44 protein-coding genes and 1 pseudogene (1 of these 45 running past the window's edge) are annotated in these 57,671 nt (G+C 60.6%); 23 read left to right on the forward strand and 22 right to left on the reverse strand.

What is annotated here, in order from left to right; all coding sequences use genetic code 11:
- A pseudogene (locus AB5Y97_RS01015) lies at nt 1-496 on the forward strand (ISAs1-like element ISAs1 family transposase); the annotation flags it as partial.
- Nucleotides 497-977: 481 nt separating this feature from the next.
- Nucleotides 978-1,850 carry a hypothetical protein gene (locus tag AB5Y97_RS01020; protein WP_279623888.1) on the forward strand — a complete coding sequence of 291 codons (873 nt, stop codon included), beginning with the start codon at nt 978-980 and terminating at the stop codon, nt 1,848-1,850.
- A 22-nt stretch (nt 1,851-1,872) separates the two neighbouring features.
- Here AB5Y97_RS01020 and AB5Y97_RS01025 read toward each other — a convergent pair whose 3' ends face one another.
- Both AB5Y97_RS01025 and AB5Y97_RS01030 read right to left on the reverse strand, forming a co-directional pair.
- Nucleotides 1,873-2,994, reverse strand: a complete 1,122-nt coding sequence (locus AB5Y97_RS01025; protein WP_368157103.1) for an anhydro-N-acetylmuramic acid kinase — start codon at nt 2,992-2,994, stop codon at nt 1,873-1,875.
- A 313-nt stretch (nt 2,995-3,307) separates the two neighbouring features.
- Nucleotides 3,308-4,633, reverse strand: a complete 1,326-nt coding sequence (locus AB5Y97_RS01030) for a peptidoglycan DD-metalloendopeptidase family protein (protein WP_368157105.1) — start codon at nt 4,631-4,633, stop codon at nt 3,308-3,310.
- 109 nt (nt 4,634-4,742) lie between these two features.
- Between AB5Y97_RS01030 and tyrS the strand changes: the two genes are divergently transcribed.
- Nucleotides 4,743-5,942 carry a tyrosine--tRNA ligase gene (gene tyrS, locus AB5Y97_RS01035; protein ID WP_019445249.1) on the forward strand — a complete coding sequence of 400 codons (1,200 nt, stop codon included), beginning with the start codon at nt 4,743-4,745 and terminating at the stop codon, nt 5,940-5,942.
- Between the two features lie 25 nt (nt 5,943-5,967).
- On the opposite strand, the gene AB5Y97_RS01040 is transcribed toward tyrS, so the two are convergent.
- A complete protein-coding gene (locus AB5Y97_RS01040; protein ID WP_368157108.1) occupies nt 5,968-6,903 on the reverse strand; it encodes a LysR family transcriptional regulator in 936 nt (311 codons plus the stop codon).
- 108 nt (nt 6,904-7,011) lie between these two features.
- Here AB5Y97_RS01040 and budA point away from each other — a divergent pair, with 108 nt between their 5' ends.
- Nucleotides 7,012-7,806, forward strand: coding sequence for an acetolactate decarboxylase (budA, locus tag AB5Y97_RS01045; RefSeq protein ID WP_368157110.1), 795 nt, complete (start codon nt 7,012-7,014; stop codon nt 7,804-7,806).
- A gap of 18 nt (nt 7,807-7,824) precedes the next feature.
- Complete coding sequence (alsS, locus tag AB5Y97_RS01050) at nt 7,825-9,495, forward strand: acetolactate synthase AlsS (RefSeq protein ID WP_005338504.1); 1,671 nt, start codon at nt 7,825-7,827, stop codon at nt 9,493-9,495.
- A gap of 115 nt (nt 9,496-9,610) precedes the next feature.
- On the opposite strand, the gene AB5Y97_RS01055 is transcribed toward alsS, so the two are convergent.
- Nucleotides 9,611-11,023: an MATE family efflux transporter gene (locus AB5Y97_RS01055; protein ID WP_368157112.1), complete on the reverse strand. Its 1,413-nt coding sequence runs from the start codon at nt 11,021-11,023 to the stop codon at nt 9,611-9,613.
- Between the two features lie 73 nt (nt 11,024-11,096).
- Nucleotides 11,097-12,035, reverse strand: coding sequence for a LysR substrate-binding domain-containing protein (locus tag AB5Y97_RS01060; RefSeq protein WP_368157148.1), 939 nt, complete (start codon nt 12,033-12,035; stop codon nt 11,097-11,099).
- 498 nt (nt 12,036-12,533) lie between these two features.
- Here AB5Y97_RS01060 and AB5Y97_RS01065 point away from each other — a divergent pair, with 498 nt between their 5' ends.
- A complete protein-coding gene (locus AB5Y97_RS01065; protein ID WP_005338498.1) occupies nt 12,534-13,826 on the forward strand; it encodes an HAAAP family serine/threonine permease in 1,293 nt (430 codons plus the stop codon).
- 90 nt (nt 13,827-13,916) lie between these two features.
- Here AB5Y97_RS01065 and AB5Y97_RS01070 read toward each other — a convergent pair whose 3' ends face one another.
- On the reverse strand, nt 13,917-14,636 hold the full coding sequence (locus AB5Y97_RS01070) for a substrate-binding periplasmic protein (protein ID WP_368157114.1): 720 nt from the start codon (nt 14,634-14,636) through the stop codon (nt 13,917-13,919).
- 91 nt (nt 14,637-14,727) lie between these two features.
- Nucleotides 14,728-15,750, reverse strand: a complete 1,023-nt coding sequence (locus AB5Y97_RS01075; protein WP_368157116.1) for an MBL fold metallo-hydrolase — start codon at nt 15,748-15,750, stop codon at nt 14,728-14,730.
- Nucleotides 15,751-15,904: 154 nt separating this feature from the next.
- On the opposite strand from AB5Y97_RS01075, the gene AB5Y97_RS01080 reads away from it, so the two are divergent.
- The 6 genes from AB5Y97_RS01080 to pdxY all read left to right on the forward strand — a co-directional run bounded on the left by AB5Y97_RS01080 (nt 15,905) and on the right by pdxY (nt 25,382).
- Nucleotides 15,905-16,804, forward strand: a complete 900-nt coding sequence (locus AB5Y97_RS01080) for a LysR family transcriptional regulator (RefSeq protein WP_368157118.1) — start codon at nt 15,905-15,907, stop codon at nt 16,802-16,804.
- A gap of 101 nt (nt 16,805-16,905) precedes the next feature.
- The gene (gene yjeH / locus AB5Y97_RS01085) at nt 16,906-18,186 is read left to right on the forward strand and encodes an L-methionine/branched-chain amino acid transporter (RefSeq protein ID WP_368157120.1); all 1,281 of its coding nucleotides are present in this window, start codon (nt 16,906-16,908) and stop codon (nt 18,184-18,186) included.
- 392 nt (nt 18,187-18,578) lie between these two features.
- A complete protein-coding gene (gene cadC / locus AB5Y97_RS01090) occupies nt 18,579-20,126 on the forward strand; it encodes a lysine decarboxylation/transport transcriptional activator CadC (protein ID WP_368157122.1) in 1,548 nt (515 codons plus the stop codon).
- 757 nt (nt 20,127-20,883) lie between these two features.
- Nucleotides 20,884-22,218, forward strand: coding sequence for a cadaverine/lysine antiporter (gene cadB / locus AB5Y97_RS01095; RefSeq protein ID WP_005338486.1), 1,335 nt, complete (start codon nt 20,884-20,886; stop codon nt 22,216-22,218).
- A gap of 77 nt (nt 22,219-22,295) precedes the next feature.
- Complete coding sequence (locus AB5Y97_RS01100) at nt 22,296-24,428, forward strand: lysine decarboxylase CadA (protein ID WP_042079860.1); 2,133 nt, start codon at nt 22,296-22,298, stop codon at nt 24,426-24,428.
- Nucleotides 24,429-24,521: 93 nt separating this feature from the next.
- Nucleotides 24,522-25,382, forward strand: a complete 861-nt coding sequence (gene pdxY, locus AB5Y97_RS01105; protein ID WP_368157124.1) for a pyridoxal kinase PdxY — start codon at nt 24,522-24,524, stop codon at nt 25,380-25,382.
- A 76-nt stretch (nt 25,383-25,458) separates the two neighbouring features.
- On the opposite strand, the gene AB5Y97_RS01110 is transcribed toward pdxY, so the two are convergent.
- The gene (locus AB5Y97_RS01110; protein ID WP_144714705.1) at nt 25,459-25,896 is read right to left on the reverse strand and encodes a PliI family lysozyme inhibitor of I-type lysozyme; all 438 of its coding nucleotides are present in this window, start codon (nt 25,894-25,896) and stop codon (nt 25,459-25,461) included.
- A gap of 58 nt (nt 25,897-25,954) precedes the next feature.
- Complete coding sequence (locus tag AB5Y97_RS01115) at nt 25,955-27,988, reverse strand: M13 family metallopeptidase (RefSeq protein ID WP_368157126.1); 2,034 nt, start codon at nt 27,986-27,988, stop codon at nt 25,955-25,957.
- Nucleotides 27,989-28,168: 180 nt separating this feature from the next.
- On the opposite strand from AB5Y97_RS01115, the gene tilS reads away from it, so the two are divergent.
- The gene (gene tilS / locus AB5Y97_RS01120; protein WP_368157128.1) at nt 28,169-29,527 is read left to right on the forward strand and encodes a tRNA lysidine(34) synthetase TilS; all 1,359 of its coding nucleotides are present in this window, start codon (nt 28,169-28,171) and stop codon (nt 29,525-29,527) included.
- 89 nt (nt 29,528-29,616) lie between these two features.
- Here the strand turns inward: tilS and AB5Y97_RS01125 are convergent, their stop codons facing one another.
- Nucleotides 29,617-30,519 (reverse strand): GGDEF domain-containing protein, encoded by a 903-nt coding sequence (locus AB5Y97_RS01125; RefSeq protein ID WP_368157130.1) that lies wholly within the window; start codon nt 30,517-30,519, stop codon nt 29,617-29,619.
- Between the two features lie 118 nt (nt 30,520-30,637).
- Here AB5Y97_RS01125 and AB5Y97_RS01130 point away from each other — a divergent pair, with 118 nt between their 5' ends.
- A complete protein-coding gene (locus AB5Y97_RS01130) occupies nt 30,638-32,590 on the forward strand; it encodes a monovalent cation:proton antiporter family protein (protein ID WP_005338473.1) in 1,953 nt (650 codons plus the stop codon).
- 28 nt (nt 32,591-32,618) lie between these two features.
- Here the strand turns inward: AB5Y97_RS01130 and AB5Y97_RS01135 are convergent, their stop codons facing one another.
- From AB5Y97_RS01135 to AB5Y97_RS01150, 4 genes are all read right to left on the reverse strand, one after another.
- Complete coding sequence (locus tag AB5Y97_RS01135; protein WP_005347843.1) at nt 32,619-33,764, reverse strand: patatin-like phospholipase family protein; 1,146 nt, start codon at nt 33,762-33,764, stop codon at nt 32,619-32,621.
- A 139-nt stretch (nt 33,765-33,903) separates the two neighbouring features.
- On the reverse strand, nt 33,904-34,755 hold the full coding sequence (locus AB5Y97_RS01140) for an alpha/beta hydrolase (RefSeq protein ID WP_368157132.1): 852 nt from the start codon (nt 34,753-34,755) through the stop codon (nt 33,904-33,906).
- 82 nt (nt 34,756-34,837) lie between these two features.
- Nucleotides 34,838-35,434, reverse strand: coding sequence for a TetR/AcrR family transcriptional regulator (locus AB5Y97_RS01145; protein ID WP_127008187.1), 597 nt, complete (start codon nt 35,432-35,434; stop codon nt 34,838-34,840).
- Nucleotides 35,435-35,547: 113 nt separating this feature from the next.
- Nucleotides 35,548-36,192: a response regulator transcription factor gene (locus AB5Y97_RS01150; RefSeq protein WP_076492859.1), complete on the reverse strand. Its 645-nt coding sequence runs from the start codon at nt 36,190-36,192 to the stop codon at nt 35,548-35,550.
- A gap of 171 nt (nt 36,193-36,363) precedes the next feature.
- On the opposite strand from AB5Y97_RS01150, the gene AB5Y97_RS01155 reads away from it, so the two are divergent.
- Entirely contained in the window at nt 36,364-36,990 is a 627-nt protein-coding gene (locus AB5Y97_RS01155) for a glutathione S-transferase (protein ID WP_201947430.1), read from the forward strand.
- A gap of 75 nt (nt 36,991-37,065) precedes the next feature.
- Here the strand turns inward: AB5Y97_RS01155 and AB5Y97_RS01160 are convergent, their stop codons facing one another.
- From AB5Y97_RS01160 to AB5Y97_RS01180, 5 genes are all read right to left on the reverse strand, one after another.
- Nucleotides 37,066-39,177, reverse strand: a complete 2,112-nt coding sequence (locus AB5Y97_RS01160; protein WP_368157134.1) for an alpha-amylase — start codon at nt 39,175-39,177, stop codon at nt 37,066-37,068.
- Nucleotides 39,178-39,405: 228 nt separating this feature from the next.
- Nucleotides 39,406-40,572, reverse strand: a complete 1,167-nt coding sequence (locus AB5Y97_RS01165) for a hypothetical protein (protein ID WP_005338464.1) — start codon at nt 40,570-40,572, stop codon at nt 39,406-39,408.
- On the reverse strand, nt 40,572-40,943 hold the full coding sequence (locus AB5Y97_RS01170; protein ID WP_005338463.1) for a GtrA family protein: 372 nt from the start codon (nt 40,941-40,943) through the stop codon (nt 40,572-40,574). The genes AB5Y97_RS01165 and AB5Y97_RS01170 overlap by 1 nt, the downstream gene beginning before the upstream one ends.
- Nucleotides 40,940-41,959 carry a glycosyltransferase family 2 protein gene (locus tag AB5Y97_RS01175; RefSeq protein WP_201947433.1) on the reverse strand — a complete coding sequence of 340 codons (1,020 nt, stop codon included), beginning with the start codon at nt 41,957-41,959 and terminating at the stop codon, nt 40,940-40,942. The genes AB5Y97_RS01170 and AB5Y97_RS01175 overlap by 4 nt, the downstream gene beginning before the upstream one ends.
- Nucleotides 41,960-42,014: 55 nt before the next feature.
- A complete protein-coding gene (locus tag AB5Y97_RS01180; RefSeq protein ID WP_041202288.1) occupies nt 42,015-42,560 on the reverse strand; it encodes a hypothetical protein in 546 nt (181 codons plus the stop codon).
- A gap of 316 nt (nt 42,561-42,876) precedes the next feature.
- Between AB5Y97_RS01180 and AB5Y97_RS01185 the strand changes: the two genes are divergently transcribed.
- The 4 genes from AB5Y97_RS01185 (at nt 42,877) to AB5Y97_RS01200 (ending at nt 46,228) form a co-directional block, all read left to right on the forward strand.
- On the forward strand, nt 42,877-43,641 hold the full coding sequence (locus AB5Y97_RS01185; RefSeq protein WP_335853654.1) for a transporter substrate-binding domain-containing protein: 765 nt from the start codon (nt 42,877-42,879) through the stop codon (nt 43,639-43,641).
- A 92-nt stretch (nt 43,642-43,733) separates the two neighbouring features.
- A complete protein-coding gene (locus tag AB5Y97_RS01190) occupies nt 43,734-45,218 on the forward strand; it encodes a murein L,D-transpeptidase (RefSeq protein WP_005358830.1) in 1,485 nt (494 codons plus the stop codon).
- Nucleotides 45,219-45,383: 165 nt separating this feature from the next.
- On the forward strand, nt 45,384-45,929 hold the full coding sequence (locus AB5Y97_RS01195) for a DUF882 domain-containing protein (RefSeq protein WP_005338458.1): 546 nt from the start codon (nt 45,384-45,386) through the stop codon (nt 45,927-45,929).
- A gap of 47 nt (nt 45,930-45,976) precedes the next feature.
- The gene (locus tag AB5Y97_RS01200) at nt 45,977-46,228 is read left to right on the forward strand and encodes a lipoprotein (protein ID WP_043818905.1); all 252 of its coding nucleotides are present in this window, start codon (nt 45,977-45,979) and stop codon (nt 46,226-46,228) included.
- 84 nt (nt 46,229-46,312) lie between these two features.
- Here the strand turns inward: AB5Y97_RS01200 and AB5Y97_RS01205 are convergent, their stop codons facing one another.
- Complete coding sequence (locus AB5Y97_RS01205; RefSeq protein WP_005338456.1) at nt 46,313-46,927, reverse strand: trimeric intracellular cation channel family protein; 615 nt, start codon at nt 46,925-46,927, stop codon at nt 46,313-46,315.
- A 146-nt stretch (nt 46,928-47,073) separates the two neighbouring features.
- Nucleotides 47,074-47,838 carry a sulfate transporter CysZ gene (gene cysZ, locus AB5Y97_RS01210; protein ID WP_100654293.1) on the reverse strand — a complete coding sequence of 255 codons (765 nt, stop codon included), beginning with the start codon at nt 47,836-47,838 and terminating at the stop codon, nt 47,074-47,076.
- Nucleotides 47,839-48,051: 213 nt separating this feature from the next.
- Between cysZ and AB5Y97_RS01215 the strand changes: the two genes are divergently transcribed.
- The 3 genes from AB5Y97_RS01215 (at nt 48,052) to ligA (ending at nt 54,714) form a co-directional block, all read left to right on the forward strand.
- The gene (locus tag AB5Y97_RS01215) at nt 48,052-51,426 is read left to right on the forward strand and encodes an AAA family ATPase (protein ID WP_368157137.1); all 3,375 of its coding nucleotides are present in this window, start codon (nt 48,052-48,054) and stop codon (nt 51,424-51,426) included.
- A gap of 15 nt (nt 51,427-51,441) precedes the next feature.
- Nucleotides 51,442-52,608, forward strand: a complete 1,167-nt coding sequence (gene zipA / locus AB5Y97_RS01220) for a cell division protein ZipA (protein ID WP_368157139.1) — start codon at nt 51,442-51,444, stop codon at nt 52,606-52,608.
- 99 nt (nt 52,609-52,707) lie between these two features.
- Nucleotides 52,708-54,714 carry an NAD-dependent DNA ligase LigA gene (gene ligA, locus AB5Y97_RS01225; RefSeq protein ID WP_368157140.1) on the forward strand — a complete coding sequence of 669 codons (2,007 nt, stop codon included), beginning with the start codon at nt 52,708-52,710 and terminating at the stop codon, nt 54,712-54,714.
- Between the two features lie 81 nt (nt 54,715-54,795).
- On the opposite strand, the gene AB5Y97_RS01230 is transcribed toward ligA, so the two are convergent.
- Nucleotides 54,796-55,770: an ABC transporter substrate-binding protein gene (locus AB5Y97_RS01230; RefSeq protein ID WP_005338444.1), complete on the reverse strand. Its 975-nt coding sequence runs from the start codon at nt 55,768-55,770 to the stop codon at nt 54,796-54,798.
- A 444-nt stretch (nt 55,771-56,214) separates the two neighbouring features.
- On the opposite strand from AB5Y97_RS01230, the gene nrdD reads away from it, so the two are divergent.
- Nucleotides 56,215-57,671 carry the 5' portion of an anaerobic ribonucleoside-triphosphate reductase gene (gene nrdD / locus AB5Y97_RS01235; RefSeq protein WP_201947444.1) on the forward strand. The gene runs 661 nt beyond the window's last position, so only the first 1,457 of its 2,118 coding nucleotides appear in the window; its start codon is at nt 56,215-56,217; the stop codon falls past the right edge of the window.

Raw genomic sequence — 57,671 nt, forward strand, 5'->3', positions numbered from 1 at the left:
GGTTCAATCGCAATTCCAGTCACTGTTTGACGCCCAGAAAGAGAAGATTGTCGTCGAGCACAAAGAGAGTGGACATGGCCGCCAGGAAGAGCGTTATGTATTTCAATTAAAAGCCAAATTACCGCCAGAGTTGACGGAGAAATGGCCGACAATCCGCAGCATCATTGCCGTTGAGCGTCACCGCAGCGCCAACGGAAAAGGAACGGTAGATACCTCTTACTATGTCAGCTCGTTATCCCCCAAGCACAAGCTGCTAGGGCACTATATACGGCAGCACTGGCGGATAGAGAACAGCCAGCATTACATTCTTGATGTGGTGTTCAACGAGGATGCTTCCAGGATAGCGATGGAGGATGCGGTCGAGAATATGGCGCTATTCCGGCGGTTCGTATTGAATATCGTAAAACAGAGCAATTGTGGTGCTCGAAGTCAGAGAAACAAGCTAAAAAGAGCCGGCTGGAATGACGACTATCGGGCTCAGTTATTCTTTGGTTAAAATATCAACAAAGTGTGCTCCCGCCCTGGATAAGGAAGGGGGAGGGGGGTGGCAATCCGCTTCTCTTCATGCCGGTTGCATCCCCCGATGGGTGGGGTTGCCCCTCGTCATCGCTTTTTCCACTTTTTTGCGGCTTTGTCTGATCTCCCTCTTATTTGTGGCTGGTTGTGATGATTGGGATGGTTTTCAGGGCTCGGGAACAGTTTAGGTGACTTTGCGGGCATGAAGTTCAATGTATTGTTTTTAAAGGGAAATGTGTCAAAAAATGGATTTATCGACCGCTTTTTATGGTTTCTTGATGAAACTGTTAATTAGTGGCGTGATTGCGAGTCAGGTCGCTTTTTTCACTCGCTATTAATCGTATGATTAATAAGGTAATCAAGGAGCCCTGACGGAGAGCATCGAAGCACCGGCAGGCCATTGCCCAGGATTGGCAAGCGAGATCGCGTCGCGATCATCATTACCTGACTGTGGAGGATTTATGCTGGGTTTCGTTCTGGGCGATATGTATTGTCAAACATCTGGGCAGCGGTTACCTCCTCGCCTGGGAAAGAGCTTTCCCATTCCTGCCGATTACCGACTGCGTGGCCGGGTATCCGCCGCCATCATGACCATCGAGAGCCTGCTCGATACCCCTTATCCGCAAAAGCAGTTTCGTGATCTGGTCTTTGGCGCCTTTATCGAGCGCCAGCGTCGGCTGTTTGGCGAACATGTGATTGTGGCCCGCATGGAAGGGGAGGAGGGGCTGGAGCTGTCGATTGACCTCTCGTTTGTCAGCACCGCCGTACCTGTGGGCCTGCTGGCTATCTCTGAAGAGCTGGCCCTCGCCACGGCGCCGCGTCCCAAGAAGAGCCATCCCCACTACGAGGCGCTGTGCAAGGCGATCGACTGCATGGTGATGCTGATGTTTTATGGCAAGGTGATCCGCCAGCGGAATACGGTGTTGGAAAATATCGGCCATCAGTTTGGTTATCAGCCCGCGGCGACCCTGACAGCGCGCGTTGGCAAGGGGGGGGAGGATGATTACGATGCCTTCATGGTCAATATCATGACCTGTATTGCTCACTCCAACTCGCTCAAGGAGGCGCTGGAGAACGCCAGCCGGATGGGAATTAAGGAGCCCGCTTTCTTCTGTATCGTCGGGGCGATTGCCAGCACCCTGTGGGGCGTGCCCAGACAGTGGGCGTATCAGGCTTCACAGCTGATCCATCGCTCCCACCACCACTACATCCAGAATCTGCTTCGCTGTGAAACCCGTGCCGGGCGGCGCCATATCAATCTGGAGCCGCCAAAGCCCCCGCTGTTTGCACCGATCCGGCAACAGGTTGTGCGTCTGTTCAAGGGGGCACACTGATCCGCAGCCTCCTTGTCATCACTCAGGCGGGATAAAGTGCCCCCAGCACAGCCGGACGGCTGGCGCCGGTGACGGCGGGCAGGTTGCCCGGCTTGCGGTGAACAAAGCACATGGCCAGCCAGGCAAAGGCAGCGCCTTCCACCCAGTCGGGGGCAAGGCCCAGCTCGGCAGTGCTGGCGATGCGCCATGCAGGCAGCAGGCTGGCCAGCTCCTTCAGCAAGGGGGCGTTATGGGCTCCGCCGCCGCAGACAAACAGCTCGGCTTTCGGCTGGCTGGTACCGACTGATTCGGGCCGGGCGGGCAGTTGGCGGGCGATGCTGTGGCAGGTGAGCGCCTGCAGGGTGCGCTGCACATCCACGGGGGCGTATGAAGTGTCTGCTAGCTCCCCATCGAGCCAATCGAGGGTAAACATCTCTCGTCCGGTGCTCTTGGGGGCGGGGGCGGCGAAGTAGGGGTGAGCCTGCAGCTTCTCCAGCAGGGCCGGGATGGGCTTGCCACTGGCGGCCCATTTGCCACCGGCGTCATAGCTGCCGCCGTGGGGCTGATGGCGGCGATACCAGCCATCGAGCAGGGTGTTGGCCGGGCCGGTATCAAAACCATATACCCCGCCCGGATTGCCCGGCAGCACCGAGATATTGGCAATGCCGCCGAGGTTCAGTACCACTCGCAGGGCGCCGGGTTTGGCAAACAGTGCCTGATGGAAGGCGGGCACCAGCGGCGCCCCCTGACCGCCGAGGGCCATATCCATGGTGCGAAAATCGGCGATAACGTCGATGCCGATTAGCGCCGCCAGCAGGGCGGCATTGCCGATCTGCAGGGTAAACCCGAGCTGGGGGCGATGGCGGATGGTTTGGCCGTGGCTGCCGATGGCGCGAATATCTTTGGGCTCAAGCTTCGCCTTGGCCAGCAGCGCGTGGGTGGCGGCGGCAAACTCTCGCGCCACCAGATTATCGGCCACCCCCATGCGGTCGATTTCGTTGTCGCCCGGGGTGCAGAGTGCATGCAGCGTGCGGGCGGTCTCTTGCGGCCAGGGGTGACAAAGCGCCGCTTCGACCCGCAGTTCATCCCCGGCGATCATCACCAGCACGGCATCAATGCCGTCCATGCTGGTTCCCGACATCAGACCGATATAGCGCTCAGCCATGGTGTCTCCTTACATTGCTGTTCGAAAATACGGTGTGCAGAGAGGGTGAAGAGGGGAACGGCTTTCATCCCATGCCACATGGCGTGGTCTTTGACATCAGACCGATATAACGCTCAACCATGTTGCATCCTCAATGCGGACCGGAAAAAGAGTGAGAGAGACAGGATAGATAAGCCCTTGCTTCCGTGCCACATGCCACTCCCGGTGATCCATCTCATCTTATGCCCGAAAGTGGACTCATTTCAATCTGATTGCCTGGCGCGGGTTCAATAAAAGGGGCTGGCAGGGCCTTCACCCTGCCAGCACAGATGACTTAGTTGCCGCGACTATCCCGCTTGTTCTGGGCCAGCTGCAGCTCGGGGTTGTCGAGCTTGGCCAGTTGCGGCATCGCCAGCTTTTTGAAGTTGGCCAGCTCGCGTCCGCTCAGGGTCTCTGCCTGCGGCAGGGTGAGGGTGCGCGGGTTCTTGTGAATGCCGCCCACCACGAATTCGTAGTGCAGGTGCGGGCCGGTGACGCGGCCGGTGCCACCCAGAGTACCGATGGTCTGCCCCTGCTTCACCCGCTGTCCCTTGTTGACGGTGCGCTTGGAGAGGTGCAGGTACTTGGTCACATAGTTGCCGGCATGCTTGATAAAGACGTAGTTGCCGTTGAACTGGTTGTAACCGGCGGCCACCACGCTGCCTGAGCCTGCCGCCATGATGGGGGTGCCTACCGGCGCCACATAGTCGATGCCGTTGTGGGGGCGGATCTTGCCGGTCACAGGATGGAGGCGGCGCGGGTTGAAGTTGGAGCTGATGTATTTGAAGTTAACCGGCGCGCGCAGGAAGCTCTTGCGCATCGCTTTGCCTTCCGGGGTGTAGTAGTTGCCATCTTCATTGAGCACGGCGCGGTAGGCGGTGCCTTGGTTGACGAACTCCGCCGCCAGAATATCGCCGGAGGCGACCCGCTCGTCGTCGCGGAACTTGTCTTCATAGACCACCCGGAAGCTGTCTCCCGGCTGCAAGTCCTGGGCAAAGTCGATGTCCCAGCCGAAGATGGCGGCCAAGTCCATGATCTGATCTTCGGTCATCCCCGCATCCACCGCGGCGCCCCAGAAGCTGGAGCGGATCTCGCCTTTGCTCACCTGTTCGCGGGTGTCGAGGGCGATCTTGACGTTGCGGGCGACAAATGTCTCCTCCTTGCGGCTCACCTTGAGCGCCTGCTCCAGACTGTGGGGGTAATAGAGGCTATGCAGCTCGCCGTTCTCGGTGAGCTTGAAGGTGAGCTCCTGCCCCGGTTGCAGCATCCGCAGGGGATCGCTACCCTCGAGCTGATCGATCAGGTGCAGATCCGTGGTGCTCAGGCCAATGCGCTGGAAGATGACTCCCATGTTGTCGCCACGGCGTACCTTCACCTGCTTGGTGATATAGCGCGGCTTGGGCGGGGTAACGGGCTGGGCGGCCTCGACCGGCAGCTCGTCGTTCAGCGCGTTGTCGTTAGCCGGTTCCCGCAGGGCAATTTCGTTGCCGTTTTCATCGACCCGTGTTGCTACTGCCTGTTCGCTTGGCCAGGCAGCCAGCATCATGATCATGATGCTCAAGATCAGCACCATCTTGCGGTGCCAGTGGGGGAGTGCGTTGAAGGCGTGCCAAATAACCATGAGAAGCAGATGAAGTCGGGCAGAATGGACGGATTTTACAGCCTTTCCAATTGGCCCGCCATTCCAGTAATATGTTTGGCCCTGTGGAATCGTGATGGAGAGTCAAAAAATGTCCCAGCTCGAGGTGGCGCTAGCCGAGATCAAGCGCGGAGCGGAAGAAATTCTGGTTGAAGAAGAACTTGTCGCCAAGTTGAAGGAAGGGCGCCCGCTGCGCATCAAGTTGGGCATGGACCCGACCGCCCCCGACATTCACCTGGGTCATACCGTGATCCTCAACAAGCTGAAGACCTTCCAGGATCTGGGCCATGAAGTGATCCTGCTGATCGGTGACTTCACTGCCATGGTGGGTGACCCCTCCGGCAAGAACGCCACCCGTCCGCCGCTCTCCGAAGAGGCCATCAAGCACAACGCCCTCACCTATGCCGAGCAGGCGTTCAAGATCCTCGACCCGGCCAAGACCCGCATCGAGTACAACTCGACCTGGCTGAGCGAGCTGGGTGCGACCGGCATGATCAAGCTGGCGGCCAAGCAGACCGTGGCCCGCATGATGGAGCGTGACGACTTCAAAAAGCGCTACACCGGCGGCCAATCCATCGCGATTCACGAATTCCTCTATCCGCTGCTGCAAGGCTATGACTCGGTCGCGCTGAAGGCGGACGTTGAGCTCGGCGGTACCGACCAGAAGTTCAACCTGCTGATGGGCCGCGAGCTGCAAAAAGATGCCGGCATGGCGACCCAGTGCGTGCTGATGATGCCGCTGCTGGTGGGTCTGGATGGCGTCAAGAAGATGTCCAAGTCCGCAGGCAACTACATCGGCGTTCACGATGCTCCGGGCGAGATGTTCGGCAAGATCATGTCCATCACCGACGATCTGATGTGGAACTACTACGAGCTGCTCTCCTTCCGTCCGCTGGCTGAAATTGAAGAGTTCAAGGCTGGTATCGCTGCCGGTACCCTCAACCCGCGCGATGTGAAGATCTGGCTGGCCAAAGAGATCATTGCCCGTTATCACGACGAAGCGGCGGCCGAAGCGGCCCACGAAGATTTCACTCAGCGCTTCTCCAAGAACGCCATTCCGGACGAGATGCCGGAAGTCGAGCTGGCTCTGGAAGGCGAAGGTCTGGCCATTGCCAACCTGCTGAAAGAGGCCGATCTGGTGGCCACCACCTCCGAAGCGCTGCGGATGATCAAGCAGGGCGCGGTCAAGGTGGATGGCGAGAAGCTGGAAGATGGCAAGGCACTCATCGGTGCCGGTACCGCCGTCTATCAGGTCGGCAAGCGCAAGTTTGCCCGAGTGACTGTCAAATAAGCAGTCGCTTCAGGCAAGCCGGCCATCAGGCCGGTTCAAGCTTGTTCAACAGGGCCTCCTTCGGGAGGCCTTGTTGTATCTGGGCGGCACGGATCTGGGCGATAAAGTGCCGCAGCACGGCACTGCTTGGGTGTGGCCGTGTCGCCAGACTGATACTGGTCATCATGCCGTTGCCCTCAATGGGGTGATAACTGACCCCGAGCGGGCGCAGCGCCGCCACTGAGCTGGGCACCAGAGTCACGCCAAAGCCCGCCTGCACCATGCCGACGGTAGAGATCACCTGCGGGCATTCGGGCCCCAGTATCGGCTCGAAGCCCGCCTCCCGACAGAGGCCCACGATGCCGTCATAGAGCCCGGGCCCGATGGCGTGGGGAAACAGAATAAAACTCTCATCCTTCAGGCTGGCCAGTGACAAGGGGCCCGGCTTGGCTTTGGGGTGGCTGGTCGGCAGGGCGATCAGCAGCGGCTCCTGCTCGATAAGGTGATGGGCAAAGCCCTCGCTACCCCGGCAGGGCAGCCGCAAGATGGCGGCATCCAGCCGATCGTTGCGTAGCGCCTCCACCAGTGCCGGCATGGTGCCCTCCTGCGGGCTGAGGGCTACCTCGGGGTAGTGCTCCCGGTAGTCGTGCAGCAGGGTAAGCACCGCGGGGTGGAGCACGGTGGAACCGGCAAAGCCGATCCGCAGCGCCCCCTGCTCGCCCCGGGCAATCCGCTTTACCTTCTGCTTTGCCGCATCGGCCAGCGCCAGGATCTGCGCCGCATCCCGATAGAGGCTCTCGCCCGCCTCGGTCAGTTCGACACTGCGGGTCAAACGGCGCAGCAGCGGGGTGCCGAGGCTCTCCTCCAGCTTGCGGATCTGCTGGCTCAGGGGCGGCTGGGCCATGTTGAGTGATTCGGCTGCGCGGGTGAAATTCTGTTTTTCAACAACGGCCATGAAGTAGCGGAGCGTACGAAGTTCCATATCGATTGAGTCTCAAAGTCATGGGATCAGCGTATTGGTGTTGAAATGTGAACCAAGTCACCATTGGATCCGAACGCTAACAGGATTCACTGTGGAGGTGAAACCCGAATGGAACATATTGCAACATCTGACAGTGCCGGGTGCAGCTGTGCCCTCGAAGTGAGCCAGCAGTTTTCCCGCTGGCGCAGGCAGCATGACGGTGGCGAGATCTACCAGAGTTCCCTGATGAGCGCCCTGCTGGCGGGGGTCTACGAAGGGGAGACCACCATGAGCGAGCTGCTGCGCCACGGCGACTTTGGCCTCGGCACCTTCAATCACCTCGATGGTGAGCTGATCGCCTTCGAGCGCCAGATCCACCAGTTGCGCTCCGATGGCTCGGCCCGTCCCGCCCGCGCCGATCAGAAGACCCCCTTCGCGGTGATGACCCATTTTCGCCCCTGTCTGGAGCGTCGCTTCGACCATCCCCTCAGCCGTGACGAGATCCACCAGTGGGTGGATCGGCTGGTGGGCTCCGACAACGTCTTCGTCGCCCTGCGCCTCGACGGCCAGTTTGAAACGGCCAAGGTACGTACCGTGCCGCGTCAGGAGCCCCCCTATCGCCCCATGCTGGAAGCCATCGAACAGCAACCGCTGTTCCGTTTTGCCGCGGTGGCGGGGACTCTGGTGGGTTTTCGCTGCCCGCCGTTCGTGCAGGGGGTCAATGTAGCGGGCTTTCACGAGCACATGATCACCGCCGATCGCAAGGGGGGTGGCCATCTGCTCGACTACACCATGGCCCACGGCACCCTGCGACTTTCTGTGGTGCGTCACCTCAATCTGGCCCTGCCATCGGATTCCGCTTTCCGGCAGGCCGACCTCAACCCCGCCGATCTCGATCGCGCCATTCAGGCCGCAGAAGGCTGATATAGAAGGAGCAATATCATGGAAAACAGACAGTGGAAGTGCGGTGCCGAGCTGGTGGTTCGTCATCTGGAGGCGCAAGGGGTCAAGCAGGTGTTCGGTATCCCGGGGGCCAAGATTGACCGGGTGTTCGATGCGCTGGAGGACTCCCCCATCGAGACCATAGTGGTGCGCCACGAGGCCAACGCCGCCTTTATGGCCGCCGCCGTGGGACGCCTCACCGGCAAGGCGGGGGTGGCGCTGGTCACCTCGGGCCCCGGCTGCTCCAACCTCATTACCGGGTTGGCGACTGCCACCTCGGAGGGGGACCCCATGGTGGCGCTGGGCGGTGCGGTGCGCCGTGCCGATGGTCTCAAGCTCACCCACCAGAGCATGGATACGGTCAACCTCTGCCGTCCGGTCACCAAGTTCAGTGCCCAGGTCAACAGCGGGGCGGCAATCTCGGAAGTGATGGCCAACGCCTTTCGCGCTGCCGAGCTGGGGCGGCCAGGGGCGGCGTTTGTCAGCTTGCCGATGGACATCATCAACAAGCCGGTACAGGGCAATGTGCTGGTGCCCCGCGAGGTGCCGGAGCCGGGCTGTGCCGATGAACAGAATATGGAGCAGGCATTGACCCTGCTGCGCAATGCCCAGAATCCGGTGGTGCTGCTCGGCCTGATGGCGAGCCGGCCGGAGAATGCCGAGGCAGTGCGCGCCTTCCTCGACAAGGCGCGGCTGCCGGTGACCGGTACCTATCAGGCAGCCGGAGTGGTGGACAGCTGCCACTTCGATGACTTTGCCGGGCGGGTGGGGCTCTTCAACAACCAGCCGGGGGATCAGCTGCTGGCAGGGGCCGATCTGGTGATCTGCATCGGCTACAGCCCCATCGAGTACGACCCCGTGCTGTGGAATGGCGATAGGGAACGGCGCATCCTCCATATTGACGTGCTGCCTGCCGATATCGACAGCAGCTACTGCCCGACCGCCGAGCTGGTGGGGTCGATCCGCGCCAACCTGTTGCAGCTGACCCGCATCATGGGCAATCCGAAGATCCGTCCCCCCGAGGTGGATCGGCTGCTGCAAGGGGTTCGCCAGCAGCGGTTGCGACTGGCGATGCGGGCCGACGATCTGCACGGCAATCCGGTTCACCCCTTGCGTATCGTGCGCGAGCTGCAGGATCTGGTGCGCGACGACATGACCCTCTGCGTCGATATGGGCAGCTTCCATATCTGGATTGCCCGCTACCTCTACAGCTTCCGCGCCCGTCAGGTGCTGATCTCCAACGGTCAGCAGACCATGGGGGTGGCACTGCCGTGGGCCATCGGCGCGGCGCTGGTAAGGCCGGGTGAGAAGGTGATCTCGGTATCGGGGGATGGCAGCTTTATGCAGTCGAGCATGGAGCTGGAGACGGCGGTGCGGCTCAAGAGCAATATCGTCCACATCATCTGGGTCGATAACGGCTACAACATGGTCGCGATGCAGGAGCAACAGAAATATTGCCGCACCTCCGGCGTCTCTTTTGGCCCCATCGACTTCAAACGCTATGCCGAATCGTTCGGGGCGGCCGGTTTCGCGGTGCGCTCGGCCGACGAGCTGCGCGCCACCCTGCGGGCCGCACTGGCGGTGGAGGGGCCTGCTGTGGTGGCGATCCCGGTGGATTACTCCGACAACCCGGGGCTGATGGCCCAGCTCAGGCCAGAAGTATTGGCATAAGTGGGGGCAGCAGTGCTGGCCTGAATCCTTGTGTAAGGGCAGGCAGACCCGTCCATATAGCAAAAACCGGCATCAGGTGATGCCGGTTTTTTATTGCTACGCGGGATGGGTGGCCTTAACGGGCCAGCTGGACGGCGGCGCGTGCGCGGGCCGGTTGCGGGCGACGCTTGTTTTTTGGCGCGCAGGCCATCTTCAGGCGCAGCCACTCGCGCCACAGCAGCCAGCAGAGCGGCAGGGTGAGCAGCAGCACGGTGGCGGGCTGGGCCATCAGCACCCCATCACGCCCCCACAGTTGCGGCAGCAGGAAGATGAGCGGCAACAGCAACACGGTTTTGGCGATGGAGATGATCAGTGCCTGACGGGTACGCGCCATGGATTGCAGCAGCACGATGCCGAACATGATGATCCCCTCCAGCGGAATGGCGCCGAGGTTGAGAGTCAGGCTGCTGATGGCGGCGGCCAGCAGTTCGGGATCCTTGTCGCCGGTATAGAGCATGGCGACCTGTCCCGGCAGCAGCTGGATGGTGAGCCACACCAGCATGCCGTAGATAAAGGTGAACTTGAGCCCCATCTCCATCAGGTACTTGAGGTTGCGATGGCGCTTGGCCCCCGCCGCCTTGCTGATGAGCGGCTGAATGCCGAACGCCAGCCCCTGCAGGATGACGATAAAGACCGCTTCGGTGTAACCGGCCACGGTAAAACCCGCCAGATCCTTCACATTGCCATACACCATCAGCTGGCTGTTGTGCAGCATCAGCAGCAGGCCGAGGTTGAACTGGGCAATCAGGCTTGGCAGACCGGTAAAGAGCAGGTGCGGCATGGCGGGGAGGTTGGGTACCAGATCCCGCCAGCTGAGGCGCAGCCGCGCCCAGGGGGTAAAGAAGTAGCCAAGGCCGATCAGGCTCACCGCACCCTCTGCCATCAGGGTGGCTTGCGCGGTCCCGATCAATCCCAGCCCCAGCCGACCCACCATGATGTAGTTGAGGATGATATTGAGCACGGCGCCGCTGCTCACCAGCACCATGGCCAGTTTCGGGCGGCCATCGTTGCGCAGCAGATAGGGAACCGCCAGATTGCTGGCCAGCAGCAGGGTACCGCCGCCAATCCAGTTGAGGTAGTCACTCGCCTGTTTCCAGGTGTCGGTGCCCTGTTCAATCCCCAGTCCCAGCAGGATATCGGTGTGGGTGTAATAGAGCAGCACCGGCGCAACTACCCCGAGACCGGCCAGCAGCCAGAGGGCGTTGACCAGCGCCTGACGGGCCAGCGTGTCGTTTTTCGCCCCTTGCTGGAAGGAGATGGCGGTGGCGGCCCCCATGCTGATCATGGCGGCCAGACCAATCAGCACCATGATGACCGGATAGACCAGGTTGATCCCGGCGAGGCCAGCGGCACCGACATAGTGGCCGACGAAGATGCCGTCGATGAGGTAGTAGGCCCCCGAGACCAGCATGGCAAGAATGGAGGGGAGGGCGTAAGCCCAGAAGCGACGGGTCATGGCCCGTTGCCGCAGTGTTAAATAGGCAGACATATCTGTTCTCTCGGGGAGTTCGATTATCGAACAGCTAGTCTAGATTAATACTTATTTGGTGATAATCAGGGTTTCACTTGATGAATTGCTGAGTATTACTCACTAATCCGGGGTTTTGGTAGTGGGCCTTGAGCATGTCGATCAGGATGCGCAGGCCGCTGCCCAGCTGATGCCGACTGGGATAGAAGAGATAGAAGCCGGCAAAGGTAGGGCACCAGGGTTCCAGCACGGTGAGCAGTTTCCCTTCCGCGACCTTTTGGCTCACCTCCTCTTCCAGACAGTAGGCCAGTCCCAGCCCCGCCTCGGCGGCGCCCAGATAGAGGGCCGGGGTGCTGGTAGTGAGCGGCCCGGTCACTTCGATCTCCAGCATGGTGCCATCGGCGGCAAAGGCCCAGCGATAGTGATGGTGCGGAGTGAGGCGATAGCCGATACAAGAGTGGCGACTCAGCTCGCTCGGGTGCTCCGGCGTACCGTGCTCCGCCAGATAGGCCGGGGAGCCCACCACCAGATAACGCTGGGGCGGGCCGAGGGGGATGCCGATCATCTCCTTGGGCAGCAGATCGCCATAAAAGAGCGCGGCATCGTAACCATCTTCAATCAGTCGGGGCATCAGCTCCTGCTCCACCACCTCCACCTGCATCCGCGGATAACGGGCCAGATAGTCGATCAGCACAGGTGCCAGCAGGCTGTCGATGGCGCCGCGCGGAGCGCAGAGTTTGAGTCGACCCACCGGTTCATCGCTGTTGCGGGCCAGCTCGCTGAGCGCCTCTTCCAGGGTATTAAGGGTGGGGAGCAGCTGCTTGAGCAGCCGCTGGCCCGCTTCGGTCGGCACCACGGCGCGGGTGCTGCGGTTGAGCAGCCGCACCCCCAGACGGGCTTCCAGCCCCTTCAGGCTATGGCTGAGTGCGGAGGCGGAGACCCCGAGCTCGAGGGCTGCCTTGCTGAAACTGCGGTGACGGGCGACGGCGGCAAATACCGCCAGTTCGGCGAGATCGGTACGGGTAATGGTCATCATCAATCAACAAAAAGGCGTGAGTCACAAGGGTACGCCAAGGCCGTGCTGCACACAATCCGCGCTAAACGGGTGGCTTGTTGCAAATATGTAGCTGCTCGCAGGCCATTGATTCCAGTGAAACTAAGTTGAATTGTTAAAAAAAACTCACAATAAGGCGCTTTGAGTGTGATCTTGGTCGTCCGAAAGGCGACCAAAATCAAACTTTGGTTGATTAATTCAAAAAAACGCTGTGATTAATAAGGGCATTTAATTAAAGTCAGCCCATCAAGAGTGGCGCACGTTAATCGGTTGTTAAGTGAGACGGGCGCCGACCCTCAGGGTCAAAATCTCGCACTGTTGTTTGTTGCAATCCTGTTGTCACAAGGAGTGATGGCCAGGTTGCCGGGGGGCGAGAGGTTAATATCAAGGACGGACAGCAGGCGTTCCAGGGAGATGGAACCGGGCCAAGGCCCGACCAAACAAGAATCCCATTTTCCTAGATGACAGGAACAACGTATGTCTGACATGAATATTGCAGCTGATGGTCGTTTAGCCAGCAACACCTCCCGCGGCGTCAACAAGGCCGATGTGGTCTGGATGCTGGGTCTGTACGGTACCGCGATCGGTGCCGGTGTGCTCTTCCTGCCAATCAACGCCGGTGTCGGTGGCCTGTGGCCGCTGGTTGCCATGTTGATTCTGGCGCTGCCGCTGACTTTCTTTGCTCACCGTGGTCTGACCCGCTTCGTGCTGTCCGGCTCTACCCGTGATGGCGACATCACTGAAGTAGTAGAAGAGCACTTCGGCAAGACCGCAGGCAAATTCATCACCCTGCTCTACTTCTTTGCCATCTACCCGATCGTGCTGATGTATTCAGTCGCCATCACCAACACCGTCGAGAGCGTGATTGTTCACCAGCTGGGCATGTCTGCACCTCCCCGTGCCGTTCTGTCACTGGCTCTGATCCTCGGTCTGATGGCGGTTGTTCGTCTGGGCGGCCAGGTTATCGTCAAAGCGATGAGCGTGCTGGTATTCCCGTTCGTGCTCACCCTGATGGGTCTGGCGTTCTACCTGATCCCGCACTGGAACGGTGCCATCATCACTGAAGCTCCGGCCCTGTCCGACGCCTTCAACGGTGACTTCATCAAGACCCTGTGGCTGGCTATCCCGGTAATGGTGTTCTCCTTCAACCACTCCCCGATCATCTCCTCCTTCGCGGTGGACAACAAAGGTCGTTACGGTGAAGGTGCCGAGAAGAAGTGCAGCAACATCCTGCTGGGTGCCCACGTCATGATGGTGATGACCGTTATGTTCTTCGTATTCAGCTGCGTACTGAGCCTCTCCCCGGCTGACCTGGCTGCTGCCAAAGAACAGAACATCTCCATCCTGTCCTACCTGGCCAATCACTTCGATAACCCGGTTATCGGTACTGTGGCTCCGCTGATCGCCATGGTTGCCATCAGCAAATCCTTCCTGGGTCACTACCTGGGTGCGCAAGAAGGCATGAACGGCCTGATGGCCAAGGCGCTGCGCGAGAAGGGCAAGAACGTAGACACCAAGCAACTGAACAAAGTCACTGCCGTGTTCATGATCCTGACCACCTGGGCCATCGCTACCATCAACCCGAGCATCCTCGGCATGATTGAAGACCTGGGCGGCCCGATCATCGCAATGCTGCTGTTCCTGATGCCGATGTACGCCATCACCAAGGTTCCGGCCATGCGCAAATACGCTGGCAACATCAGCAACGGCTTCGTGACCATCATCGGCCTGATCGCCATGTCAGGTATCATCTACAAGCTGATTGCCTGATAACGCCGGTTACCAAGTTGAATGAAGAAGCCGCCTCGCAAGAGGCGGCTTTTTTATGGCTGTTTGGGGCGGCGAGCGGATGCGGTATCGCTACTTCATCAGCTTCTTCACCTCGTCGCTGGCCAGCGCCTTGTTGAATTTGTCCCGCGCCTCTTTCCCCTTGGCGGAGTTGGTAAAGCAGACGTGGAGGGACTTGTCCTCGAGGATCTTGCCGTTGAAGCCGAGGTTGGCGGCAACATCCTTGAGTTGGGGATCGCTCTCCAGCAGATAGGTCATCACATTCTGGTCGATAACCGCCAGATCGAGCCGACCGTTGCCGAGCTTGAGCAGGTTCTGGCTGTCCGAGCTGGTGGCATCGGCCGAGAGTGCCTTGCTGGCCACTTTTTCGTCGAACTCGGTTGTATTCACATAGCCGGTGACGACACCAATTTTCTTGCCCTTGAGGTCATCAAGGCTCTGCCAGGTGACCGGCTGATCGGCCCGCTGGGCAAAGCCGAGAGGGCCGTTACCTATGGGGTCGGAGAAGAGGCAACTACTTTTGGGGTCGAGATACTCGGGGAAATAACCCAGTACCTCGGGGTTGCTGGTCGCCTCGTCCACGGCCCGTTGCCAGGGATAGAACTTGATGGTCAGCGGATCGCCAGCCAGGGCAAAGGCTGCAGTCACCACCTGACTGCTCTTGCCCTGTTCAGGGAGGTTGGCGCTGGTGTAAGGGGGCCATTCAAGGCTGGTCAACACCGCCGCCTGAGCGGCCGACATGCCGAACAAGGGAAGAGTGGCCAGGGCGAGGTGCTTCCATTTCAGGCTCATAGAGATAACTCCTTGTGGTCAAACACCCCTTAAAGATAGCCCCCGGTGTCGATTGCGGATGCCGGCCATGGCTGACCGGCATCCGTGCCATTTATTTGTTGTCGATATTCTCCGACTGCCAGAGGGCATAGCCCTTGCCAGAGGCCGTGGTGGGCAGATCAATCTGCATCAGGTCGTTGCCGATGACGAAGGGGCCCGTGTAGCGGGCGCGCAGATCCTGTGCCAGATCTTTGACCCTGATCTTGCCGTTGAGGCCGATATGGCTGAACACGGTCAGCGCCGGTTTGGCTTCGTTCATTACCCGGGCAGCCTGCTCTGGGGAGGCGAGGTGACCGGCGATCGCCTTGTAGCCGGGGTTGGCCTTCATCTGCTCGGCAGAGGTCATGGAGACGCAGTGCACCAGCAGGTCGGCCCCTTTGGCCTGCTTCACTACTTCGGGGCTGTAGCGGGTATCGCCGGAGAGCACCACGCTGTGGCCGTGGTAGTCGATGCGATAGCCGAATGACGGCTTGATGTTGACTCCGTGGTCGTTGTCAAAGGCGGTTACCTTGACCCCGTCATGGTTGTAGACCACCCCGGCGGTAACCTCGTGGCTGTTGATCTCCACCCCGTCCAGCGGTGTTCCCTCATCCTTGACCCGGGTGGCGATGTCGGTGGCGTAGGCCTGCTGCAAGCCACGGGCGAGAGCTGTGGTGCCTTTGGGGCCGTAGAGTTCCATCGGCGCGTGGCGCTGGCCATAGGCCGGTTGCAGCCAGCCGGTCAGCCAGAGATCCGCCAGCCCGTTGGTGTGGTCGGAGTGAAAGTGGGTGAGGAAGAAGGCGTTGACCCGGCCGATGGGGATATGCAGCTGCCACAGGCGAGTGGCGGAGTTGCGGCCAAAATCGAACACCAGCTTCTGGTTGCCCGCTTCGACCAGGGTGCTGTAGCCGCCCCGGCTGATCTGGGGCACCGGGGAGCCGGTGCCGAGCAGGCTGACCCGAAAGATATCGGGCCGGGCTTGAGTTGCTGAGGCAGGGGCTTGATCGTGGTTGCTGATAAAGCTGCTCTCGGCAGCCTGACTGGCGCCGCTGGCCAGCAGACCGACCAGCAGGGCGGCCAGATAGGTGCTTTTCATGGGAATTTATCCTGTGGGGGAGGGATGGCATCACTGTATTGGCAACTAAAAGTTGAATAAATTGGCTAAAATCCATTTCTTACTAAACTTTTGGTTGTGAATTAGGGCTCGGTAGCGGGCCAAACGGCCTTGAAACGGGCAAAAAGGAGGGGTTGTGGACCGATTGACCAGCATGCGTATCTTCACCCGGGTGGTGGATCTCGGCTCCTACAGCGCGGTGGCGAGCGAGCAGGGGATCAGCGCCCAGATGGTGGGCAAGCATGTGCTGGGACTGGAGCAGTGGCTGGGGGGCAAGCTGTTTCACAAGACCACCCGCCAGCAGACCCTCACCGAACTGGGCCAGCTGTTTTTGGCTCGCTGCCAGCGGGTACTGGAGGAGCTGGCATTGACCGAATCGCTCACCCAGAATCTGTTGGCCGAGCCGGCCGGCCGGCTGCGCATCGCCGCCCCCCTCAGTTTTGGCCACCATCGGCTGGTGCCGCTGCTGCCCGCTTTTATCGACCGCTACCCCAAGCTGGATCTGGATCTGCAGCTCACTCCGCGCTGGGTCGATCTGGTGGAGGAGGGGCTCGACGCCGCCATCCGCACCCTGCGCCCGCAGGATGAGGCGCTGATCGCCCGTCCGTTGCTGACCCAGCACTACCGCCTCTGCGCGGCCCCCGACTACCTCAATCGCCACGGCGTACCCCGTCATCCGGCCGATCTCGCTCGCCACCAGTGCCTGCACGGCAACTGGGGCGAGCACGAGCGCTGGCAGTTTGTCGGGGAGGATGGCCAGAGCGAGGAGGTGCGGGTCGCCTCGCGCCTTCGCATCAATCACTGGCCAGCCTTGTTGACGGCTGCGCTCTCGGGGGCTGGCATCACCTTGCAGCCAGCCGAACAGGTGCGTGAGCATATCGCTGCGGGGCGTTTGCTGCCGCTGCTTGGTCGCTATCAGAGCCCGGCCAAGACCCTCTACTTCATCTATCCGGCGGCGCGGCGGCAGGTGCTCAAGATCACCCTGCTGGGGGATTTTCTGGCCGAATCCCTGCAAGCTGGGCCCGAGCCTGAATAAAAGGCTGCATATTCTCGCCGCCGCGCTTAACCATCGTGCTTAACAAAGGGGCGGAGCAGGCCTAACATGGCGGGATGTTTTTCTAGTCGGGACAAAAGGATATGTCTGGGTTGAAAAAGGAGCTCGGGCTCTGGCAGGGGATGGGGCTGCTCGCCACCTCGCTGCTCGGCACCGGGATCTTCGTGGTACCGGCGACCGCCGCCTCGCTGGCGGGTGGGGCCTCGCTCTGGGCCTGGTTGCTGCTGATTGCGCTGGTGCTGCCCATCGCCTTTACCTTCGCTCGCCTCGGCCGTCGCTATCCCCATGCGGGCGGCGCGCCGCACCTGATCGGCCTCGCCTTTGGCAACGGCGCCGAGCGCTTCTCCGCCTTCCTGTTTCTGGCGGTGCTGCCGGTGGGGCTGCCTGCCGCCCTGATGATTGCCGCCGGTTTCTGGCACGCCCTGTTCGAGATGGGGGAGTGGACCCTCTGGGCCATCCAGCTGCTGACCCTGCTCGGGGTATTCCTGCTGGGGCTGCGCGGGGCGCGATCTTCCGGCAACCTGCAACTGCTGATTGCGCTCGCCATTCTGGGGCTGACCCTGCTGATCTGGTTCAAGGGGGAGGTGAGCTGGCGCGATGCGGCCCGGCCCTTGCCGAGCTCGGAGGAGTGGCCCCCTATGGCCACCGCGCTGGCGGTGATGTTCTGGTGTTTTGTCGGACTCGAAGCCTTCGCCCATATGGGGGAGGAGTTCAAGCGACCGGAGCGGGATTACCCCATCGCCCTGCTCGGCGGGGTGCTGCTGGCGGGGCTTATCTACTGGGTGCACTCGCTGGTGGTGCTCAAATATGGCCTCTACGGCGATGAGGCGAAAAACGCCACTGCCATCCCCTCCCTGCTGGCGCTGCTGTTTGGCCCCACCGCCAAGTGGCTGGTGGCGGTACTCGGCTACCTCTCCTGCTTTGCCAGCATCAACATCTATATTCAGGGCTTTGCCCGGCTGATCTGGAGCATGGCGCGGGAAGGCAAGTTACCCCCCTCGCTGGCCGTGCTCACCGCGCGCGGCGCGCCGCTGCGGGCGCTCACTCTGGTGCTCGCTATCTGTCTGCTCTGCATTACCCTCATCATCTGGCTGCGACTGCCGCTCGATGAGCTGATCCGCTACGCCAACGGCAACTTCGTGCTGGTCTACCTGCTCTGCATGGCGGCGGGCTGGCGCCTGCTCGGCGGGGTGGGCAAGGGGCTGGCGGGGATAAGCGTGCTGCTCTGTGCTCTGGTGCTGGTGGCGCTCGCCACTCAGGTGCTCTATGCGGTGGTGCTCAGTCTTGGCTACGGCGGCTTCTCGTTGTGGCGGCGTTATCTGCGCCGCAGTCGTCAGCAGGATGCGCTCCCGGTAGCGAAGTAACGTCTCCCCGATGGTCAAAGAAATGAGAAAGCCCTGATGTTCAGGGCTTTTTGATTCCGGCATATGGGATGTTCATATGAATACTAGTTGGCACGCTATTTGCCGAAAAGTGCGGTGTCGGATCAACTCAACGGCGATTTATAGCCAAAAAAAGTGGGATCCAGCTCCCGTTTTGCTTAAAGTGATCCCTTCCGATCCCGGTGGTCGGAATGCCCGCAAGGATGCCCTTCAGACGTAAACAGGATGGCCTGGCCAGACTGACTCTCAGAGATGTGACTGCTTCGGTTCTCTTTTTATCTGTCACCTGTGGTGATAGCGCCTTGTTCCGTTCAGTCAGCCCGGGTTTTGCGTCTCTCTCATCGTGCATTGTCACCATCTGCAGCGAGTGAATCATGAGCGAATCGGTTTTTGAGATCCACGACTGGACCCTGAGCGTTGACGACAACATGTTGTGTCGCCCCGACCGCGAGGTCTACCTCGAACCCAGACTGGTCAACCTGTTGCGGTTTCTGGCCCATAATGCCGGCACGGTGTTTGGCCGCGATGCCTTGATCAACGAGGTGTGGGATGGCGCCGAGGTGACCGATCAGGTGGTGACTCAGTCCATCTTCGAACTGCGCAAGATCCTCAAAGATGGTCGCACCGATGCGACCGACTATATCGTCACCGTACCCAAGCGCGGCTACAAGCTGGTGGCACCGGTGCGGCCGCTACAGGTGGTTTCAGTGGTGATGGCGGACGAGCAGCCCGCGGTCAATACCGCTCTCTCCGACAACCCGACGCTCTCCGATCTGAGCCCGCCCGCGGCTGAGCAGGATGATGATGCACAGCCCAATGTCGCCCCTTTTCCCGCCGGGCCCCTGACCCGCGCCATCTCCACCCATGCCAAGGATGCTCGCAGCCGCTGGAAGATGGTGAGTTTCGATATCTTCGTTGCCATCGTGCTGATCGCCATTGTCAGCATGCTCAGCTACCAGCACACCAGCCCCCAGGTGCATGCCATGCTGGATCCCAATCTGCTGGTGTTCCGCTTTCACTCCGGTATGGATGACAACAACGAGAACGTGCGCCTCGCCGATGGCATTACCCGCGCCCTGATGGGGGAGGTGGCGGTGGCCACGCCGCTGCGGGTGCAGTATGGTGCCACCACTCTGATGGGGGGCATCATGCCCGGCAAGGAGCTGAGTGTACGGGTCACCCGCCAGCCGCGCGGCACCTATCTCGATCTGGAGTATCGCAATATCAATACCAACCGGGTGCTGTTCAGCCATCAGTACCAGCTCAGTCGCCACAGTGTGCACGGCGTGTTGCAGGCGAGCAGCCAGGATCTGCTGCGCGCCCTCGACCAACCCGATGCCGAGCCGGGGATGGGCTGGCCGACCGATGATGCCTCCCTGATGGCGATGATGGAGGCGCAGTACTACATCAACAGCCGGGATCCGGTCGCTCTGAAACGGGGTATCGATCTGCTGGAGCAGGCACTGATTGCCCATCCGGATCAGCCGCTGCTGCTGGCGGAGCGCTATCTGGCTGGCGAGGCGCTGGCCACCCTGGCGGGCAAATCCGAGAGTGAGCGGCTGCAGGGGATTGGCACTCATCTCGCCAGCGTGGTGCAAAACAGTGGCGCCCTGCCAGCCCGAGTGTGGGAGGCGTTGACCCTGCAGGCGATCCTCAACGGCCAGCAACAGCAGGCCAACTATCTGCTGGAGAAGGCGGCGAGTCGTGGCCGCTCGGTGCTCTACTACATACTGCAGGGCAAGCTGGCGGAGCTGGATGGTAGCCCCGAGGCGGCGGGTGATGCCTACAGTCAGGCCTTCCTGATGGAGGCGACCGAGCAGACCTATCTGCTCTGCCAGCAGCTCGGTTTCTACAGCAATATGGAGAGCCTAACCCCGGCTCTGTTCAATGCGCTGGGCCAGAGCAAGGTGAAGCTCTTCTAACACCGCAGTTTTGGTTTCCCCTCGGTCTGTGCGGTTGCCGACCCTATCCACAGGCTGCCTTCGGGCGGCCTGTGCTGTTTCTGCTCGTCTCAATCCTGCTTGTTTGCCACCGGGGATAGTCGCTCTGGTGCGGCCCGATTTATCCCCCGCAGCTCCCCACAATCCCCATTTGCCTTTGTCTTGCCCACGGCATTCGCTGCACTCGCGTTTGTTCGGCTTCACGCCGCGCACGCAGCTTGTGACATCTGCTCATGGTTGGCGGCGGGATAAGCTGTCTGTCTCGACCCATTTCTCATTGCTTACCGGTTATCGCCGTTGCGCTTTACCTCTGAGTCTGGATTGTGATGAGCCGAGCGGAGGGTCAAGCAGGAGGTGAGCGGCCACTCAGGGTGATGATCCGCAGGGCTTCCAAATGGCCGCAAGGGCAGGGGGGCGCAATGGGAGCTGCTTTATCGCGGGTTTATCTGGCCAAAAATATCAAGACGGCGAGATAAGGGGGTTATCAAGGGGCAGAAACGGGGTGGCCGGATATCAAGGTTTTATCAAGGTGGCTGTATTGGATGATGTCAAATTGCTGTTTTTAAATGGTTTTTATCAAAGTAGATGAGGTTGCGAAAAAAGTTGGCTCATATTTTTATCCGTTAGCTGGTCTTTATGTTTTCCGGGGATGAGAGGCCTAGTCTGTGCCCATTCTTTGGCGGGGCGTTCCGCCAAATGTGTATGTGACGACCCGACCTTTTATAGAACCGGAGATCTTATGTCCCTAGATACGAGCAAGAAGATTGGCCTTATCGCCTGTACAGGTGTGGTGGCCGGCAACATGATGGGGAGTGGCATCGCGCTGCTGCCTTCGGCACTGGCCACCATCGGCTCCATCTCTGTCTTTAGCTGGGCAATCTGTCTGGTAGGCGCCATGGGCCTCGCCTTTGTCTTCGCCCGCCTTGCTACCAAGAACCCGCAAGAGGGTGGCCCCATTGCTTACGCTGGCGAGATCTCTCCGGTGTTCGGTTTCCAGACTGGTGTGCTCTATTACCACGCCAACTGGATCGGTAACCTGGCCATCGCCATTACCGGCGTCTCCTACCTCTCGGTCTTCTTCCCCATTCTCAATAGCCCAATTCCGGCCGCTGCAGCCACCATCGCTGCCGTCTGGATCTTCACCTTCGTCAACCTGCTTGGCGGTAGCTGGGTGAGCCGACTCTGTACCCTGGGTCTGGTGCTGATCCTGCTGCCGGTTGTCGGTACTGCGGTGATGGGTTGGGGTCATTTTGATGCCACCGTCTACAGCCAGAACTGGAACACTACCAGTGGCAGCGACCTGCATGCGGTCATCAGCGCCGTGCTGATCTGCCTCTGGTCCTTCGTCGGTGTTGAATCTGCCGCCGTCTCTTCCGGCATGGTGAAGAATCCCAAGCGTACCGTACCGCTCGCTACCATGCTGGGTACCGGTATCGCCGGTGTTATCTACATCCTCTCTACCCAGGTGATCAGCGGCATGTTCCCGGCCGGTGAAGTGGCAGCTTCCGGCGCACCGTTTGCCATGGCCTCTTCCGCCATCTTCGGTAGCTGGTCTGCACCATTCGTCTCTGCCTTCACCGCCCTGGCCTGCTTCACCTCGCTGGGCTCCTGGATGATGCTGGTGGGCGAGGCGGGCAAGCGTGCCGCCAACGACGGCAACTTCCCGAAAATCTACGGCGAAGTGGACAAGAACGGCGTAGCCAAGAAGGGTCTGATCCTGGGCTCCCTCAAGATGACTGCCCTGATGGTTGGCCTGACCGCCTTCACCTCCCAGTCCGCTCACGCTGCCGATCTCTTCAACGTGCTGACTACCGATGCAGTGCTGCTGACCATGCTGCCCTACTTCTACTCCAGCATTAACCTGATCCGCTTCGAGGGCATGACCTCCCGCAGCATCGGCGCCATGATCTTCTCCGGTGTGGCCTGTGTCTTCTGTCTGGTGGCCCTGATGGGTGCCAAGGGTTCCAACCTCACCGCTACCTTCGTGGTGTCGCTCATCATCCTGATGTTCTACGCCAAAAAACAGGGTCTGCGTCAGCACGATGCCCTGCTGAGCGAACAGCCCAGCAACTAATTCCCCCTTTTATCTTCCGAGCGCTCTTCACTCACCATCCCTGATGGAGAGCGCCCCTTTACGTGTGGAGCATTACGATGAATATCATTGCCATCCTCAACCACCTGGGCGTTTTCTTTAAAGAAGAACCCATTCGCCAGCTGCAAGCCTCCCTCGAGCGCAAGGGTTTCGAGGTTGTTTATCCGGTCGATGTTGCTGACCTGCTGAAACTGATTGAGAAGAACCCCCGCGTTTGCGGCGCCATCTTCGACTGGGACAAATACTCTCTGGGCCTGTGCAAGGAGATCCATGATCGCAACGAGAAGCTGCCGATCTTCGCCTTCGCCAACGACCAGTCCACCCTGGATATTCACCTGACCGACCTGCGTCTGAACGTGCACTTCTTCGAGTACCGTCTCGGCATGGCCGATGACATCGCCCTCAAGATGGGTCAGGCCACTCAGGAGTATCAGGACGCCATCCTGCCTCCGTTCACCAAGGCGCTGTTCAAGTACGTGGAAGAGGGTAAATACACCTTCTGTACTCCGGGTCACATGGGTGGTACCGCTTTCCAGATGAGCCCGGCCGGCAGCATCTTCTATGACTTCTATGGCCCGAACGCGTTCAAGGCTGACGTCTCCATCTCCATGCCGGAGCTGGGCTCCCTGCTGGATCACTCTGGTCCGCACAAGGAAGCCGAAGAGTACATCGCCCGTACCTTCAACGCCGATCGCTCCTATATCGTCACCAACGGCACCTCCACTGCCAACAAGATCGTTGGCATGTTCTCGGCACCAGCGGGCAGTACCGTGTTGGTTGACCGCAACTGCCACAAGTCGCTCACTCATCTGATGATGATGAACGACGTGACGCCGATCTACTTCCGTCCGACCCGCAACGCCTACGGCATTCTGGGTGGTATCCCGCAGAGCGAATTCAGCCGCGACACCATCGCTGCCAAGGTTGCCGCGACACCGGGTGCCCAGGCTCCCCGTTACGCCGTCGTCACCAACTCCACCTATGATGGCCTGCTCTACAACACCGGCTTCATCAAGGAGAGTCTGGATACCCCTTACATCCACTTCGACAGTGCCTGGGTGCCTTACACCAACTTCAGCCCGATCTATGAAGGCAAGTGCGGCATGAGCGGCGAAGCGATGCCGGGCAAGGTGTTCTATGAAACCCAGTCCACCCACAAGCTACTGGCGGCCTTCTCCCAGGCTTCGATGATCCACATCAAGGGTGACGTGGAGGAAGAGACCTTCAACGAAGCCTTCATGATGCACACCTCCACCTCGCCGCAATACGGCATCGTGGCATCGACCGAGATCTCCGCTGCCATGATGCGTGGCAACACCGGCAAGCGTCTGATCAAGGACTCCATCGATCGCGCCATCTCCTTCCGCAAAGAGATCAAGCGTCTGCGTGATCAGAGCGAAGGCTGGTTCTTCGACGTATGGCAGCCGGACAACATCGACACCGTCGAGTGCTGGAAGCTGGATCCGAAAGATGACTGGCACGGCTTCAAGGACATCGATGACAACCACATGTACCTGGATCCGATCAAGGTCACCCTGCTGACTCCGGGTATGGGTCGTGACGGCCAGCTGCTGGAGAAGGGTATTCCTGCTTCACTGGTCTCCAAGTTCCTGGACGAGCGCGGCATCGTGGTCGAGAAGACCGGCCCTTACAACATGCTGTTCCTCTTCTCCATCGGTATCGATCAGTCCAAGGCGATGCAGCTGCTGCGCGCCCTGACCGAGTTCAAGCGTGGTTACGATCTGAACCTGACCATCAAGAACATCCTGCCGAGCCTCTATCGTGAAGACCCGAGCTTCTACGAAGGGATGCGCATTCAGGAGCTGGCCCAGAGCATCCACGATCTGACCTGCAAGTACCGTCTGCCGGAGCTGATGTTCAAGGCGTTCGATGTGCTGCCGGAGATGAAGATGACCCCACATGCTGCATGGCAGCAAGAGCTGGCGGGCAATCTGGAAGAGGTGCCGTTGCGTGACATGGTTGACCGCATCAGCGCCAACATGATCCTGCCGTACCCGCCGGGAGTTCCGTTGGTACTGCCGGGCGAGATGGTGACCCAGGATTCTCTGCCGGTGCTCGAGTTCCTCGAGATGCTGTGCGAGATCGGTGCCCACTACCCGGGCTTCGAGACCGACATCCACGGCCTCTATCGTCAGGCCGATGGCAGCTACACCGTCAAGGTGCTGCGTTAATCGACAGTGACAACAGTCGAAAGTGACAACAACGGGCCGCAAGGCCCGTTTTTCCCTCCGGAATTCCTGTTCTTATTGCGTGAGTCGCCAACCATGAAGCGAGTGCTCTCCATTCAATCCCACGTAGTCTTTGGCTGTGCCGGCAACAGCGCCGCCGTTTTTCCCATGCGTCGCCTCGGGATCGAGGTGTGGCCGATGAACACGGTGCAGTTCTCCAACCACACCCAATACCGCGAAGGCTGGCAGGGGATGGTGATGCCCGGCGGCCATATCCGTCAGCTGGTGAACGGCCTGGCGGAGATCGGCGTGCTGGCCGAGTGCGATGCGCTGCTGAGCGGCTACCTCGGCTCGGCCGAACAGGGGGAGGAGATCCTGGCGGCGGTTGCTCGGCTCAAGGCGATCAATCCGGCCGCCCTCTACTTTTGTGACCCTGTGATGGGTCACCCCGACAAGGGGTGCATAGTGGCACCCGGCGTCGCCGATTTTCTGAAACATCGGGCACTGGCCTGCGCCGATATGCTGGCCCCCAATCTGCTGGAGCTGGAACAGCTCACCGGCCGCGATATCCGCAATGTGCCGGAGGCCATCGAGGCGTGCCAGCAACTGCGCGCGCAAGGGGTCAAGCTGGTGATGGTCAAGCATCTGGGCAAGGCCGGCTTTGCCATGGACCGCTTCGAGATGTTGCTGGTGTGCGAGGAGGGAACCTTTCATCTCTCCCGCCCGCTCTACCCTTTTGCTCGCCACCCCATCGGGGTGGGGGATCTGCTGAGCGCCACCATGCTGGCCAATCTGCTGGCCGGTTGTACCCCGGTAGCTGCGTTCGAACTTACCAACGCCAGCGTTGATGCAGTGCTTTCCCGGACCTGGCTGGCGGGAGCCTACGAGCTGCAACTGGTGGCGGCCCAGCATGAGATGGCGCTGCCGCAGGTCTCCATCCGGGCGACCCGCCTCTGAGCTGTTTGCGTCAACAGCAGAAACAACAAAGCCCTGATCATCAGGGCTTTTTATATGTCAGATGTCGGGAGAGGGCTTAGTCCTGCGGGCTTTTGAGCGCCTTGACCACATCCTCTTTGGGCTCCAGCTCCTTGACCTGGTTGAAGATCTCCAGCTCCCCTTGCGGGCTGACGGTGTAGGCATCGGCATCCTGATAGCTGCCGCTGCCGGCGCTCTCGATGATGACCACCAGCTCGGGCTGCTTGTCGCCATTCAAATCGACCAGTTTCAGCTCCCGGATAAAGCCGTTGCGGGCCATCACCTTGCCATCCTGAAACTCATCCAGTGGAAACTGGGCGTTCTGACCCGAATAGAGTCGCACATCATAGCTGCCGATGGAGGCGGGTTCACCTGTCCCCTGCGCTACCCGGATCACCTGACCGGAGGGGAGGGTCAGCTGCTTGCTAAATCCCTCTTCGGCTTGTGCCGCCAGCGGCAGGGTCAGCAGCCCTGCCATCATCAATGCTCTGTTCATCTTGCAACCTCTTGCTGTCTGTTGAGTGCGGGCTCCCGGGGAGCCCGCCGTGATGCTGTTACCAGATCTTCACCCGCTTCTGGGGCGGCAGATAGAGCTTGTCCCCCGGCTGGATGTTGAATGCCTCGTAGAAGGCGGGAATGTTCGGCACCACGCCGTTGACCCGGTACTCGGGGGGCGAGTGGGGGTCGGAGCGCAGCAGCATCTGCATCAGCTCGGGGCGATACATCCCCTTCCACACCTGCGCCCAGCCGAGGAAGAAGCGCTGCTCGCCGGTGAAGCCATCCAGCACCGGCGCCTCCTTGCCATCGAGCGACAGCTCGTAGGCCTTGTGGGCGATGGTGAGGCCACCCAGATCACCGATGTTCTCCCCCAGGGTAAACTGGCCGTTGACGAACTGGCCGTTGATGGGCTCGAAGCGGTTGTACTGGGCCACCAGACGGCTGGTGCGGAAGCGGAACTCCTTGAGATCTTGCGGCGTCCACCAGTCGCGCATCATGCCGTCGCCGTCGGATTTGGCCCCCTGATCATCAAAACCGTGGCCCATCTCGTGGCCAATGACCCCGCCGATGGCGCCGTAGTTGACCGCATCATCCGCCGTCATGTCGAAGAAGGGGGGCTGCAAAATGGCCGCCGGGAAGACGATCTCGTTGTTGCTCGGGTTGTAGTAGGCGTTCACCGTTTGCGGCGACATGTGCCACTCGTCCCGGTCGACCGGCTTGCCGAGGCGCGCCAGACTGTCTGCGTATTCAAAGGCTTGCGAGCGTTGCAGGTTGCCCACCAGATCATCCGGTTTGATGGCGATGGCGCTGTAATCCTTCCACTTGTCGGGGTAGCCGATCTTGGGGCGGAACTTGGCCAGCTTCTCGAGTGCCTGCGCCTTGGTCTCGGGCGACATCCAGTCGAGCTCCTTGATGCTCTGGCCGTAGGCGGTGCGCAGGTTCTCCACCAGTTGCTCCATCCGCTCCTTGGCCGCAGGCGGGAAGTAGCGGGCCACATAGAGCTGGCCGACCGCTTCACCCAGATGATCGTTCAATACCCCCAGCGCCCGCTCCCAGCTGGCGCGCTGCTTGGGCGTGCCGCTCAATGTGGTGCCGTAGAAGGCAAAGTTGGCGCGGTCGGTCTCGCTATCGAGATAGGGTGCGTAGTCGGTCAGCAGTTGCCACTTGAGGTAGGCCTGCCAGTCGGCGATGGGGGTCTGGGCCATCACCTGATCCAGCGCGCTCAGATAGGTCGGCTGACCGATGATGAGCTCCGGCTGGCCAGCAATGCCCGCGGCATTGAGATAAGCCTGCCAGTCGAGATGAGGGGCTAGCCGTGCCAGTTCACTGGCGGGGCGCTTGTTGTAGTTCTTCTCCCGATCCCTCAGGGCGACGTTGTCCCACTGGATGGAGGCGAGCCGGGTTTCGAGGGCCAGAATCCGTTTGGCCTTGCCGCTCGGGTCAGACTCACCGAGGCGGCTCAGCATGGCGGCGATATGCTGCTGGTACTTCTGGCGCAGGGCCTGACTCTCGGGATCCTGCTTGAGGTAGTAGTCCCGGTCCGGCAGCCCCAGCCCACCTTGATAGAGGTAGACTGCATAGCGGTCGGGGGACTTGGCATCGGCGTCGATCCAGATGCCAAACGGCGCGCCGCCGCCCATGCGGCCACTTTGGGCAAAGGCGCGGGCCAGTGCTGCCTGATCACCGATCCGGTCGATATCGGCCAGCGCCGGTGCCAGCGGGGTGAGCCCCCTGGCGTCACGGCCTGCCTGATCCAGATAGCTGGCGTAGAGATCGCGGATCTGCTGGGTCGGCGTGCCGGTGGCGGCCTCTTGCTTGGCCAGCCCCTCGACCAGCACCCGCACATCGGCGAGGGATTTGTCCCGCAGCATGTAGAAGGCGCCATCGGCGGGTCGATCGTCGGGGATCTTGGCGGTGGCGAGCCACTTGCCATTGACGTAGCGGAAGAAGTCATCGCCGGGTTTGACCTGGGTGTCCATATTGGCCAGCGCCAGCCCGGAGTGTTTGGGGGAGTCTTGCGGTACCTGACTGCAGCCAGCCAGCAGGGCCAGTCCAATCAGGCCGGCCAGTAAGCTTTTCTTATTGTTCATCTTGTTTGATTCCAATTCGGATTGTTTGCTTCCCTGCCCATCTTCCTTGCTCCAATCAGTTGTGCGACCGCCTTGCGGCTAACCTAGTGGAGAGGGCGGGCGAGCCTCACTCTAGCAGCAGGGTTGCAGCTTGATAAGCCCGACTCTGCTAAGATCGGCCGGTCCGTTTTGGGGAAGCCTATGATTTCTCATCTTTATTCTCGCTTTTGTCTGACTATGCCAGCACCAGAAGGTTCCACCGGTCTGCTGGTGGCCTTCAGTGGCGGCCTCGACTCCACCCTGCTGCTGTTACTGGCGGCGCAGTATGCCCGCGAGCACAGCCTGCCGCTTCGCGCCCTGCACGTGCACCACGGCCTCAGTCCCCATGCCGATGAGTGGGTCGCTCATTGTGAAGCCGTGTGTCAGCAATTGGCGGTGGAGCTGCTGGTCGAGCGGGTGACTCTGGCCCGCGGCAATGGCGAGAGTCTGGAGGCGCAGGCCCGTACCGCCCGTTACCAGCGTCTGACCGCCCGGATGCGGGAGGGGGAGTGGCTGCTCACCGCCCACCATCAGGACGATCAGCTGGAGACCCTGCTGCTGGCCCTCAAGCGCGGCGCCGGTCTGCGCGGCTTGGCGGGGATCCTGCCAAGCCAGCCCTTTGCTGGCGGCCTGTTGCTGCGGCCGCTGCTCGATATGAGTCGCGCCGAGCTGGCCGAGGCGGCGGCGAGCCTCCCCTTTGGCTGGGTGGAGGATGAGAGCAATCAGGACGTGAGCTATGACCGCAACTTTTTGCGCCAGACGCTTATCCCCCAGCTCAAGGCGCGCTGGCCCGCCATGGCCCAGACTGCGGCGCGCAGCATGGCCCTGTGCGCCGAGCAGGAGGCGCTGCTGGACGAACTGGCAGAGAGTGACTGGCAGCTGGCGGGCGAGGGGGAGGCGCTCCATATCGGCCCGCTGCACGCCCTTTCACCCACCCGGCGCAACAACCTGTTGCGCTACTGGATCCGCCGTCAGGGGGGGGAGATGCCATCCCGTGAGCAGCTTGCCCGGCTCTGGCAGGAGGTAGCGCTGGCGCGCGGCGATGCCAATCCCCAGCTCAACTGGGGGCGCCAGAGCTGCCGCCGTTTTCAGGAGCGGCTCTATCTGGTGAGCCCTGACCTGCAACCTTGCCATCAGGTATTGCCGCTGACCGTGGGCGAGCCGCTGACCCTGCCGGACGGGTTGGGCGAGCTGGTGGTACGTATGGCGGAGTGCGGCGAAGGGCTGCTGCGTTCTCCCCGAGCGGATGAGCCCCTCTCGGTGCGTTTTCAGGTAGCGCCCGGGATCCCCCTCAAACCGGTGGGGCGAAGCGGCAGTCGGCGGATGAAGAAGCTGCTGCAGGAGTATGGCGTGCCTTCGTGGCAGCGGGGGCGCATCCCCATCCTCTACTATGGCGAGCAGGCGGCGGCGGTGGTGGGGCTCTTTGTCTGTGACGGTTTTATGGCACAGGGGGCCGGGCTGGTGTGCCACTGGCAGGGGAGCGGTGCAGCCCCAGTTCTGCCCGAGCAAGATTTTGCCTGAGGTGATCTCGATGTGAGGGGGGATTAGCCCCAAAAAAAGAAGCTCCGGTCACATGGCGCGCATGTGCCGGAGCAAAGAAGAGTTCGGGATTATTCGTTAGGGCTGGCCTTGCCTGCTTTTTTGCGGGCGTAGAGGTGACTGTCGGCCGCCTCGTAGAGGCTCGGCACATCGACCCCGGATTGCCAGCTGGCGGCGCCAAGGCTGCATCCGACCGAGAAGGTGCTGAGCTCCTTGTTGGTCATCAACATATGCTGCAGTCGCAGCCAGACCGGGCGCCACGCCTCGGGTTCGGCCGGTTGCAGCAGCAGGGCAAATTCATCTCCCCCGAGCCGAAAGGCTTGATCCGTGCTGCGGATGCACCCCTTGAGCAGCTGGGCAAAACGGCTCAGCACCAGATCCCCCACCGGATGACCCCAGGTGTCATTGATCTGCTTGAAGCGATCGAGATCCAGCAGCACCAGCACCAGACCGTGGGGCTCGCGGCTGTGCTGCTCGATGGCGCGACCGATAGCCTCGTCAAAGTAGGAGCGGTTGCCAAGGCCGGTCAGGTGATCGAGTCGGACCAGCTGATCCAGTTTTTCCAGCCTCAGATAGAGGGGCAGCAGCAGGCAGAGCAGCTGATGATATTGCATCAGTACCCGTTGCTGGCTGCCGCTCAGCGGATGTTCCAGCTCGTAGTGGAGCTGGCCGAGCAGCTGGCCATGCTGACCGCGCAGTTCGAACGGATAGTTGTGCAGGTTGAGGGTGGCCAGCGGCGGGTGCTGGATCAGCACATGGGGCTGGCCACAATCGAGGTAGAGACCGTGGATCCTGACAATTCTTGCCGCACGATCGGCAAAAGTTGTCAGCAGACCGCCGAGATCGCTCTGCCCCAACAACTGCTCGAGCAACTGGTTGCGTTCAACGCTGGGCAACGGCGTGAGCCGCTCCATCTGGCGAACCCACTGCTCGATGCCATGGCTAAAGCCATTAAGTGACGACGTACTTTCCATGGTCTTCCACCTGTAACACCTGACTACTGTCTCCTCCCTGCAATTGGCATGCCCAATATATCTTTCCTGCCCGCCAGATCGGCTGACTAAGCTTAAGTCGATAAAAGGAGAGGAAAATTTGTACACCGACCTGTTGATCCTGCTGTTCGCCGCCGTCCTGCTGGTGGCAACTTTCCGGCGCCTCGGCTTGCCGGTCATCCTCGCCTACCTGATTGCCGGCGTCTTGCTCGGCCCCCACGGGCTGGCGGTGATCACCGGTCAGTCGATCATGCAGACCATTGCCGAGCTGGGGATCGTCTTTTTGATGTTCTCGCTGGGGCTGGAATTCTCCCTGCCGAAACTACTGGCGATGCGCCGGTTGGTGCTGGGGGTCGGGATGTTGCAGGTGCTGCTCACGTCACTGCTCTTTTTCGCCATCGGCTGGTGGTGGGGGTTGGGTCTGGCCCAGTCGCTGGTGGTGGCGGGAACGTTGGCACTCTCCTCGACGGCGGTGGTGATCAAGCAGCTAGGTGAGCAGAAGCAGCTCCATACCCGCCGCGCCCAGCTGGGGGTGAGCGTGCTGCTGTTTCAGGATCTGGCGGTGGTGCCCCTGCTGGTGATGATCCCCATCCTCGCCCAGCCGGAAGTTCAGGGGAGCGCCCTGGCCGCCGAGATCGCCTGGGCCACCCTCAAGGGGCTGTTTGCTCTCTTCACTCTGCTGGCGGTGGGCAAGTGGTTGCTGCCGCTGCTGTTTCACGAGGTGGCGCGGGCCCGCTCCGACGAGTTGTTTGTGCTGAGTGCCCTGCTGGTGGCGCTGCTGGCTGCCTACATGACCCATTCACTCGGGCTGTCGATGGCGCTGGGGGCATTTCTGGCTGGGATGATGCTGGGGGAGTCCCACTACCGTCATCAGCTTGAGGTAGACATCAAGCCCTTTCGCGACGTGTTGATGGGGCTCTTCTTTATCACCATCGGCATGGCCATGGAGTGGGAGCTGGTGGCGCGGGCATGGTGGCAGGTGCTGATCTGTGTGGTGTTGCTGGTGCTGTGCAAGTCCCTGCTGGTGCTGCTGGCCGGGCGGCTGATGGGGGAGCGAAAGCGCGACAGCATGGCCGCCGGCATCATGCTCAGTCAGGTGGGGGAGTTCGGCTTCGTGTTGCTGGCGCTGGCGCTCCACCACGGCTTGCTGGATCAACAACTGGTCTCCCTGCTGATCGGCATCGGGATCATCTCCATCGCCATGACCCCCTGGCTGGTGACCCAGGCCCATTCGCTGGCCCGCAGCCTCACCGATCCGGCGCTGCTGACCCGCTCCGAGGTGGCCCAGTCGGGCCTGAGCAAAAACCAGCATGTCATCATCGCCGGGTTTGGCCGGGCGGGGCAGACCTGTGCCCGCTTTCTCAAGATCGAGGAGATCCCCTTTCTGGCCCTCGATCTTGACCCGGAGCGGGTGAGCGAGGCCAAGCTGGCGGGGGAGCAGGTGGCCTTCGGCGACGCCAGCCGCCGCGATATTCTGCTGGCCGCCGGATTGCTGCGGGCGCGGCTGGTGATCATCACCTTCGATGATCGCAAGCGGGTGGAGGCGATGCTGGCACTAATCCGCGAACTGGCGGGGGATCTCAAGGTGCTGGTGCGCACCCGGGATGACAGTTTTCTGGAGCAGTACAAGCAGGCGGGGGCGTTTGAGGTGATCCCCGAATCCCAGGAGGGGGCCCTGATGCTGGTCTCCCACCTGCTGCTCAACTGCGATATTCCCATTGGCCGGGTGATCCGCCGGATGGAGCTCGAGCGCAGCAGCCAATATCGCTTCCTGCACGGCTTCTACTGGGGGGATCAGAGCGCCAGTAATCTGGAAGCGGATCAGCTGCTCGAACGCCTCCATCCGCTTTTGCTGCACGATCAGGCGTGGGCGGTAGGCCGTGAAGTGCGCGAGTTGCCGCTTGATGAGGTGCGGATCAAGGAGGTGCAGCGTGGCGATCAGAGTCTGGAACCCAGACCCGAGCTGGTGCTGGCGGCCGGTGATCGGCTGATCCTGTTTGGTACCGTGGTGGCGATGGAGCAGGCGGAGCAGCGTTTGCTGGAGGGGCGCTGAGTCCCCTTGCTCTCATCGGCAGCCCCCTTTACTCCCGCTCTTTTGGTAGCCCTTCGATATCGAGGAAGGCGACGACTCTCTCCCGCTCCCTCAGGGTGTCCTGATAGCCCAGCTTGATCAGCTGCTGGCAATAACCCGGATAGAACATCAAAAAGCTGGCCAGACTGCTGGTCTCATCCCCCTTCACGCCCAGCACCCGCAACAGGCGGCGCAACTTTAGCGGTAGTTTGCGCAGGTAGGCCAGTGCGATGGTGTCGAGATCCTGACTCGGTTTTAGCACGCAGGTCTCCACCCGTTTCAGCTTGAGGCGATTGCGCTCCCGCTCAGGGATAAGATCCAGCGTCTGGTTGATGCGCCATAGCCGCTCCAGATCGGAGTTGAGGGTGTCGGTAAAGACCGTATCGAGCAGATGGCTGGCGATATTGGAGCTGGTGAGATGGCCGTGATGATGGGTCGGTGCCGAGTGGGCTGGCGGATCCAGGGTGATCAGCAGGATCCGCTCCGCACCCAGATGGATGGCGGGGCTGAGCGGACTCAGCTGGTGGATGGAACCGTCGCCGTAGAACTTCTCGCCGATCCGGGTGGCCGGAAAGACGAAGGGGAGCGCCGAGGAGGCGAGCAGATGCTCAGATGTAAGCACGGTGCGCACCCCGCGCCGTCTGGCCCGCTCCCACGGATGGTGGTCGGCCCGCCCCTGAAAGAAGGTGGTGGAGAGGCCGTCATCGTAATCCGATGCCGTGATGGCCAGCGCCTCCAGACTGCCGTAGAGGATGTTGTCATCAATGCGGTGATAGTCGATGAGTTGATCCAGCAGGCGGTGCAGCGGCGCGTTGTCAAAGAGGTGAAAGGCGTGGTTGGTGTGGGGATTTATCAGCCCTGCCGACCCTTCGTACATCAACCGCCACAGCAGGCGCCCCGGGTGAAAATCGAAGATGTGGTGAGTCTCGAAGCGGCGCCAGACCCACTCCAGCTTGCGCACCCCCAGATGGAAGCAGGAGGCGTAGCAGGCCAGTGCGGTGACATTGATAGCCCCCGCCGAGGTGCCACACAGGATGGGAAAAGGGATGCCGAGATTGCGCGGGTAGAGCTCCGCAATCGCCTTGAGGGCGCCGACCTGATAGGCGGCGCGAGCACCGCCACCGGTGAGCAACAACGCTGTATTGGGTCTGGCCATATGCTGGCGCCTTATTGTGTGCTGACAAGAATGTTCCCACTGACAAATTAACTATAAGGCGCTGTATCAAATATAAAAACGGGCGCTTGCCCGTTTTTTTCATGGCCCCATGTCAAAGGGCGCGGTGAGGATTTTCCGGTCACGCCAGCTGATCGAAGGCGGCGAATACCGGAGCGCTGGCGAGGATGCGACCGTGGCCCAGTCCCCGGGTGCTCACCAGCCGGGTATGACCATCCTGACTGGCCCTCAAGGAATCGCCGTGCGGGGCAAATCTGTCCTCCTCGTCGTGCACGATTATCGCCGCGCCGCTGCGACTGGCGAGGCGACCCAGTGGATCGACCGTGCTCAAGGGGTGCTGGTACTCCTGCTCAATCTCCTTGACCACCGCATCGAACAACCGGATGGAGTAGCCGGAGCGCGCCACCATGCCGTATAGCTGGGGCACATAGTCGAGCACCGGCGAAATCAACAGCAGCGGCAGGGTATCGATACCCGCCTGACGGCTGGAGAGGGTGACGGCGCCTCCCATGCTGTGGGCGATGACCCCGTGCAGCGGGCCTACTTCGCTGGCCAATTTGGCTGCCAGCTCGTCGAAGGCGCGTACGAAGCGGGGCAGGTGGCCTGTGTTGCCTGCGCTCTGGCCGTGGGCCGGATGATCGTAGGCAATGGCGGTGAAACCCTGTGCGGCGATATGGCTCATCAGTGGATAGAACTGGCTGGCGCTGCCGGACCAGCCGTGCATCAGCAGCCACAGTGGTCCCTGACCGAGCCGATAGCTCATCAATACCCCTTCGCTGGTATGGACGGCCTGCTTCACCAGACCGGCAGGTTCGTAGCCACCCTGCTGATTGCGCTGGGGGGTGAGCAGCAACTTGCTGGCGGTGCGCTTGGCATGGGTGGGGGCGAGTCTGTGGTGCAACCGGGTACCGATCCCCAGCAGCCATTTGCTCGGGCTGAAGCGGCGGGTGTTGAAGTAGATCTTGCTGCTCATGGTCATCCTGTGGTTTTTATGTGCGAACGGTCGTGCTTTTTTATCGGTTTTTAAAAATTAGTGTTGAACGGATGCCAAAACATCAGCGCCAGCTGCTCAGCAGAGCGTCCACCTCGGGCCAGAAGTGGCGGGCCGGATCCTGACACAGTTCGAGATCGTTGAACACCTGATCCGCCAGATAGAGGCCATAGAGGCGATAAACGGCGCGCCAGGGATCCATCTCCTGTCGCCACTCGCCTGCGGCCTGACCCTGTACCACCTGACGGGCCAGATAGTCGAGCCAGAAGCGCACCAGTTGCCGGGCGGCTTGCTGCACGGGGCTCTTTTGCTCATGGCCATCCTGCACCGAGGTCCAGGCGTCGAGGAACATGCAGCGTCCGGCAAAGCAGTGGTTCCACGCCTGCCAGGCGCGCAGCAGGGCGATCAGCTTGTCGTGCTGGCTCTGGTGCTCCTGCTGACGTACCGGCTGGATCACCCGCAGCCGAAACACCTCGGCTGCGTACTCCAGCACGGCGATCTGCAGATTGTCTCGGGATTGAAAGTGGGCAAACAGGCCGCTTTTCGACATCTCGCAGGCGCTGGCCAGCGAGCCGATGGTCAGGCTCTCCAGCCCTTGCTGGCTCGCCTGCTCAAAGGCAGTCTGCAAAATGTTTTCCCGGGTCAGGCGCCCCTTGCTCATCACTCTCTCCTCGTTGGCGCTGGCAGCATAAAGTACGATCGTGCTAATTGTCGAGCAACAAATAGCCAGCATGGCTGGCTATGTCGTCTCCCGCGTGTCACTGCGCGCGGTGTTCAGCTCTCCTTGATATCGAGCTGTTGCAGGGCGATAACCGCCTGAGTGCGGTTTTTGACACCCAATTTTCTGAAGATGGCGGTGATATGGGCCTTGATGGTGGCCTCGGAGACATTGAGCTCCCAGGCGATCTGTTTGTTGAGGCTGCCATCGCGCAGCATGATCAGCACCTTGTATTGCTGGGGGGTGAGGCTGGCCAGCTTGCTGGCGAAATCGGGGCCGTCTTCCGATTCAGGATGGAGCGAGATGCCTTCCGGCACCCAGTTATCCCCCCCGATCACCGTATTGAGGGCATTGACCAGCTCCTTCATCGGCACTGATTTGGGGATGAAGCCGAGCGCTCCGAGCCGCAACACCTGCTGGATGATGGCCGCATCTTCCGAGGCGGAGACCACCACGATGGGCAGGTCGGGATACTGGCCGCGCAGGTGGGCCAGCCCCTCGAAGCCATTGGCCCCCGGCATCTTGAGATCGAGCAGCAACAGGTCAACTTCGGGGTGCTCGCCGAGCAGGTTGGTCAGGCTGTCGATGGAGTCCGCTTCCAGCAATTGAGCGTCGTTGATGGCCATGTGCACCGCTTGGTAAAGGGCGCCCCGAAACAGGGGGTGGTCATCTGCGATGACGATGGTAAATTGGCTGTCCATATTTCGGTTAATGGCTCACATTGTTGCTAACTGATTGTTTTGAAAAATCAAACTAGCATCGCTCACCAAGAGGGTCAAACCCGCCGGTGCGCAAATGTGAAGCGACCATCGGATGTTTTGCCATCAAGGGCAGACAGGCCGGTCGCAGGCAACTCATGCAGGAGGCAACAGATGGGATCCTTGGTATTGGCGGTGGGCACCGGCTCCACCTGGGCGATACGGGCGGCACTGGTGCTCGCCATGAGCGGGCTGACGTGGCAGGAGCAGGTGTTCGATCTGGAGGATGCCAAGTCGCTGGCGCGGCTCAAGCGGCTGGCACCGGCCGGTCTGGTGCCCTGGCTCGAACACGATGGCGTGCGGGTTCACGACTCGCTGGCCATCGCCGAATATGTTCACGAGCTCTGTCCCGACCGTCAGCTCTATCCTGTTTCGCTGGCCGAGCGGGCACAGGCTCGCAGCCTCTGCGCCGAGTTGCATGCAGGATTTCGGCAGATCCGTTCTCTGCTCCCCTTCTTTCTTGGGGCACCAACCCGTATCGATCCCCCGGTGGAGGCGGTCGGTGAGCTGGCCCGTTTGCAGGAGATCTGGTCGCAGACGCGAGGCCCCTTCTACTTTGGCGAGGCGGGCATTGTCGATGCCTTCTATGCGGTGATGGCCTATCGGCTGGCCAGCTACGGCATCCTGTTGCCCGGTCAGGCCGGAGCCTATCAGCAGGCGCTGCTCTCTTGGCCTCTGTGGCAGGAGACCCTGCTCAAGGCTCGGTTGCAGTGGCCGGTGGCGGCGCTCCAGTCACAGTGAGTCTTGGCAGATAGATAAACGAGAGAGGGGAGCCAGTGGCTCCCCTCTCTGCTGCTGGTCAATGTGGCTTAAGGGTTACTTCTGCCGGCCGGCAAAGACCACCACCACCTTGTCATCCCCCTTCTCCCGCACAAAGGCGTAGGGGGCATCCGAGAGTTTCCGGTGGCTGCCTGCCGCAATGGCCGGATGGGCGGCGCGGAACTGGCCCAGTTGCTGCCAGTGCTTGACCAGCTCAGCCTTGTCTCCGTTAGCCAGATCCTGCCAGTTCATGTCCGAGCGCAAGCCTTGATCGAACACCCCGCCATCCTTGGCCAGCCCGCGGCCGGACTCGTCGCCATAGTAGAGCTGGATGCCGCCCGGCAGCAGCATAAAGCTGTTGGCGACCCGGCGCTGTAGCGGCACATTCTGATAGTCGCCAAAGAACAGCTTGGTGTCGTGGGAGCTGATGTAGCTCAGCACGTTGAACTCGGGATCCTGATTGATGCGGCTGGCGTAGCTGGTATAGGTGGGCTCGGCGCTGGCCATGCACTGGGCCTGTGACAGTGCGAACTCGCGCTGATAGTCGAAGTTGATCAGGGAATCGAAACCGTTCTGATACCAGAAATCCTTGGCGACCCCGTGATCCCATACCTCGCCCACCATGTAGAAGGGCAGATCGTCGAGGGCCTTGCCCGGGTTCGCAGTCTTCCACTCCTTGAGCGCAGCGGTGCCCGCCTGCTTGAGCTTGGCCCACACCTCTGGCTCCAGATGCTTGACGGTGTCGGCGCGGAAGCCGTCGATGCCAAAGCGGCGCACCCAGTCGGTGTGCCAAGCGATGAGATAGTCACTTACGGTAGCGTCGGGTAGCGCCTTGGCGAGGGTATCCTTTTTCGCGGCCAGCAACGGCGGCAGCCCTACCGGTTTGGTCGATTCGGTCAGAAAGTCCGGCAGCCCCGCCACCGAGCCGGTGACATCGTCGGTGCCGGGCTGCGGGTAGCCGGGCAGACCGGCGCGCACCCAGTCACCACTCCACCACTTGTTCCACGCGGGTGATTGATAGTCGATGAACTGGTTGTAACCATGCCAGTTGAGGCCACCGCTCGGGCGCCACTGGTTCCAGACGGTCGGCAGTTTGCTGCTGTTCTGAGTTAGCTCGGTGAGCCCCAGATCTTGCAAGTCGGCGAGGGTGGCGTAACCGGCGTGGTTCATCACCACGTCGAGGATGATCCGCATGCCGCGCTTGTGGGCCTCGTCCACTAGGGTTTTCAGGCTCTCTTCATCGCCGTAGTTGGGGTCAATCTTGGTGAAGTCGAGCGCCCAGTAGCCGTGGTAGGCGTAGAAGGGGAAATTGCCCTGCTCGCCGCCACCAATGAAGCCGTGAACCTGCTCCACCATGGGGGTGATCCAGATGGCGTTCATGCCGAGGCTCTTGATGTAGTCGAGCTTCTCGGTCAGCCCCTTGAAGTCACCGCCATGCCAGGTGGCTACCTCATCCTGACCATCCTTCTGGCGGCCGAAGCTGTGGTCGTTGGCCGGGTCGCCGTTGTGGAAGCGATCGGTCAGCAGGAAATAGACGCTCGCCTGATCCCAGCTGAACGGTGCTGGCTTGGCTGCCTTGACCGGTTCGAGCAGCAGCAGGCCGCCGCTCTCTTTACTCGGGGTAAGGGTCAGTTTGCCCTGTTTGACCACCGCCTCCTGTTTTGAGTAGGCATCCCTCAGTCGGGTACCGTCTGGCCAGACCCCTTTCAGGGATACAGTGACCGGGCCGCCATCCCAGCTGATGCAGGGCTCTTCTGGTGGCTGGCGTTTGAATTCGCTCTTCTTGGTCGCCCGCAACACCTTGAGGCTGGGAGTATCCGGGTTGAAGGTGAACTGATACTCCCCTGCCAGCATCACCCGCAGGGTAAAGCTTTGATCCTTGCTGCATTTGTCCATGGGTTGGGCGGTGCCGAAGGGGAGCGGCTTGCTCTCGCTCGGGCCAAAGCTGGTACCGCAACTGTTGCTTGCGTCGCTGATGCGGATCTGGTGGCTCCCCTTGGCAAGGGTGTGGGTCAGCTCGACCGCCCCTTTGTCCAGCGCGATCGGAGTTGCCACCGGCTGACCATCCACATAGAGGTGAACCTCGGGGGCGGCCATCGCCTGTTGGGTGAACAGCGGGGCGGCCATCAGGGCTAGCAAGAGGGGGGATAAGTTTTGAGCACGACGCATAAGCCATTCCTTGAGCAGGGCAGTTCGGACAAGGGCCCATTCTAGGAGCAGCAAAGCGCACCTTGGATCGGCAAAATGCCGATTTGTGACATCAGTTCAAATGGTTACGTTTTCAAGCCGCGGAAAGTGTGACGGAGAGGAGATGGGACGCTCTGTCGATAAAAATAGCGGCCATAAAAAATGCCGGTCAGGTGACCGGCATTTGGTGTGTCAGGCATCGTCGTCACATCAGACGGTGAAGAACTTGAAGTTGACGAAGGCCACCGCGATGAAGGAGGCCACCATGCCGCTGATGCAGAGCACAGCAGGGCGGATGGCGGGCCAGCGATGGGTCAGCAGAATGATGGCCAGCAGGGTCGGGTAGAGCCCGAACATGTAGCGCGGCATGGCGTTGAGGCCGGTCATCAGCGGGATGGTGCAGCAGATGAACATCAGGGTCGCTTCAGCCCAGCGTTTCTGGCTGAACAGGTAGCCGTTCAGGCACCAGCCGAAGATCACCATGATGGAGAGGTAAGCCTTGCGGCCACCCAGCTCGAAACCGCTCAGCCACCAGTCCAGCGGGCTGTCCATATAGCGACCCCAAGCCACCTGAATGTGCTTGAAGGCAAAGGCATCGCCGGTCAGGTGATAGAGGTAGACCATGTAGGCAAACAGGCCAAACGGGATCATCCAGAGGGTGAACACCACCTTGAAGGCGCGCTCGGTGAAGCGGAAAAATTCCCGCCAGCCGTAGGCCTGCAGCGCCAGGATCAGCACCGGGAAGACCATCATCACCCCCAGGTTGCGGGTGGCGGAGATACAGACCCCCAGCACGGCCACCATCAGCCACTGCTCCCGATAGGCGAACAGGAACATCCCCAGCATCAGCGCCATAAAGGTCGACTCGGTATAACCGGAGACGAAGTAGGCGGAGAAGGGGGAGAAGGCGAGCAGCCAGACGCCGAAGCGGGCGGTATCGTCCCCCAGCTTGAGCTGACGCAACACCAGCAGCATCAGCGGCAGGCTGGCGAAGAAGGAGATATTGGTAACAATGATGAGGCCGATCAGGCTCTCGACATTGAACAGGTTGGAGATGGCACCGGAGACCATCGGATAGAGCGGCATAAAGGCCCAGTTGGCCGCATTGCCCTTGCTCAGCCAGCGCGGGTAGAGATCGTAGCCGTTCTCGATGATGCGCTGGAACCAGACGCAGTCGAACTGACAATAGGCCTGCAGCGGGCCTATGTCGGGGGAACCATAGAGCTGGACACCGAAGTAGCCCATGCCATACAGCGCCACCCGGCTCAGCATGAAGGCAGCGATGATCATCAGCCAGTCACGACCGCTGATGCGTAGTGACGGGCGATAGGGGAGTGCAGCCCCGGTTAGCGGGGCAGTATTGGTCATATCATTCATCAGGCAAAAACCCAGACGCGAGAGAGAACGTAAGTGAGGACGGTAACGGTCAGGGTGGCGATGACCACCGGCAGCAGACCGGAGAGCCCCGCAAACAGCAGGCCGCTCAGGATCAGGTTACGCACCGCAAGCGAGAAGAGGGCGACCAGCAGAAACTTGCTGGCGGCTCCCTGCTTCTGGAAGGTGATGTAGCGGTGACCAAAGAAGGAAAACCAGAACGCTATGGCAAAAGCCAGTGTGGTAACCAGGTGCTCCGAGATGGTGGGCCAGGTATGAAACAGTGCGATGGAGGTGCCAAGGTCGACGAGGGTAGCCCCCCCGCCGACAAAGCCGAAACGTACCAGCCGCCAGAATTCCTCGCGGGAGATCATTGAGGCGCCTGCTCCTGCTGCTCTTGCGGATTGCTTTCTGTGCTCTGCGGTTTGGCCGCATCCTGCTTGGCATACTGGCCATAGACCCCTTCAATGAGGTAGACCGGGCGCTGTTTCACTTCCACGAACATGCGGCCGATGTACTCGCCGATGATGCCGAGTGACAACAGCTGGATACCGCCGAGGAACAGCACCACGGACATCAGGGAGGCGTAACCGGGCACGTCGATGCCGAAGAAAACCACCTGGGTCACGATCTTGAGGATGTAGAGGAAGGCGACGAAGGAGACGCCGACACCCACATAGCTCCAGACCCGCAGCGGCCAGCTGGAGAAGCTGAGCAGACCGTCGAGCGCGAAGTTCCACAGTTTCCAGTAGTTGAATTTGGTTTCACCGGCGTGACGGGCCGGGCGCTCGTAGGGGACGCCAACGGCACGGAAACCGGCCCAGGCAAACAGACCCTTCATGAAGCGGTTGCGCTCGGGCAGCAGCTTGATCGCCTCGACCACGCGACGGTCGATCAGGCGGAAGTCACCGGCGTTCTCCGGCAGCTTGGTGCTGGTGGAGAGGGCGTTGAAGAAGCGGTAGAAGCCACCGGCAGTCAGGCGCTTCATCGGGGTATCGGCACTGCGATCGACGCGGATGCCGTAGACGGTGTCATAGTCACCGGTCTGCCACAGTTTGACGAACTCCAGGATCAGGGCGGGCGGGTCTTGCAGATCCACGTCCATCGGCACGATGGCATCCCCTTTGGCCTGATGCAGACCGGCGGTCAGGGCCGCTTCTTTACCGAAGTTGCGTGCCAGGTTGACCAGGGTTACGCGCGGATCGCGGGCGATGGCCTGCTCGACCACTTCACGGGTGCGGTCACGGCTGCCATCGTTGACGAATACAATTTCAAGCTGGTCTTTCAGCGGGGCCAGTTCGTTGTCTATCGCGTTGATGAAGGCATCGATGCTCTCTTCCTCGTTGTAAACGGGAACGACCAGAGAGAGTCGAAAATCTGGATGCGACATAAGAACGTCCTTATTTGGGATAGTTGTTTTTATAAAATGGTATTCGGGGCAAGGATCACTGGGCTACGGTCAAACGTACCGACTGCACATTGATGGGAGTAGGTGCCGAGAGCGCCAGAAAATTGGGGCGCTTGGGATCTGCCGTGAGCGAGTCACCGGGCAGACTGAGGCGGATTTCGTTGATGCCCGCTTTGGCCAGTTTCACCGTGGTGGTGAAGTCGTGACCCAGCGCCACTTTCAACAGAGCACCGGCTTCCGGGCTGTTGATGCGGGCCTGTACGGTGAGCTGATCCGGATTGGCCGCCTGCTTGGGCAGCACAAAGTAGAGACCGCCCTGACCGCTGAGCAGGGTACCTTCGTCGCTCGGCTTCTTGGCCCAGCCTTCGCTGGAGAGGAAGCGGCTCGGCTTGGTCAGATTGAGCTCGTTACCCGGCTGATAGGTCATGCTGGAGTTGTGTTCCCAGAAGCGGGTCTTGCCTTCCAGATAATAGAGTTTGTAGGCCAGGCTCACGTTGGGGTGAGCAGCCAGATAGAGGGTGTAAAGATAAAAACCGCTTAACGCCAGAATGGCAGTCAAAAAACCGAACTTTTTGTACGTCATATCACTCTCTATGCCTGACAGAATGGGTAGGCCGATGTCGCGCATATGCTAATCCAATTGCAAAAAAAGCATAGTGGATCACAAAAAAATATTTGGTCACATATTAACCCCTTTTTACCCCTGTTCCAAACGTTGCTGTTTCCCGGTTAAACAGGTCTGGCGGGGCGCCGGTTGCCAATGGTGCTCCGGCAAGGTATTTGGCAAATAGCAGAGCTTTGCTGCGTCATTTTCTAGCGGATGCGATAGTCATCTGGCTTCTATCGCCATTTTGCAGGGGGCGATTTATGATGACTCACTTATTCGTCAAGGATGACATATGAAGTGGATCTCTTGCTGTCTGCTGCTTGGATTATGGGCGCCAATGGCATTGGCCAAGGCCCTGTGTCCCGAGCCCATTCAGGTCGGTTACGATAACTGGCCCCCCTACCATTATTACGAAGCCGACTCACCGCAAGAGGTGCGCGGTTATGCCGCCGAGGTGCTGACGGCAGTGCTCACTTCCATGCACTGCAAGGTCCATTATGTGGAGCTGCCCTGGAAGCGGGTACTGCACGAAATGGAGCATGGCGAGATAGACATGGCGATGGAGGCGAATATCAATGATGAGCGCGCTCGTTATGCTTGGTTTTCCGACTCCTACAACCCGGGGCGCACCTTGCTGTGGATCCGCAAGGGCAGCCACTATCCCGAGCAGGATCTGGCGAGCTGGCTGGCCAGTGGTTACTCCCTCGGCGTCACCAAAGAGTACTTCTATGGCGATGAAGTGATGTCGCTGCTCGCTCGCTATGCCAAACAGGTGAGTGCGGTGAGCGACCAGCAAAATTTTGAGAAGCTGGCCCGCGGGCGGATCGACGGTTTCCTCGGTGACATGCTGGCTACCCCCAGCGCCCTTAACAAGGAGGGGATGAGCGGTCTGTTCACCAGTCACCCCATGGTGGTATCTGAATCGCCAAGCTTCTTTATGTTGGGCAAGCGCAGCTTTTCGCCGCAGTTCTTGCAACAATTCAATCAGGCGTTGGCGCGGTTCAAGGAGACAGATGCGTATGACATTATCTGGCAGCGTTATGCCCCCGGGCGCTAGCAAAGTATTGGCCGTTCACGCATCATGAGCGGCCTGAGCATCGGGTCTGCTTGTCAGGCCCGACAGAGTGAACAAACCGTTTTGAGGTACCCATGGGGATGAAGTATTGGCTGGCCCTTGCCAATCTGGTGTGGCTGGGATGTTTGCCCGCTGGCGCGGTACATGCGACCGAAGCACAAGTCGTGGTGGCGGCCAGTGAAACCGGACACGACTGGTATCAGGGCAGTCAGGCCGAACAGGCCCGTGTCGAGCTGGAGCAGCAGTTGCAAGAGGCTGTGCTTGCCCAGCTGCATCCCGATTTTTTCACGCTGTGGAAGCGTCTGCAGGCCACCCCTGCAGACAAGCGTGGTGCCATCTATGACGACATTTTTACCAAGCTGAGCCGTTTCCAGCACGCCTGGCGGGGGATGGATCTGGTCTCGCGCGAGCAGATGAAGACCCTCAAGCTCGATTTGAACCGCCCTGTAGTGACCCAACCCAGCGATGATGACCTGCTCACCCAGGTGAAATCCCTGCGCCCTCAGGTGGCGGAATACGAGGCGGTGCGGGCCAAAGTGCACAAACTGCTGGCAATGCCGATGGCCAGCAAGTGGCCAACCCTCGATATGCCGACCCTGCGTGCCGGAGAGAGCTCCGCCGAGCTCGGCCAAATCCGCGCCATGCTCAACGAGCTGGGCGACAGCGCCCCGAGCCATGGTGATCAGATTTACGATGGTGATACCGAGCAGGCCATCAAGCAGTTCCAGCGTCGTCATGGTCTCACCGCGGACGGCATTATCGGTCGTCAGACCCGCTCCTGGCTCAATACCGGCCCGCAAGTGCGCGCCAGCCTGCTGCTGCGCAACCTGTGGCGTCGCGATCTTGTGGATCAACTCGCCGGTGGCCGCTACGTGTTGGTCAATATTCCCGACTACCGCCTGAGTGTGGTGGAGTCCGGCAACGAGGTGTTTACCAGCCGGGTCATCGTCGGCAAGGAGCAGCGTGCCACGCCCATCCTCGCCAGCGAAATTCGCTCCATCGTGCTCAACCCCTCCTGGCATGTGCCGCGCTCGATCTTGAGCAAGGACATTCTGCCCAAGCTGGGTCGCGATCCCGCATACCTGAGTCGTGAGCAGTTCGAGGTGATCGACAGCGAGGGCAATCCGGTCCAGTTCACCGAAGAGGGGTGGCATCAGGCGCTGGCCGCCGGTTTCCCCTATCGCCTGCGGCAAAAGCCGGGGGATCACAATGCTCTGGGGCGCTACAAGTTCTACCTGCCCAACAATGACGCCATCTATCTGCACTCCACCCCGCGCAAGGCGCTGTTCGAGCAGGGGGCGCGCGCCTTCAGTTCGGGTTGCATCCGGGTGGAACATGCGGACGATCTGGCCGAGCTGTTGTTGGCGGACTCCCGCTATCAGCCGGACAAGGTGGCCAATATCCTCAAGGAGAGCCAGACCAAATGGTTGCCGCTCACCACGCCGATCCCGGTCTTTACCGTCTACTGGAGCAGCTGGATCGACGAAAATGGTCGCCAGCAACTGCGCAATGACATCTACGGATTTGATCGGGTCAGCTTCCAGAGCCGCCTGCTGTGATCCCTGCCACAGAGTGAAAAGCCCGGCCTGTGCCGGGCTTTTCTATGGGCGATTGTGGTTTGACAGGGCCCCCCGCCGGAGGGTAGTTTCAAGCGCCTGTATCACATTCAATCAGTGATCTTATTCAACTATTTTTCGCTTGAATCTGCGATGGACGAACCCCTTATGCTGGAACAAGAGATAAGTCGACGTCGCCTGTTGCTGGGAGCCGGTTGCCTGCTGGGCAGCTCGCTGATCTCCTTCCCTGCACTGGCCAGCCGCAGTACCACCGGGCGTGAACTCAGTTTCTTCAATCTCAATACCGGCGAGCGGGTGCGCGCCAGCTATTGGGAAAACGGCCACTATCTGAGCGACGGGTTGGCCGAGCTCAACCACATCTTCCGCGATTACCGGCGCAATGAAGTGTTCAACATCGACAAGAAGCTGTTTGATCAGCTGTTTCTGTTGCAGCACAAGCTGGGTCGGCGCAGCGAAATTCAGCTGATCTCCGGCTATCGCGCCCCGGCCACAAATCGCCAAAAGCGCCACAAGAGCCGCGGCGTGGCCAAGCACAGCTACCACACCCTGGGGCAGGCGGTGGATGTGCGGATCCCCGGCGTACAGCTGGCCCATCTGCGCAAGGCGGCGCTCCAGCTCAAGGTGGGTGGGGTTGGTTACTATCCTCGTGACAACTTCGTTCACCTCGATACCGGCCCGGTGCGCAGCTGGTAAAGGGGTTGGCAAACTGCCAAGCTCTTCCCACCAGAGAGGAGATTGCGATGAACAAGATAGTGATTGGCGGCCTGATCGCCCTGTTGTTGACCGGTTGCAGCAAGCTCAACCGTGAAAATTACGACCAGTTGAAGATGGGGATGAGTTACGCCGAGGCCAGCACCATTCTGGGCAAGGCGGAGCGCTGTGATGATGCGCTGGGCACCACCAGCTGCCTCTGGGGCGGGGAAGGGAAGAACATCAAGATCCGCTTTATCGCCGACAAGGCGACCTTCTTCAGCTCGGAAGGGATTAACTGAGTCGTAGAACGTCCATGAAAAAGCGCCGCTTGGGCGCTTTTTTGTTGCTCGCAATCCAACCCGACTCGCCAGAAGCTGGCGTACTCAGTGGGTCGCGTACTGGTAGTTGAAGGTAGGCAGACCCCACTTGAAGCGAACCGCCAGCAGCCGCAGGACAAAGCCAATTCCGATAGAACCGAACGCCGCCCAGTTGGTCGGCAAGCCCTGATCCAGCGCCAGACAGTAAAGCGCTGCGGTGATCAGCGAAATGGCTGCATAGAGCTCGCGACGAAACACCAGCGGAATGCGTTGGCAGAGCAGATCCCGCAGCACCCCGCCAAAGACCCCGGTCACCACCGCCATGATGCAGGCAATACCGGCGCCGTGGCCCATATCCAGCGCTCGGGCCGCACCGAAGATGGAGAAGACCACCAGCCCCAGGGCATCGAGGGCCATGAACAGCTTGCCGAGATAGCGCATCAGGGGGGCGGAGACCACACCCGCCATCGCGGCTGCGGCAACCAGCAGCACATATTCCGGATGTTCAATCCAGAGCAGCGGATAGTGGCCGAGCAGCACATCGCGGATGGTGCCACCACCGATGGCCGTCGCCGAGGCGATGATCACCACACCAAACAGATCCATCCGTCGCCGACCCGCGGCCAGCGCGCCGGTCATCCCTTCGGCCACCAGGCCCACCAAGAAGAGTGCATGTAACATGAGATATCCCAGGGAACGAGAAAGGCCAGAATCCTACCAACTCGTGTCATATGGGACAAGCTATCGAATGCATGCATTAATTTAATTCATGCTAAATGCGAAAAAGGCACCGTTTCGGGTGCCTTTTTCTAATCAATGTTCAAGGGTTAGCGCCCCAACTGCTCCTGCCGGTAGTGATCGACCCACATGGCGGTGGCGCCACAGATGGCGACCGGCATCACGAAGAGGTTCACCACCGGAATGGCGGAGAAGAGGGTCACCAAAGCGCCGAAGCTGAGGCACTTGCCACGGCGTTGCTTCAAGGCGTCACGCATGGTGATGAAGTCGATCTTGTGGTTGTCGAACGGATAATCCACATACTGGATCGCCATCATCCAGGCGCTGAACAGGAACCAGAGCACCGGCGCCAGGGTCTGGCCCACCACCGGGATCAGGAACAGGATCAGGCAGCCAATGGCCTTGGGCAGGTAATACTTCAGCTTGGTCCATTCGCGGCCGAAGGTGCGTGGCACATCCTTGACGATATCCAGCATGCCGCCGTCATTGGCGGGCTGACCGGTGAGGATCTGCTCCACCTTCTCCGCCAGCAGGCCGTTGAAGGGGGCGGCTACCCAGTTGGCAACCGAGCTGAAGATAAAGGAGAAGACCACCAGTATGGTGATGAGGGCGATGGGCCACAGCAGGTAGTCCAGCCAGTCGAGCCAGGCGGGGATCTGCTGGTGGAGCCAGGCGAACAGGCCGTCCAGTTGCAGCAGCAGGGCATAGAAGGCCCCGGCAAACAGCACGAAGTTGACCAGCAGGGGGATCAGCACAAAGGTGCGGATGCCCGGTTGGCGAATAAGGGAAAACCCGCGCAGAAAGTAGTCTGCACCGCTGATTGAATCTTTGACCATATGGGGTGATTGGCTCATGTGAGCTCCATCTATGCATGGGAGAACTGCCAGCATATTACAAACAAGCCTTTGATTTGGTAAAGTCGCCGACTATTCCTTATTTCGTGCCGCGGCGACCAAAAGTCGGGCATGAATGGGGATGATGCCTGCATATTACAAACAAAGCCGGGTCTGGATTTGGTAAAATCGCCTGCCCGCCTCCTCTTTATTTAGCCACTGATACAGGTCGCCATGCGTCTGAAACTGATCAAACTCGCCGGCTTCAAGTCGTTCGTCGAGCCGACCCGCATCGAACTGTCGGCAGACATGACCGCCGTGGTGGGCCCCAATGGCTGTGGCAAATCCAACGTCATCGACGCGGTGCGCTGGGTGTTGGGGGAGAGCTCCGCCCGTCATCTGCGCGGCGAGAACATGACCGATGTCATCTTCAACGGCTCTATCAATCGCAGTGCGCACGGGCGCGCCTCGGTCGAGCTGGTGTTCGACAATCCCCACAACCGGGTGCCCGGCGAGTTCGGCCGCTTTACCGAGATTTCGGTGCGCCGCGAAGTGCTGCGCGACGGCTCCAACCACTATCAGATCAACGGCCAGAAGTGCCGCCGCAAGGATGTGACCGACCTCTTCCTCGGCACCGGTCTTGGCCCCCGCAGCTACGCCATTATCGAGCAGGGCACTGTCAGCCGACTGGTGGAGTCGCGCCCGGCCGATCTCAAGCTCTTTATGGAAGAGGCCGCCGGGGTATCCCGTTACAAGGAGCGGCGCCGCGAGACCGAGCAGCGCATTCGCCACACTCAGGAGAACCTAGAGCGCCTCGGCGATATTCGCGGCGAGCTGGGTTCGCGCCTTGAGCACCTCAAAGCCCAGGCCGAAACCGCCGAACGCTACAAACAGCTCAAGAGTCGTTCGCGCGCCGCTCGCGCCGAGCTGATTGGCTCCGAGTTGTGGGCGCTGGAGACGCGCCTTGGCGAGGCCAAAACCGAACTGGCACATGCCGAGCAGGCGCTGGCGGCGCTCGATGCCAAGCGTACCGCCGATGAGGGGCGCCACGTCACCCTGTCGGTCGCCAGACAAGAGGCGCAAGCCGAGCAGGCGAGCCGTCAGCAACAGATTTTTCTCGGCGGGCAGGCCATCGCCCGTCTCGAACAGCAGCAACTGCACCAGAGTGAACTGGGGCGCGACTGGCAGGCCCGTGCAGAGGCGCTGGGCGAGCGGATTGCCACCCGCAAGGCGCAGCTGGCCAGCCAGCAGGATCAACTGACCGAAGGGGTATTGCGCGCTGAGCAGGAGAGCGCTCGGCTGGAGCAGTGTGAGCAGTTGATTACCGAGCAGCAGGAGGCTCGCCAGCACGCCAGCGAGCAACTGGAACAAGCCCGCTTGCGCCAGCAGCAGTGGCAGCAACAGTTGGCCGGGGTGCAGGGGCAACTCAATCAGACCCGTACCCGGTTGGGTGGTTTGCAGGAGCTGCAAGCCAAGACCCGGCTGGCGCGCCTCAAGCTGGAAGATGAACGCGCTGGCCCCCTCGGCACAGAGGCCGACGATCTGCAACCGGCCCTCGATGCCCTGAGTGGTGAGCTGGAGCTGACGAGGGCTGCCAATGGCGAGCTGACCGAGCAGCTGGCGCAGGCGGTCGACGCCCATGAACAACTCAAGCAGCAGCATGGCCAGCAGTTGAGCCTGCAGCGGGAGTTGGAGGCGCGGCTGGCGACCCTAGATCAGATCCTCGGCGAACAGATGGAGGGGGCGACCCTGGCGGATCGACTGCAGGTTGCCCCCGAGTGGGCACAGGCACTCGACAAGGTGCTGGGTCGCTGGCTCACCGCAACGCCGGCGGACGAGTGCGATCTGATGCAAGAGGGGCTCTGGATTGGCCCGGCGCAACCGGCGGTTGCCGGTACCCTGGCGGCGCAACTGGGCGGCGAGCACATTCCTGCCTTCCTCAATGCCATCTGGCTGGTGGAGAGCCGGGAGGCAGCATTGGCCCGCCAGCCAAGCCTTGCGGCCGGTGAGTCGGTACTGACTCCTGCTGGCGACTGGCTGGGGCCAAACTGGGCAGATTTGGGACAGGGCGCGGCGCTTGGCACCATGGCGCTGCTGGGTGAGCGTGAGCGGTTGCATACCGAGCAGGAGAAGGTTGCCGCGGGGCTGGCACAGCTGAGCGAGCAACTTGTGGCTGCCGATGCCCGGCGTGCCCAGCTTGCCAGTGCGCAGGAGTTGTCGCAGCGAACCTTGCGCGAGCAAGAGCAGAAATGGCAACAACTGCGCGAAGCCTGGAGCCTGCAACAGGGTCAGCGGCAGGAGCGGTTGCAGCGGCTCGGTCAGCTTGGCGAAGAGCTGAGCCGGCTCGATCAGGAGCAGGCCGAAGAGGCAGAGCGACTGGCCAGCGCTCGTGAACAACTGGAACTTGATGAGGCGCGCCTTGCCGAGTTGCAGGAGCAGGGGGAGCCGCTGACACAAGGGTTGCAGCTCGCGCAGGAGCTGCTGACCCGCTGCGAGCGGGCGGTTGACGAGGCCCGTGTGCGCCGCGAGCAGCAGCAAGCGGCCTGCCAGCGTTTGCAACTGGAGTTGGGCAATCTGCGCCAACTCATTACCTTGGGCGAAGAGGAGTTGGCGAGGCTCGGCCTGGAGCTGGCCGGGCTGAAAGGGCCGGATAGCGAGGCCGTGCCGGATCTGGCGCCCCTGCTTGCCGAGCAGCGCAATCTGGAGGCGCAGCAGCTCGCCTGCCATCAACGGCTTGCGGAGCTGGAGCGCCTGTTGGGTGAGCTGGAGCAGGCCAGAAGTGCCGATCACAAGCAGCTGGTGACGTTGCAAGAGAAGCTGGCAACCCTGCGCCTTGAGCGCGAACGCAACCTCACCCGTCGACAAGGGCTGCACGAGCAGTTCGAAGAGTTGGGGGTTCGACTGGTGGATCTCGATCAGGCGGTGCTGATCGCCGCTGATCGCAGCAAGCTGCGGCAGGAGATCCAGACTCTGGAGGCGCAAGTGGAGGCGCTCGGCGCCATCAACCTGGCGGCGCTGGAGGAGTACGAAGAGGCGAAAACCCGGGCAACCTATCTTGAAAATCAGTGCCAGGATCTCGAGCAAGCGCTGGAAACCTTGAGCCAAGCCATTAAAAGAATTGATAAAGAGACACAAATACGGTTCCGGGACACTTTCGATAAGGTCAACGAAGATTTAAAATCCCTGTTTCCAAAAGTGTTCGGTGGGGGCAGTGCCTGGCTTGAGCTTACCTCCGATGATCTTTTGGAGGCCGGAGTGAGCATCATGGCGAGACCTCCGGGTAAGAAGAATGCTACCATTGCCCTGCTTTCCGGGGGGGAGAAGGCGTTAACCGCGCTTGCGCTGGTTTTTGCCATCTTCAGACTCAACCCAGCACCTTTTTGTCTGCTGGATGAGGTGGATGCACCGCTCGATGAAGTGAACGTCGGTCGCTTCTGTTCTCTTGTCAAAGAGATGTCGAGCACAGTACAGTTCGTTTACATCAGTCATAATAAGGTCTCCATGGAGATGGCTGAGCAGCTGGTTGGCGTCACGATGCAAGAGCCCGGGGTTTCTCGCATTGTGTCGGTCGATATCGGTGAAGCCGTCGCTTTGGCTGAGCAAAACTAGAAAGAGAAGCAGCTAATGCAGGAATTGCGTTACATCTTGGTTGCCCTGGGCGGTATTGCTATTGCGGCATTGCTCATTCACGGGTTGTGGAGCAACAAAAAGAATCGTCAGGCACCGATCAAAGAGAAACCGATTGGACGGATGGACTCCAAGTCGCGGGATCGTGATAACGACGCCTTCGACAGCGATGGCATCGGCCAGGTACGTGTGGTCAGTGGTGGCCGTCGTGCCGAGCCCAAGCTGCGCAGTGAAGAGAGCCGCCAGCCGGAACTCGGTCGTCGCCCTGCCATCCCCGCCTTTGATGATGAAGATGACGAGGACGATCTGCCGCCGCCCGTAGTGCGCAAGCCTGCTGCCCGCCCGGTTCCGCCGCCTCCTGTCTATGAAGAGGAAGCGTTCGACGAACCGCTGCCCGAGGAGATCGACGAGGCGCCCGCCGCGCCGGTGCGCAAACCTGCTCAGGTCAATCGTCGTACCCCGGTCTACCGTTCCCGTCCCCAGCGCGAGCCCATGATGCAGTCGCTGGACGACGAGCCGCTGGTCGAGCCCGCCTACGCGACTGCCCCGACCTTCGGTGCCCGTGCAGAGACAGTCCGTACCGCTGACACCGTGCGTGCCGAGCCGGTGCGAGCTCCCGAGCCGGAATATCAGCCGCAGCCACGTCATGTGGCTCCCGAGCCTGTTTATGAAGAGCCAGCCTATGTGGCGCCTGCACCTGTGGTGGAAGAGCCGCGCATGGCGCCCCAGCCGGTCGAGAAGATCTGGCAGGATGTCTATGTCATCAACCTGATGGGCCGTCCGGGTCACGACTTGCAAGGTGCGACCCTGCTCTCATCCCTGATGGCGCTCGGCTTCAAGTTTGGCGAGATGGATATTTTCCACCGTCACGAAGATCCCAACGGCAAGGGTGAAGTGCTCTTCTCCATGATCAATATGGTCAAGCCGGGTACCTTCAACCCGTACCGGATGGAACAGTTCACTACGCCGGGTGTCTCCCTGTTCATGCAACTGCCGCTGCGCAGCAATGCCGCGTTTGCCTTCGAGGACATGCTGCAGGCTGCCGATCAGCTGGCCAGCGATCTCGATGCCATGCTGACAGATATGGATCGCAGCCCGCTGAGCGACGAGACCATTGCCCGTTACCGTCACGAGCTGGCTGCCTACGAGGCCAGTCGCGACTAATACGCCATGCGGGTCGAGTGAAGAAAAAGTGCGGTACCCTGGTACCGCATTTTTGTTTCTACCCCGGCCGTATGTTCAATCACACTTCGAGACTTTTTCATGAGCGATATCCTCTCCCGCCACCGTCAATTGTGTGAACTGCTTACCGAATATGGTCACCAGTACTATGTGCTGGATAACCCCACAGTGCCGGATGCCGAATACGATCGCCTGATGCGCGAACTGATTGCGTTGGAGGCCGAGCATCCCGAGCTGAAAACACCGGCGTCACCCAGCGTGCGGGTCGGCGGCCAGCCGCTGACAGCGTTCAGTCAGGTGCGCCACGAGATCCCCATGCTGAGTCTGGACAACGTCTTTAGCAGCGAAGAGTTGCAGGCGTTCGAACAACGGATGAGCGATCGCCTCAAGCGTGACGTGCGTTTCACCTTCTGCTGCGAGCCCAAGCTCGACGGCTTGGCGGTGAGCCTGCTCTATGTGGATGGTCAGCTGGTGCAGGCGGCCACCCGGGGCGATGGCGCCACCGGTGAGGAGATCACCGAGAACGTGCGTACCATCAAGGCCATTCCGCTCGCATTGCGGGGCTCTGGCTGGCCCGATCGGCTGGAGGTGCGTGGCGAAGTCTTTATGCCCAAGGCCGGTTTTGAGGCGATGAACGCCAAGGCACTGGCAGCGGGCGAGAAGGTATTCGTCAACCCGCGCAATGCCGCTGCTGGCAGCCTGCGTCAGCTTGACTCGCGCATCACAGCCAGCCGCCCCCTGAGCTTTTACGCCTATGGCGTGGGGGTGGGGGGCGAGCAGTTGGGCGACTCCCACTTCGGTCGTCTCAACCAGCTCAAAGCGTGGGGGCTGCCGCTTAGTCCAGAGGTGAAGCTCAAAGAGGGGGCCACCGGTTGTCAGGCGTTCCACGACGACATTCTAGCCCGTCGTGGCGAGCTCCCCTACGAGATCGATGGCGTGGTCTACAAGGTGGATGCCATCGCCCTGCAGGAGGAACTGGGCTTTGTGGCTCGCGCCCCGCGCTGGGCGACCGCTCACAAGTTCCCGGCCCAGGAAGAGATGACAGAGCTTGAGAACGTCGAGTTTCAGGTCGGCCGCACCGGCGCCGTGACCCCGGTAGCCAAGCTTAAACCTGTGTTTGTCGGCGGCGTGACCGTCTCCAACGCCACCTTGCACAACGCTGACGAGATCGAGCGCCTTGGCGTGATGATTGGCGATACCGTGATCGTGCGCCGTGCGGGGGATGTGATCCCGCAGATCGTCGCCGTGGTGGAGGCTCAACGCCCTGTTGATGCGCGCGAAATTCTCTTCCCGACTGAGTGCCCGGTCTGTGGCTCGGCAGTGGAGCGGCTGGAAGGAGAGGCTGTTGCCCGCTGCTCCGGTGGCTTGTTCTGCGAGGCGCAGCGCAAGGAGGCGATCAAGCACTTCGCCGCCCGTCGCGCCATGGATGTGGACGGCCTTGGCGACAAGATTGTCGAGCAGCTGGTAGACAAGGGGCTGGTGAAGACTCCCGCCGATCTCTTCAGCCTCAACGCCATCCAGCTGGCCGGTCTTGAGCGGATGGGGCAAAAATCGGCCCTCAATCTGGTAGCCGCCATCGATGCTGCGCGTAGTACCACCTTGCCGCGCTTCCTGTTTGCTCTGGGGATCCGCGAAGTGGGGGAGGCGACTGCGCTCAACCTTGCCAACCACTTCCTCACCCTGGATGCCCTGCGCGCTGCATCGGTGGAGCAACTGCTCGAAGTGGCTGACGTGGGCGATGTGGTGGCCAAGCATGTCTACTACTTCCTGCGTCAGCCCCACAACGTGGAGGTGTTGGAGGCCTTGCTGGCTGCCGGCATCCACTGGCCGGCTATCGAGAAGAAAGAGGCCGCGGAGCAACCCTTTGCCGGCAAGACCTTCGTGCTGACCGGCACCCTGACCACCTTGTCGCGCAACGACGCCAAGGCGGCGCTGCAGGCGCTGGGGGCCAAGGTGGCGGGTTCGGTATCTGCCAAGACCGATGTGCTGGTCGCGGGGGAAGCGGCCGGTTCCAAGCTGACCAAAGCACAAGAGCTCGGTATCACCATCTGGACCGAAGAGGAGCTGCAACAGGCGTTGCAGGGCTGATAGTCCTCACCAAGCCTGCTAACCGCAGCACCCGATAAAAGAGAACCCGGCATGGCCGGGTTCTCTTTTTTGTTTCGGCGGTTACTCACGCCAGAGGATCTTGTGGCGCCATTTGTCGGGCACGGTGAGCTGCCAGCGGGCCAGCTCGCTCTTGCTGAAGACATATTCGCCGCGTAAAGCCGCTCGCGGGGAGATGGTACGGGGCAGGGTGCCCGCCAGAATGGTGTTGATGAGGCTGGCTGCCTGTATCCCCTGATCGTGGCCGTCCAGCACCAGCCCGCCGATGGCCATCCCCTTGCCGACGGTAAATTCCCAGAAACAGAAGAGCGGCACCGGCGTGTTGGCACTGGTCCACTCCAACACCGTCTTTTCGCTCACATGCTTGCCATTGTCATCGACCAGCGTGTGGTAGAGGCCGAGGAAGATTGCCTGATAGCCGTTCTTCTTGGCGTTGAGCACCGCCTCCTGCCAGAGGCTGTAATCCCCCATCAGCTGGCTGTTGATCCGGGTCTGACCGACCCGCAGCTCGGTCTGGGTCTTGAATTCATCCTCGATGGCGGTGAGGGCCACATTGCTGGAATCAAACAGCACCAGTGCCTTGTCGAGCCCCCCCATCATCTGGCTTATTTCGCTGATGTTGCGCTTGAGCAGGGGGCGTTCCAGCACGCCGGTGATCTTGGGGTGGCCGACAAAGCCCTTAAGGCGCGGATTCTCGTTCATGCCAAGAAAGACCACCGGGGTACCCAGCGAGGCGATCTCGTTGGCCAGATAGTTGATGGCGTTGTCATCCCCCAGTACTACCAGATCCGGTTTGCTCTTCAGATAAAAGGCGATGGCTTGCTGGGCGATCTCGTCGAACTTCTCCCGTGGATGGCGTTTGGTATCCATATAGAAGTGGGTGATCTTGTGCTCACCCTGCAAGCCATCGAGCAGCCCTTTGTTGTAGCTTTGGTCCCACAGGTATTCGGGATGGTAGCTGCTGATCACCAGAATGTTGGCGGCCCAGAGCGGCAGAGAGAGGGTGGATAGCAGTAGCAATAGCAGGGAGGTGCGCATGGGTTATCCCTTGTCGAAGGGGAGAGAGTTCTTGTTCAGTATGGGCCGTGTTGGTTGGCGCTGTCATCTCGAAACCGGTGCGGCGGGGGGCAATTTTTTCCGGGTGGGCGGATCGGACGCCAGCCCGCACCCTGCTTGAGGTTGGATTTGAATGGGGCTCTATTGGGTTGGTCGTGAACTGTCCCGCTCGCTGAAAAACCTGTTCTGGATCAAGAAATGAGGCTTCGCTTTGGTGCCTAATAGACACCACATATAGGGATGCATTCGTTTTTAATACCTATATGTTGTGTTATTAAGCTGTGTATAAGCTGTTCCTCTCCTATCTTCAGCCCAGGCTTGTCAAGCCTCGGCTGAATTTATTTGCGTCCAGGACGAGATGCCGGGAGGGGGGCCCAACAAGGGTGAGCCAGAGGCAAATGCCTGGCCTTTTAACGGGGAAAATCCATGAAACCGGTTGTGATCAAACGTGACGGATGTCGCGCACCATTCAATGCCCAGCTGATTAGCGATGCGGTCAGCCGTGCGGCGGAAGCGGTCAATCAGGCCAATCCGGCACTCGCCTCCCGCATTGCCAATGCGGTGAGTCAGGAGCTGGAAGGGCGTGGTGAAGTTGATATCCACGAGATCCAGAACCGGGTCGAAAACCTCCTGATGGCTTCCGACGACAAGGCCATCGCCCGTGCCTATATCGAATATCGTCACGACAGGGATCAGGCTCGCGAGGCGCGCGGCCGTCTGGCGCAGGAGATCCGCGGTCTGGTTGAGCAGACCAATGCAGCCCTGCTCAACGAGAATGCCAACAAAGACTCCAAGGTGATCCCGACCCAGCGCGACCTGCTGGCCGGTATCGTCGCCAAGCACTATGCCACCAGCCACATGCTGCCCCGTGATGTGGTTCAGGCCCACGAGAGCGGTGATCTGCACTTCCACGATCTCGACTACTCGCCTTTCTTCCCGATGTTCAACTGCATGTTGATCGATCTGAAAGGGATGCTGACCCACGGCTTCAAGATGGGCAATGCGGAGATCGATACCCCGAAATCCATCAGCACCGCCACGGCCGTGACCGCCCAGATCATCGCTCAGGTGGCGAGCCACATCTATGGCGGCACCACCATCAACCGCATCGACGAAGTGCTGGCCCCCTATGTGACCATCAGCTGGCAGAAACACCGTGAAGTGGCCGAAGAGTGGGGCATTGCCGATGTGGCAGCCTACGCCATGGCTCGCACCGAGAAAGAGTGCTACGACGCCTTCCAGTCGTTGGAGTACGAGGTCAACACCCTGCACACCGCCAACGGTCAGACGCCGTTCGTCACTTTCGGCTTTGGCTTGGGGGACAGCTGGGAGTCGCGGATGATCCAGCGCGCCATCCTCAGCAACCGTATCGCTGGCCTTGGCAAGAACAAGAAGACTGCCGTGTTCCCGAAACTGGTGTTCGCCATCAAGGATGGCCTCAACCACAAGCAGGGCGATCCCAACTACGACATCAAGCAGCTGGCGTTGGAGTGTGCCTCCAAGCGGATGTATCCGGACATCCTCAACTACGACCAGGTCGTGAAAGTGACCGGCTCCTTCAAGACCCCCATGGGTTGCCGCTCCTTCCTCGGTGCCTACGAGGAGAATGGCGAGCTTATCCACGAAGGTCGCAACAACCTGGGTGTGGTGAGCCTCAACCTGCCGCGCATTGCCCTGAAATCCCGTGACGAAGCGGACTTCTGGGATCGTCTCGATGCCTCCCTGCGGGTCGCCAAGAAGGCGCTGATGTACCGCATCACCCGTCTGGATGGCGTCAAGGCGCGGGTCGCACCGATCCTCTATATGGAAGGGGCTTGCGGCGTGCGCCTCAAGGCGGACGACAACGTCAGCGAGATCTTCAAGAACGGTCGAGCCTCCATTTC

Origin of the sequence: Aeromonas sp. R10-2 (genome assembly GCF_040908445.1) — a bacterium.
Taxonomy (GTDB): Bacteria; Pseudomonadota; Gammaproteobacteria; order Enterobacterales; family Aeromonadaceae; genus Aeromonas; species Aeromonas veronii.

What these genes read in the sequence shown, in the direction of transcription:
- AB5Y97_RS01020 (WP_279623888.1), top strand. Translation starts at nt 978, where the DNA reads ATGCTGGGTTTCGTTCTGGGCGATATGTATTGTCAAACATCTGGGCAG.
- AB5Y97_RS01025 (WP_368157103.1), bottom strand. Translation starts at nt 2,994, where the DNA reads ATGGCTGAGCGCTATATCGGTCTGATGTCGGGAACCAGCATGGACGGC.
- AB5Y97_RS01030 (WP_368157105.1), bottom strand. Translation starts at nt 4,633, where the DNA reads ATGGTTATTTGGCACGCCTTCAACGCACTCCCCCACTGGCACCGCAAG.
- tyrS (WP_019445249.1), top strand. Translation starts at nt 4,743, where the DNA reads ATGTCCCAGCTCGAGGTGGCGCTAGCCGAGATCAAGCGCGGAGCGGAA.
- AB5Y97_RS01040 (WP_368157108.1), bottom strand. Translation starts at nt 6,903, where the DNA reads ATGGAACTTCGTACGCTCCGCTACTTCATGGCCGTTGTTGAAAAACAG.
- budA (WP_368157110.1), top strand. Translation starts at nt 7,012, where the DNA reads ATGGAACATATTGCAACATCTGACAGTGCCGGGTGCAGCTGTGCCCTC.
- alsS (WP_005338504.1), top strand. Translation starts at nt 7,825, where the DNA reads ATGGAAAACAGACAGTGGAAGTGCGGTGCCGAGCTGGTGGTTCGTCAT.
- AB5Y97_RS01055 (WP_368157112.1), bottom strand. Translation starts at nt 11,023, where the DNA reads ATGTCTGCCTATTTAACACTGCGGCAACGGGCCATGACCCGTCGCTTC.
- AB5Y97_RS01060 (WP_368157148.1), bottom strand. Translation starts at nt 12,035, where the DNA reads ATGACCATTACCCGTACCGATCTCGCCGAACTGGCGGTATTTGCCGCC.
- AB5Y97_RS01065 (WP_005338498.1), top strand. Translation starts at nt 12,534, where the DNA reads ATGTCTGACATGAATATTGCAGCTGATGGTCGTTTAGCCAGCAACACC.
- AB5Y97_RS01070 (WP_368157114.1), bottom strand. Translation starts at nt 14,636, where the DNA reads ATGAGCCTGAAATGGAAGCACCTCGCCCTGGCCACTCTTCCCTTGTTC.
- AB5Y97_RS01075 (WP_368157116.1), bottom strand. Translation starts at nt 15,750, where the DNA reads ATGAAAAGCACCTATCTGGCCGCCCTGCTGGTCGGTCTGCTGGCCAGC.
- yjeH (WP_368157120.1), top strand. Translation starts at nt 16,906, where the DNA reads ATGTCTGGGTTGAAAAAGGAGCTCGGGCTCTGGCAGGGGATGGGGCTG.
- cadC (WP_368157122.1), top strand. Translation starts at nt 18,579, where the DNA reads ATGAGCGAATCGGTTTTTGAGATCCACGACTGGACCCTGAGCGTTGAC.
- cadB (WP_005338486.1), top strand. Translation starts at nt 20,884, where the DNA reads ATGTCCCTAGATACGAGCAAGAAGATTGGCCTTATCGCCTGTACAGGT.
- AB5Y97_RS01100 (WP_042079860.1), top strand. Translation starts at nt 22,296, where the DNA reads ATGAATATCATTGCCATCCTCAACCACCTGGGCGTTTTCTTTAAAGAA.
- pdxY (WP_368157124.1), top strand. Translation starts at nt 24,522, where the DNA reads ATGAAGCGAGTGCTCTCCATTCAATCCCACGTAGTCTTTGGCTGTGCC.
- AB5Y97_RS01110 (WP_144714705.1), bottom strand. Translation starts at nt 25,896, where the DNA reads ATGAACAGAGCATTGATGATGGCAGGGCTGCTGACCCTGCCGCTGGCG.
- AB5Y97_RS01115 (WP_368157126.1), bottom strand. Translation starts at nt 27,988, where the DNA reads ATGAACAATAAGAAAAGCTTACTGGCCGGCCTGATTGGACTGGCCCTG.
- tilS (WP_368157128.1), top strand. Translation starts at nt 28,169, where the DNA reads ATGATTTCTCATCTTTATTCTCGCTTTTGTCTGACTATGCCAGCACCA.
- AB5Y97_RS01125 (WP_368157130.1), bottom strand. Translation starts at nt 30,519, where the DNA reads ATGGAAAGTACGTCGTCACTTAATGGCTTTAGCCATGGCATCGAGCAG.
- AB5Y97_RS01135 (WP_005347843.1), bottom strand. Translation starts at nt 33,764, where the DNA reads ATGGCCAGACCCAATACAGCGTTGTTGCTCACCGGTGGCGGTGCTCGC.
- AB5Y97_RS01140 (WP_368157132.1), bottom strand. Translation starts at nt 34,755, where the DNA reads ATGAGCAGCAAGATCTACTTCAACACCCGCCGCTTCAGCCCGAGCAAA.
- AB5Y97_RS01145 (WP_127008187.1), bottom strand. Translation starts at nt 35,434, where the DNA reads ATGAGCAAGGGGCGCCTGACCCGGGAAAACATTTTGCAGACTGCCTTT.
- AB5Y97_RS01150 (WP_076492859.1), bottom strand. Translation starts at nt 36,192, where the DNA reads ATGGACAGCCAATTTACCATCGTCATCGCAGATGACCACCCCCTGTTT.
- AB5Y97_RS01155 (WP_201947430.1), top strand. Translation starts at nt 36,364, where the DNA reads ATGGGATCCTTGGTATTGGCGGTGGGCACCGGCTCCACCTGGGCGATA.
- AB5Y97_RS01160 (WP_368157134.1), bottom strand. Translation starts at nt 39,177, where the DNA reads ATGCGTCGTGCTCAAAACTTATCCCCCCTCTTGCTAGCCCTGATGGCC.
- AB5Y97_RS01165 (WP_005338464.1), bottom strand. Translation starts at nt 40,572, where the DNA reads ATGAATGATATGACCAATACTGCCCCGCTAACCGGGGCTGCACTCCCC.
- AB5Y97_RS01170 (WP_005338463.1), bottom strand. Translation starts at nt 40,943, where the DNA reads ATGATCTCCCGCGAGGAATTCTGGCGGCTGGTACGTTTCGGCTTTGTC.
- AB5Y97_RS01175 (WP_201947433.1), bottom strand. Translation starts at nt 41,959, where the DNA reads ATGTCGCATCCAGATTTTCGACTCTCTCTGGTCGTTCCCGTTTACAAC.
- AB5Y97_RS01180 (WP_041202288.1), bottom strand. Translation starts at nt 42,560, where the DNA reads ATGACGTACAAAAAGTTCGGTTTTTTGACTGCCATTCTGGCGTTAAGC.
- AB5Y97_RS01185 (WP_335853654.1), top strand. Translation starts at nt 42,877, where the DNA reads ATGAAGTGGATCTCTTGCTGTCTGCTGCTTGGATTATGGGCGCCAATG.
- AB5Y97_RS01190 (WP_005358830.1), top strand. Translation starts at nt 43,734, where the DNA reads ATGGGGATGAAGTATTGGCTGGCCCTTGCCAATCTGGTGTGGCTGGGA.
- AB5Y97_RS01195 (WP_005338458.1), top strand. Translation starts at nt 45,384, where the DNA reads ATGCTGGAACAAGAGATAAGTCGACGTCGCCTGTTGCTGGGAGCCGGT.
- AB5Y97_RS01200 (WP_043818905.1), top strand. Translation starts at nt 45,977, where the DNA reads ATGAACAAGATAGTGATTGGCGGCCTGATCGCCCTGTTGTTGACCGGT.
- AB5Y97_RS01205 (WP_005338456.1), bottom strand. Translation starts at nt 46,927, where the DNA reads ATGTTACATGCACTCTTCTTGGTGGGCCTGGTGGCCGAAGGGATGACC.
- cysZ (WP_100654293.1), bottom strand. Translation starts at nt 47,838, where the DNA reads ATGAGCCAATCACCCCATATGGTCAAAGATTCAATCAGCGGTGCAGAC.
- AB5Y97_RS01215 (WP_368157137.1), top strand. Translation starts at nt 48,052, where the DNA reads ATGCGTCTGAAACTGATCAAACTCGCCGGCTTCAAGTCGTTCGTCGAG.
- zipA (WP_368157139.1), top strand. Translation starts at nt 51,442, where the DNA reads ATGCAGGAATTGCGTTACATCTTGGTTGCCCTGGGCGGTATTGCTATT.
- ligA (WP_368157140.1), top strand. Translation starts at nt 52,708, where the DNA reads ATGAGCGATATCCTCTCCCGCCACCGTCAATTGTGTGAACTGCTTACC.
- AB5Y97_RS01230 (WP_005338444.1), bottom strand. Translation starts at nt 55,770, where the DNA reads ATGCGCACCTCCCTGCTATTGCTACTGCTATCCACCCTCTCTCTGCCG.